This is a genomic window from Pullulanibacillus pueri, assembly GCF_014639255.1.
Taxonomy (GTDB): domain Bacteria; phylum Bacillota; class Bacilli; order Bacillales; family Sporolactobacillaceae; genus Pullulanibacillus; species Pullulanibacillus pueri.
In genome coordinates this window covers 1-57671 of record NZ_BMFV01000016.1, presented here as the reverse complement: position 1 = coordinate 57671, position 57671 = coordinate 1, and the positions used below count along the sequence as shown (strand labels likewise).

Below are 57671 nucleotides of genomic sequence, written 5' to 3'. Positions count from 1 at the left end.
ACCGCTTATAAAGATTGGTTTCCAAGAATGTGTGAGTACGGATTTGAGGAAGGGTCAGACTTTAGCTCATTTTTGAGCGAAAGTACTGGAGGCAGACCAAGCATAGACCATCAGTTAACAATTGACATGGCAAAAGAGCTATGCATGATACAGCGTACTCCAAAAGGGAAAGAGTGCCGCCAATACTTTCTTGAAATTGAAAGAAGATGGAATTCCCCAGAGGCAATCATGGCAAGGGCATTACAGTTTGCTAATCAACAATTAACTCAAGTAAGGAATCAAAATAAAGTGCTTGAAGGTACGGTTGCTGTTCAGAATCAGCAAATTGCAGAAATGAAACCGAAAGTGTCTTATTACGATGTGGTTTTAAATTGTAAAGACCTCATTTCCACATCAGCAATCGCCAAAGATTACGGTAAGTCAGCTATTTGGATGAACCGCTATCTTAATAAAAAGGGCATCCAATTTAAACAAGGCGGCATTTGGCTTTTATATCAGAAGTATGCGGAAAAAGGTTACACCAGCACTAAGACTCATAGCTACCTTGGCAGTAACGGGCAACAGCATACAAAAGTCCATACATATTGGACTCAAAAAGGCAGACTCTTCATTTACGAACTGTTGAAGGCAGATGGTATTTTGCCGCAGATAGAAATGGAGGGTGTGTAATGGGAATCAACAAATTTAACCATGAAGGGTACCATGACCCAACTCCCCATGAAGCACTAACCAACATAATGAGAAAGGAAAAGGCAGAGAAAAAATCTGCCTTTAAGCCGCTTGTATATATCTGTTCTCCCTATTCCGGTGATGTAGAAGGAAACATTAAAAAGGCTCGCAGTTTTTGCAGGTTTGCCTTAGACCAAAACTGTATTCCGATTGCTCCCCATCTTATGTTTCCGCAGTTTATGGATGATGAAAACCCAGAGGAACGAGAGCTTGCCATATTTATGGACATCGTGCTTATGGGTAAATGCTCAGAGGTGTGGGTGCTGGGCAATACCATCTCAAGCGGTATGGCGAGGGAAATTGAAGTAGCCAAGAAACGCAGACAAACGGTCAGGTATTTTAGTCCAGGGCATGAGGAGGTTGAAAGCTTATGAAAATTGCAGTGGGCAATAGCCGGATGGATAGGAAATGGAAAAACAAAGATATCTCCTGGGAGAATTTTTGCTCCCGTGTAAAGACAACCCAACGTACCACTGAAACGGTAGAAGAATATCGGAAACTTAAAAAAGGCCAGCAAGATGATATCAAAGACGTGGGCGGCTTTGTCGGAGGACATTTAAAAGAAGGAAGGCGAAAGAAGGGCAATGTTTTATGCCGTTCTTTGCTTACCCTTGATATGGATTACGGTAGACCAGATATTTGGGAGCAAATCAGTATGCTTTTCGACTACAAATGTTGTGTTTACTCCACTCATAAGCACACACCAGAAAATCCGAGACTTAGACTTATCGTTCCCCTTGCTCGTGAGATCAGCGAAGAAGAATATGCAGCTGTTGGACGTATGGTGGCAAAAGAATTTGGTATTGACCTTTTCGATGATACAACCTATGAGGCGCATCGCCTTATGTATTGGCCATCCACTTCCTCTAATGGTGAATTTGTCTATGAAGAACAGGATGGAGCATTACTTGACCCGAATATTTATCTTTCAAAATATGAAAACTGGCACGATACATCAACTTGGCCCGTATCAAGTAGGCAGTCTGAGGTTATTAATCGTAGTCTTAAAGAACAAGCCGATCCGCTTTTAAAAGAAGGTGTGGTAGGAACTTTCTGTCGTGCTTACTCCGTTCATGAAGCAATTGAGAAATTCTTAGGTTCCGTTTATGCACCATCTGCTATGGAAGGGCGCTATGACTATATTCCAGCTGACAGTAGTGCGGGTGTGATTATCTATGATGATAAATTTGCATACAGCCACCATGCCACCGACCCAGCAAGCGGCCTGCTCCTTAATGCTTTTGACCTTGTTCGTATTCATAAATTCGGCTCTTTAGATGATAGAGCTTCCACGACTACGGCTCCTGGTAGGATGCCGTCTTTTGTGGCAATGTGCGAGTTTTCTATAAAAGATGAAGCGGTAAAAGCTGAGTTCGCAAAGGAAAGGCAGGCTCAGGCTGAAGAGGAGTTTAGTGCTGAGGATTGGCAGACAGGTTTGGAACTAGATAAGCAAGGTCGGATAAAAGACACACTGGATAACATCGTTCTGATTATTCGGCATGATGAAGATTTACAGCATATCGCTTTCAACTGCCATCGTGATGGTATTGATGCCAAAGGTGGTCTGCCTTGGGACCAGATTAAGGCGGGTTGGAATGATTCGGATAACGCACTTCTTAAGGTGTACTTAAGCAGCAAATACGGGGTCTATTCTCCTACCAAGACCAAGGATGCTGTGGTAGCGGTAGCATCAGAACGAGCCTACCATCCTGTTAAGGAGTACCTAGACTCCCTGCCAAAATGGGATGGTATTAGCCGAGTAGAAAATCTACTCATTGATTATTTCGGTGCAACAGATAATTCCTACACAAAGGCAATTATTCGCAAAACGATGGTTGCGGCGGTAGCCCGTATTTATAGACCAGGCACAAAGTTTGATAGTGTTCTTATCTTAAATGGTCCTCAAGGCATCGGTAAGTCAACCTTCTTTGCTAAGCTTGCCGGAGATTGGTTTTCAGACAGTTTGACCATTACGGACATGAAAGATAAATCAGGTGCTGAAAAACTTCAAGGATATTGGTTGTTGGAACTCGGTGAGCTTGCTGGAATGCGTAAGACGGATGTGGAGATTGTGAAGTCCTTTATTTCAAGGGCGGATGATAAATACCGTGCCAGTTATGGGGTCAACGTCGAAAGCCATCCCCGTCAGTGTGTAATTGTAGGTTCAACGAATGCAGAAAGTGGATTTCTTCGAGATATCACGGGCAACCGCAGATTTTGGCCAGTCCGCATTAACGGTAACGGTAAAAAGAAAGCTTGGCAGATGACCAAAGAGGAAGTACAGCAGATTTGGGCAGAAGCACTAGTGCTTTATGAGAAGGGCGAAAAACTCTACCTTGAAGGTGATGATGTATCCATGGCGACGAGTGAACAGGCAGATGCGATGGAAACAGATGAACGAGAAGGACTGGTTCGTACCTATCTAGATACGCTCTTGCCGGATGATTGGGACACGATGTCTTTGTACGAGCGTAGAAATTTCCTTGGCGGTAGCGAATTTGGCGGCGGCACCCGTGTTGGAACAGTAAAAAGGACCCTTGTTTGTAATATGGAAATTTGGTGTGAGTGTTTCGGTAAAGAGGCATCATTGCTAAAGCCTTCAGATTCCTATGCCATCGGTGCCATTATGAGAAAGATCAGTGAGTGGAACAAGTACACTGGGAACAAGAATGGTGTTGTAACGTTTCCTGTCTACGGAAAGCAACGAGCTTATTCCCGAGTCGAGGAACAACGCTAAGTTGTATCTTACCTTGTTCCCATACTTGTTATTTCCCTAAAGTTAGTAATGAAAAGGAAAATCAACGGTTCGGAACAAGTGGAACAAGAAGTAACCTATTTATTTATAAATAATAAAAAGAAGTAATAGTAGCCTGTGCATACACGCATACACGCGCGTATAGGAAAATTGGGTCAAAGTTGTTTTCTTGTTCCGAGCCTTTTTACATGGGAGGTATTTATGCTTGAAAAATATATCGAAAAGAAACTGGTGACTGAGGTAAAAAAGATGGGAGGCATTGCTGCGAAGTTTGTTAGCCCAGGTTTAGATGGGATGCCAGATCGCCTGGTGCTTTTACCACATGGGAAGATGGCATTTGTGGAATTAAAGGCTCCCGGGAAGAAACCTCGACTGTTACAGATTAGAAGAATAAAGCAATTACAGAAGTTAGGCTTTGCCTGCTATGTCATTGATGATGTTAAGCAGATTGGAGGGATACTCGGTGAAATACAATCCTCATAAATATCAGACCTATGCAACGAACTTCATTCTAGAGCATCCCATTGCTGCGGTGTTTTTAGAAATGGGTCTTGGCAAAAGCGTCATTACTCTAACTGCTATATTCGACCTGTGTCTTGATCGTTTTGAAATTGGAAAGGTTCTGGTCATTGCCCCACTTCGAGTAGCTAGGGATACTTGGCCAGCTGAGATAAATAAGTGGGAGCATTTAAAAGGGCTAGAGTTTTCGGTAGCCATCGGCACAGAACAGGAGCGATTGGCGGCTCTTAGGAAACCTGCAAGTGTCTATCTTATAAACAGAGAAAATGTTGATTGGTTGGTAAACAAAAGTGGTATCCCTTTTAATTTCGATATGATGGTCATTGATGAACTATCATCCTTTAAGTCCTATGGTGCAAAAAGATTTAAAAGTTTACTAAAAGTAAGGCCGAGGGCAAAACGAATTGTGGGTCTTACGGGTACACCTTCCAGTAATGGGTTAATGGATTTGTGGGCAGAGTTTCGTATCCTTGACATGGGTAAAAGACTCGGCAGGTACATCACTCACTACCGCAATTCCTTCTTTACACCGGATAAACGTAATCAGCAGATTGTATTTTCATATAAACCATTGCCAGGTGCTGAAGATGCCATATATCGGCTCATTTCGGATATCACCATTTCCATGAAATCAGTGGATTTTCTGAAAATGCCAGAATGCATGATCAATGAAGTGCCTGTGTATCTAAATGACAAAGAACAATCAGTATATGATCACTTTCGTGAAGAGATGGTTCTTGAATTTGCTGATAAGGAGATTGATGCCATGAACGCAGCCGTCCTTTCAGGGAAACTCCTGCAAATGGCAAATGGTGCAATCTACGATGATGATAAAAATCCTCATATTATTCACGACCGCAAGCTAGATGCTATTGAGGATCTAATTGAAGGTGCAAACGGCAAACCTGTGCTTATTGCCTATTGGTATAATCACGATTTAAAGCGTATTAAAGCAAAATACAATGTCAAAGAAATTAAAACTTCCAAAGACATCATGGATTGGAATAATGGTGATATTTCTGTGGCAGTTATCCATCCAGCATCGGCTGGACACGGTTTGAATTTACAAAGTGGAGGTTCAACGCTTATCTGGTTTGGACTTACTTGGAGTCTGGAACTCTATCAGCAAATCAATGCGAGACTTTGGAGACAAGGACAAAATGAGACCGTGGTAATCCACCACATTATTACTAAAGGCACGATTGATGAAGATGTGATGAGAGCCTTGAAACGAAAGGAAAAGACACAATCCGATCTTATCAATGCAGTCAAAGCAAATCTTGGGAAAGCGAGGGAAGTTGTATGATGGACGCTTTTGAAAAACTGGCAAATGCCATTATTCTACAGGCAGTCAAGGATTATCGTTTTGCACTGAAAAGATTAGCAAAACACCCTCGCAATGATTCTGCTTTATATACAAAACGTGAGGTTGAGCGCTTCTTTCATTCTGGATTGTTCAATGTTCTCACCTCCCTAAACCCTGACATGTTAATTCAACAGCTACAAGAGGAGGTGGTGCGATGATGACAGCTAAGGAATTCTTAAAGCAGGCTTATCGCCTGAATGAATTGATTAATTCCGACCTTGAAGAGTTGCAAAACTTAAGAAATCTATCAAGAAGTATTTCATCCCCCATTCTTGAGGAAAAAGTCAGTCGAACCAAGAGTACTGACCCACCCTTTGAAAAATATGTGATTAGAATAATAGATTTGGAGCAACAAATACAGCAAGAAGTTGAACGATTAGTAAAGCTGAAATCAGATATCCGTGAAGCGATTAACCAGATGGAAAACGTGGATGAGAAGCTACTTCTTCGCTACCGATACATTAACTTTCTTAACTGGGAAGAAATCTGTGTCAACCTTAATGTTTCTATGAGAACCGTACACAGACTCCACTCATCCGCTTTGCAACATTTAAAGGTTCCAAAATAAAAAGGAGTAACCGGAAAATAGTGCAGGAAGAGGGTTAAAAGGCCCTCTTCACCATTACCTTAGTCATTGTATGAAAATTACAGTGATTTAAATAATTAGTTTCTCCTTTTTAATGATTATTAAATTAAAATGAGCTGTCAAAACAACAACTCATTGCTTACCCACTTTGAATACCGACCTAATGCATGATCTCAGTATAAACTTTTACAGTTTTCTGGTAGTTTGAAAGGATTTTCTTTATTGATACGCTCATAAAACATAATTCCATTTAGGTGATCTATTTCATGTTGAATAACAATAGAGGAATAGCCATTGAGTTTTAATATTATTTCTTCTCCTTCTAAATTAAACCCTTTCACTTTAATTCTCTCATATCTTGGTACGAACCCATTTATATCTCGATCAACAGATAGGCACCCTTCACTTGGTGGTAAGTAAATCATAGAAACGGAATGGCTAATAATTTTTGGATTAATAAGGGTATATTCATGTTCTTTCCCCATCTCGTCAGTGAAATACGCTACAAACATTCGCTTATTCAAGCCAATCTGATTCGCGGATAATCCAACTCCTCCACGTAATTTATATTTTTTGGATAGAATGGGGTCTTGACTATTTTTTAAGAAATTCATCATACTAGTTAATGTTTCCTTATCTTCCTCAGGGGGAGGTACCATCACTTCCAGTGTTGGTCGATGTAAGATATCATTACCTTCCCTTACAATATCTTTCATTGTTATTATATAATTTGAATGAAATTTATTCATAAATAAACAATTCATCTACCTTTACTTTTAACGTTTTTGATAATTTGAAAGCCAGTTCCAGTGTGGGATCATATTTATCATTCTCTATACAATTTATTGTTTGTCTAACAACTCCACACTTCTTAGCAAGTTGCTCTTGTGTTATCCCCAATTTGTTCCGTATTGCTTTAATTTTATTTTTCAACAGTATCACCTATGTCAAAGATATTGGACATTGTTATTATAACAATTACAATAAACATGTCAATAACTTTGGATATTTTTGAAAATATCTATTGGTGGTTTTTGTACGCAGTAATCTGAATGCTCGCAAAAGGTTGGCACACTTTGGCACAGTTTGGCATACGATGACACTGTTTGTCTGTAGTGAAAGTTATATAATGGTAGTATGGAATATTAATAAACAGAAGCCTTCACGGGAGAACCACTCCTGCGAGGGCTTTTTCTATGGGCAAAAGGAGGTGCAGTATGCCAAAGAAACCTAAGCGACCGTGCTCTTACCCTGGTTGCCCAGAACTAACCGACAAGCGCTTTTGTGAAGAGCATAGTAAGAAGGAAGCTGCACGGTATGAAAAGTATGATCGTGACCCATCAACCCGTAAGCGTTATGGTCGTGCTTGGAAAAGGATACGTGACCGTTACATTGCAGCTCATCCTCTTTGTGAGGAATGTAAACGACAAGGAAAGCTGACCCCAGCAACCGAAGTGCATCATATTCTCCCTCTTGCAAGAGGAGGGACTCACGATAGAAGTAATCTGATGGCTCTTTGTACTCCTTGCCACTCTGCAATCACGGCAAGAGATGGAGACCGTTGGGGAACCCGATAGGGGGAGTCAAATCTCCACAGCTTTTCATTTGTGTAACGGGCGGGCAACGCGTGAAAATTCGCGGTTTCAAACAGGGTAATAGGCCCATTGACGAAAAGAGGTGAGTGAATGGCCAAAGATGGAACAAATCGTGGCGGTGCCCGTATAGGCTCCGGTCAAAAGAAGAAACCACTTGCTGACAAAATTGCAGAGGGAAACCCTGGTAAGAGAAAGCTTGAAGTCGTGGAGTTCCAAAATACCGCTGACCTGAAGGGGCAAGAAATGCCAAAGCCAATGGCCATGCTCTCCGCAGTGCAAAAGGATGGAAAAACCCTAGTAGCGAGTGAAATCTATGAAATTACATGGAAATGGCTTGAGGAACGTGGCTGTGCCCATTTGGTACTTCCACAGCTTCTAGAGCGATATGCCATGAGTGCGGCAAGATGGATACAGTGTGAGGAAGCAGTAACCGAGTTTGGCTTTCTAGCCAAACACCCAACCACCGGCAATGCTATTCAAAGTCCTTATGTAGCGATGAGTCAGAACTTTATGAGCCAGACAAACAGGCTATGGATGGAGATATATCAAATCGTTCGAGAGAATTGTGCTACAGAGTATTCTGGTTTAAACCCACAGGACGACGTGATGGAACGACTGCTATCTGCCCGCAGAGGAAAATAAAGATAAGGAGATATGATGTAATGAGTAAAAGATACTTAACAGCAGAAAGTGTATGCGCCGGGCATCCTGACAAACTATGCGACATCATAGCAGATAGCATTTTGGAAGCTTGCCTACGTAAAGATAGGGCATCAAGGGTGGCTTGCGAGGTTATAGCGACTAAAGGAAAAATTATCGTGGCGGGCGAGATCTCCTGCAGCGGGAAAATCGACATCCGATACATTGTTAGAAATGTCCTAAAAGAGATTGGATACAACCCTCTAAAATTTTTGATTTATGTATATGTACATAATCAAAGTGTAGATATTGCGGCTGGTGTGAACATCGCACTAGAAGCACGAAATGGGATAAACGAACAGTACGGTTCCATCGGTGCTGGAGACCAGGGAACTATGTATGGTTATGCTACAAAGGAAACAAGAGAAATGCTTCCCCTACCTCTTGTGCTTTCCCACAGAATCGTAAAGAGACTGGATGATTGTCGCAAAGGAAAACTGATAAAAGGGATTCTTCCTGATGGTAAAGCACAGGTAACAGTGGAGTATGAAGATGACACTCCAGTAAGAATAAAGACGATTGTGATTTCGGTACAGCATGATAAGAATAAAACACAGGACGAACTTAAGGCGGATATCCTTAACAATGTCTTATGGCAGTGCTTTGAGGACTTCCCTTTTGATGATGAAACCGAACTTCTTATCAATCCGTCGGGGCAGTTTGTTCTTGGTGGTCCCGCTGCCGATACGGGTTTGACTGGAAGAAAAATCATGGTCGACACCTATGGAGGGCTTGCATCTCATGGAGGTGGTGCTTTTTGTGGTAAAAACCCAACCAAAGTTGACCGAAGCGGTGCTTACATGGCTCGGTATATTGCCAAACATATCGTTTGGTGCGGTTATGCTAAGAAATGTGAAGTGAGTATTTCCTATGCCATTGGTAAGGCAAATCCTGTAGCCTTTACTGTAAATACCCTTGGCACTGGCACTATTTCTGATGAAATATTAACTCTTGCTGCTCAGGAGACTTTCAACTTAAGACCTGCGGCCATCATTGAAAAGCTGCGTCTAAGAAATGTGATTTATTCTGATACAGCGGTTTATGGTCACTTTAATAGTTGTCTGTTCCCATGGGAGGATGTAAATAAATACAGTGAGTTTAGAAAGGCGGTGGAAAAGTATGTTGATTGAAAAGATTAAAACAAAACAACTCATCCCCGCTGACTATAACCCAAGGAAGGATTTAAAACCGGGTGATCCAGAGTACGAGAAACTTAAACGTTCCCTTGAGGAGTTTGGGTATGTAGAACCCGTTATATGGAATAAAACCACAGGCAGAGTTATCGGAGGTCACCAACGCTTGAAAGTCCTGCTGAGTATGGGCATGGATGAAATAGAATGTGTAGTAGTTGAAATGGATGAGCAAAAAGAAAAGGCTCTGAACATTGCACTAAATAAAATAAGTGGTGATTGGGATAAAGATAAATTGGCGCTACTTATCACAGACCTAAATGCTTCTGTCTTTGATGTATCTCTAACAGGTTTTGACCCAGGAGAATTGGATGATCTTTTTAAGGATTCCCTTAAGGATAATATAAAAGAAGATGATTTCGATGTAGATAGCGAGCTGAAAAAGCCCGCTGTTTCGCATTTAGGGGATGTTTGGATACTTGGACAGCATCGACTTGTCTGCGGAGATAGTACGAGGAAAGACACCTTTGATGTCTTGATGGATGGGAAAGCTGCCAATCTGGTAGTTACGGACCCTCCATATAACGTCAACTATGAAGGTTCTGCTGGAAAAATAAAAAATGACAATATGGGTAATGAAGCGTTCTATGATTTCCTGCTTGCAGCATTTCAAAATACTGAAGCAGCGATGGCAAAGGACGCTTCTATTTATGTATTTCATGCCGATACGGAAGGACTCAATTTTAGAAGAGCATTCTCCGATGCAGGATTTTATCTTTCCGGCACTTGTATTTGGAAGAAGCAATCCCTTGTTCTCGGTCGTTCCCCTTATCAGTGGCAACATGAACCGGTACTCTTTGGATGGAAAAAGAAAGGCAAGCATCTTTGGTATTCAGACCGCAAGCAGACCACCATCTGGGAGTTTGAGAAACCAAAGAAAAATGGCGACCATCCAACCATGAAACCAGTGGCACTTGTGGCATATCCCATTATGAATTCGAGTCTTAGTAACTGCATCGTGCTTGATCCCTTTGGTGGTTCAGGAAGTACACTGATTGCTTGTGAGCAGACAGATAGAATTTGCTACACCATTGAACTGGATGAAAAGTACTGTGATGTCATTGTGGAAAGGTATATTGAGCAAGTCGGAAACTCGGATGGTGTGTTTCTTTTAAGAGATGGTTCGAAATTTAGATATGGTGACCTGCCAAATGTTGATTTATCTACACAAAATACCGCCGATTAATAGAACAGTATTTTCTACAGAAAGATGCTCTAAATGACTTGATAATAACAGCTTTTAGAGTGATACATGTACGTACCGAAAATAGAAAGGCGGTATGAAAATGAAGATTAACTATAATGTTACAGGACCAAAAAGAAAAGCACTGGTTAACGCGATCAGCCAAGAACTGAATGTTCCTGTTAAATACCTCGGTGCACCTACATTTGCATATGAGGTGGCTGACTACAATATTGACAAAAACGGAGTACTCAGTGGGCCAGATAATTCTGAACTGGTTGGTGACCTACTGAGACTTCACGACTTCAAGTCAATTTCAGAAGAATTTGAGACACCATTTCAGAAAACAGAAGCTACTGAAACTGAAGAAGCTATCAATCTGGTAATTCAAATGCCACGGGCAGATTTTACTGACATGGCCCTTGAGAACTTAAAAGGATTGGTAGAGAGTAAAGAAGCTCTTATAAAGACAGCACTTGATACGGACTCCATTCCAATCAATGTAACTGAAGAATTTGTCGCCTTCCCTTGGTTTCAAGGTGAGTGCTCAGCAGAAGAAGTTAAGGCATACACCCATTTTATAACAGCACTTTGCGAAATGGCGAAAAAACAGACCCGCGTCAACTCCACCGAGAAATCAGTAGAGAATGAAAAGTACGCTTTCCGTTGCTTCCTTCTCAGGCTTGGCTTCATCGGCCCAGAATATAAAACGGAACGAAAGATTCTCCTCTCTAAGCTATCAGGTAGCTCTGCTTTCAAAAGCGGGGCAGCCAAGCAGGAGGTGAGTGAACAATGAATATCATTCACCCAGAAATGTTAAAGCAACTTAGAAGCTATTACACTCCAGGAACCCGTGTCATGCTACTTAGAATGAACGACCCATATACAAAACTTCAACCCGGAGCTAAAGGTACGGTTACTAGTGTTGATGACATCGGAACGATTCACGTCAGTTGGGATTCCGGTGGTTCCCTTGGAGTGGCCTTTGGTGAGGATTTATGCAAGAAAATCGAAGAGTAACCATACACATTTTGAGCCAAATATGGCAGCAAATATGTAGATTTATATTGCGAAATTGTCTTGCTATAAAAGCCTTTTAGAGTGATATATGTACATGCCGAAAGGACACACACACTTTAGAAGGAGCGAGAGAAATGTTAAACGCAAAATTTGGAATCGAAATCGAGTTCACAGGAATCACAAGGGAAAGAGCAGCAAAGGTTGTTACTGAATTTCTACAAGGCACTTATGCTGAAGGCGGGACCTATTACGATACGAAAAAGGTAACAGCACCAGACGGACGGGTTTGGAAGTTTATGAGTGACGGGAGCATCCACTGTCAAAGAAAAGAAGGTGGAAGGAAGGTCGCCGCTGGCAGAGATTACAGCGTCGAGTTAGTCAGCCCCATCCTTACCTATCAAGAGGACATTGAAACATTACAGGAGCTGGTGAGAAAGCTTCGCAAAGCCGGAGCCTTTACAAATACATCTTGTGGCATTCACATTCATCTAGACGGTGCTAAGCATACACCAAGAAGTATCCGAAACTTTGTAAATATCATTGCAAGCAAAAACGACTTATTTTACAAAGCACTTCAAATTGCACCGCAGAGAATGAACTACTGCAAAAAGATGGACAGCATTTTGGTTGAGAAAATGAACCGCAGGAAGCCTAAAACTTTGAGAGAAATAGAGGACATTTGGTACGAAGGCTACAGTGAGAGTAGAAGCGCCCACTATCACAATAGCCGCTACCATTTCCTCAACCTTCACAGCTTTTTTACTGGAAACCATACAGTTGAACTTCGAGGGTTTAACAGCGAGCTTCATGCTGGGAAGATAAGAAGCTACATCGTTCTAGCTCTCGCCATTAACCACCAAGCCTTAACACAAAAGTGTGCATCGGCAAAGAAACCTCAAGTGGAGAACGAGAAATTCGCCATGAGAACCTACCTAAACCGAATTGGTTTTATTGGCGACGAATTTGCAAACTGCAGAGAACATTTAACCGCAGCACTTTCGGGTTCAGCTGCATGGCGGTTTCGGGCGGCCTGAGCTGCCCTTAACCCCCAAAGCTAAGAAGGAGGATGACAATGAATAGTAAATTATATCTTGCCTATGGCTCCAACCTTAACCTGGAGCAAATGGCCAACAGATGCCCCACAGCGAAGGTGGTAGGAACAAGCCAAATCAATAACCACCGCTTGTTATTTAGAGGGGCACACGCGGGCGCTGTGGCGACCATTGAGCCTTTTAAGGAGGACAATGTACCAGTTTTGGTGTGGGAAATCACACCGGCTGATGAAGCGGCACTTGACCGCTACGAAGGATGGCCTTTCCTTTATCGCAAGGAAACCGTAAAAGTGAAATTGAACGGCAAAACCGTTAATGCGATGGTCTACATTATGAATGACGGAAGACCGCTTGGACAACCGAGCTGTCATTATTACAGTACCATATTAGAAGGCTATAAGAGTGCGGGCTTCGATGTGGATATCCTGCGCAAAGCGACAACCGATTCAGCTGAATCGGAGGAGGCAATCAATGAATGAGATAATTAAGGAACAAATCCTTTCCATCCGTGAAAGTGGAGTCACAAATATGTTTGATGTGAACCGAGTCCAGTATGAAGCAAATGAACGAGGGTTTTATGAATTGGTAGTCTATTTAATAGACCATAAAGCGGAATATGCTCATTTCATAATGACAGGGGAAGTGGATGGAAATAAGTAAATAAAATTAAACAGGATAAGGAGAAGGGCTTCTATCTATAGGATTGAGGCTCTTTTCTTTTGTCCTTTTTCATAAAAGGGGCGGTGTTTATGCGGAAACTGAAGAAATATAAGCCGACCGCCTTTATAGCTGATGGGTCATATTACGATAAGGATGCTGCTGATTACGCTGTGGCTTTTATCGAAGCACTCTCCCATACGAAAGGTTTATGGGCAGGTAAGCCTTTTGAACTTATCGATTGGCAGGAGCAAATCATCCGTGACCTATTCGGAATTTTAAAGCCAGATGGATATCGGCAGTTTAACACTGCTTATGTAGAAATACCTAAAAAGATGGGAAAAAGTGAGCTTGCCGCAGCAATTGCACTTCTCCTCACTTGCGGTGATGGGGAGGAACGGGCGGAGGTGTACGGTTGTGCTGCCGACCGCCAGCAGGCATCAATTGTATTTGAAGTAGCAGCCGATATGGTGCGGATGTGTCCGGCACTAAATAAACGTGTAAAGTTGCTGGCTTCAACTAAGCGATTGGTGTACCTGCCGACCAACAGCTTCTATCAGGTATTGTCGGCTGAAGCCTACTCCAAACACGGCTTCAATATACATGGTGTTGTTTTTGATGAACTTCATACTCAGCCAAATAGGAAACTATTTGACGTTATGACGAAAGGATCTGGGGATGCGAGGACCCAACCGCTATATTTTCTTATCACCACTGCGGGGACGGATACCCAGAGTATCTGCTACGAAACACACCAGAAAGCGGTTGATATTATTGAGGGCAGAAAATACGATCCTACGTTTTACCCTGTAATCTACGGTGCTAAAGAAGAGGATGATTGGACAGACCCAAAAGTGTGGAAAAAGGCAAATCCAAGCTTGGGAATTACAGTGGGAATTGACAAGGTAAGAGCTGCTTGTGAAAGTGCAAAGCAGAACCCAGCTGAGGAGAACAGCTTCCGGCAATTACGCTTAAATCAGTGGGTTAAACAATCTGTCCGATGGATGCCAATGGCAAAGTGGGATGCCTGTGCATTTCCAGTTATACCAGAAAGTCTCGAAGGACGGGTGTGTTATGGAGGTCTTGACTTATCTTCTACAACAGATATTACAGCCTTTGTACTAGTTTTCCCACCGGAGGATGAAACAGATAAATACATTGTTCTTCCGTATTTTTGGATGCCAGAGGACAACATTGACCTCCGAGTTCGAAGAGACCATGTACAATACGATCTTTGGGAGAAACAGGGATATATTCTAACCACAGAAGGCAATGTAGTGCATTACGGCTACATTGAGCGGTTTATTGAAGAACTTGGCGAAAAGTATAACATTCGAGAAATTGCATTTGACCGTTGGGGAGCAGTTCAAATGGTTCAGAACCTTGAAGGAGCAGGCTTTACTGTTGTTCCATTCGGTCAAGGCTTTAAAGATATGTCACCGCCAACCAAAGAACTAATGAAATTGACATTAGAAGAAAGAATAGCCCACGGTGGGCATCCAGTGCTTCGTTGGATGATGGACAACATCTTTATAAAAACTGATCCGGCAGGTAACGTGAAACCGGATAAGGAAAAAAGTACAGAAAAGATAGATGGTGCGGTAGCGACCATCATGGCACTTGATCGTGCTATCCGTTGTGGCTCAGGTAATAGCGGAGATTCAGTGTATAACGAGAGAGGTTTGATTGTCTTTTAAACCTTAATGGTTAACAACAATGTTTATATTCGGAGGTGACGCCTATGAATCTAATAAAAGGACTGTTTCGGTCAAGGGACAAACCGCAAAACCGTGTGGGTAGTGCATTTTCCTTCCTGTTTGGTGGTACGTCATCTGGCAAAACAGTGAACGAGCGTACTGCAATGCAAGCAACAGCAGTGTATGCCTGCGTAAGGATACTAGCTGAAGCGATTGCAGGACTGCCACTCCATGTATATAGATATCGTTCTGATGGAGGTAAAGAAAAGATTCCTTTTCACCCGTTGTATTACCTTCTTCATGATGAACCAAATCCAGAGATGACTTCATTTGTGTTTCGAGAAACACTGATGAGTCATCTTTTGCTTTGGGGAAATGCCTATGCACAGGTGGTCAGAAACGGTCGTGGGCAGGCAGTGGCGCTTTATCCCCTACTCCCCAACAAGATGGAGGTTAGTCGAGCAACAAATGGTGAGCTGGTCTATACCTATTACCGTGATACGGATGAAAGTGGCCTAAACCCAAAAGGCGGCTATGTCACACTCCGTAAAGATGAAGTTCTTCACATTCCTGGCTTAGGTTTTGATGGACTCATTGGTTATAGCCCTATTGCCATGGCTAAAAATGCAATCGGTATGTCACTTGCTACTGAAGAGTACGGTGCGGCATTCTTTGCCAATGGTGCAAATCCCGGAGGTGTGCTGGAGCACCCAGGTGTAATCAAAGATATACAGAGGGTCAAGGAAAGTTGGAATAGTGCCTATCAAGGCACAGGCAATGCTCACAAAATTGCTGTGTTGGAGGAAGGCATGAAGTTTCAAGCCATTGGTATCCCACCGGAACAGGCACAATTTCTTGAAACACGGAAATTCCAAATTAATGAGATTGCGAGGATTTTCCGAGTGCCACCCCATATGGTGGGTGATCTTGAGAAGTCTAGTTTCTCCAATATTGAGCAGCAGTCTTTAGAGTTTGTAAAATACACCCTCGATCCGTGGGTGGTGCGATGGGAACAAAGTCTTCAGCAATCGCTTATTTTGCCTTCTGAGAAAACTTCACTGTTTATCAAGTTCAATTTGGACGGTCTGCTTCGTGGTGATTACCAAAGTCGTATGAATGGCTACGCTACAGGTCGTCAAAATGGCTGGATGTCAGCCAACGATATCCGTGAACTGGAGGACATGAACAGAATACCGGCTGAGGAAGGCGGCGATTTATATCTGGTTAACGGAAATATGACAAAACTGGCTGACGCAGGTGCGTTTGCCAAAACCGAAGGAGGTCAGTAAATGAGGAAGTTTTGGAACTGGGTGCGAGATTCTGATGAAGAACGTACCCTCTATTTAAACGGAGTGATATCCGAAGAAACGTGGTGGGGCGATGAGGTCACACCTAAGATTTTTAAAGATGAATTGCTGGCAGGCACCGGCGATATTACGGTGTGGATTAATTCCCCTGGTGGTGATGTGTTCGCAGCAGCCCAGATTTATAACATGCTGATGGAGTATACCGGAAAAGTCAATGTAAAGATTGATGGGCTTGCGGCAAGTGCGGCATCCGTTATTGCAATGGCTGGTGGAGATGTATATATGTCCCCTGTTTCCATGCTGATGATCCATAACCCATCAACGATTGCTATCGGTGACAGTGAGGAAATGCTGCGAGCAAAGGCTCTATTAGATGAGGTCAAGGAAAGTATTATTAATGCCTATGAGTTAAAGACGGGCCTTTCTCGAACAAAACTCTCTCATCTGATGGATGCAGAATCATGGATGAATGCAAATAAAGCCATTGAACTTGGTTTTGCAGACAAGATCATGTTCATGGAAAGTGAAACACCGGATTTGACGGATAGTCTTATCTTTAGCAGGATGGCGGTTACTAACTCGCTTATCAGCAAACTGCCAAAACAACCAAAACAGAAAACAGGTACACCCATTGAGTCGCTGGATAAGCGGCTTTCTTTAATTTCGCACTAAATTTAAGGAGGAAATAACAATGAGTAAAATTCTTGAATTGCGCGAGAAACGCGCTAAAGCATGGGACGCAGCAAAGGCATTCCTTGATTCCAAACGTGGTGGTGATGGACTGTTATCCGCCGAGGACACGACAACCTATGAAAAAATGGAAGCCGATGTGGTGGCTCTTGGTAAGGAAATTGAACGTTTGGAACGCCAAGCATCTATCGATTTGGAACTGTCGAAAGCAACCAGTAACCCAATTACCAATGAACCTACTAGAACTGGAGAGGAAAAGACCGGTCGTGCAAGTGCTGAATACAAAAGAGCTTTCTGGAATGCAATGCGTGACAATGTTAGCTATGAAGTAAGAAACGCTCTAAAGATTGGCACTGATTCTGAAGGCGGATTCCTTGTGCCAGATGAGTTTGAACGTACTCTAGTAGAAGCTCTAGAGGAAGAAAATATTTTCCGTAGATTGGCTAATGTAATCACTACATCTTCTGGTGACCGTAAGATTCCTGTTGTTGCAAGCAAAGGCACTGCAAGTTGGATCGATGAAGAAGGAGCTATTCCAGAGAGTGATGACAGCTTCGGTCAAGTATCGATTGGTGCTTATAAACTAGCAACGATGATCAAAGTCTCTGAGGAACTGCTAAATGATTCCGTGTTTAATCTCGAAAGCTACATCACAAGAGAATTCGCCCGTCGCATTGGTAACAAGGAGGAGGAAGCCTTCTTCATAGGTGACGGTACAGGAAAGCCAACAGGAATTCTGAATGCTACTGGTGGTGGTCAAGTTGGGGTTACTGCGGCAAGTGCCACTGCCATCACTTTGGATGAGGTATTAGATTTATTCTACAGCTTAAAAGCACCGTATCGAAATAAGGCAGTATTCGTAATGAATGACGCCACTATAAAAGCTATCCGTAAATTAAAGGACGGAAACGGACAGTACTTATGGCAACCTTCTGTCCAAGCGGGGACACCTGATACGATTCTTAACCGCCCGCTGTACACCTCATCATATGTACCTACTATTGAAGCAGGTGCAAAGACTATGGTATTCGGTGATTTTAGTTATTACTGGGTGGCAGACCGTCAAGGACGCGTATTCAAACGATTAAATGAACTCTATGCTGTTACAGGTCAAGTAGGATTTATTGCGACTCAGCGAGTTGATGGAAAGCTTATCTTACCGGAGGCCGTTAAGGTACTCCAACAGAAAGCCTAACGGAGGTGCTTTATGAGTTATAACACGAAGAATTATACCGAACAAGGCGGAGAAAAAACTGTCATCGGAGGTGTTTTAGAAATTAAAGAAGGGGCCTCGGTTATGGGGCTTCCTGTTGCTGAAAACCAGGCAGACAGCACCGCCACCGATGTTGCTGGTCTAGTTACGGACTTCAATGCCCTGCTTGCCAAACTAAAAGCAGCGGGGCTTATGGAGGCTGACTAAGGTGGAATGTAAAGGAGGTTGGTGGTATGGCAGTGGCAGATAATCTCTTGCCTAAAGTTAAAGCGAACTTAATTTTAGCACATGATCAGGATGATGCCCTCCTTATTGGATTTATCACTGCTGCAGTCTCCTATGCACAAAGCTATCAGCACGTTCCTGAAAACTATTATGAAACACATGCTATGCCTCCAACAACAGAACAAGCAGTGATCATGTTGTCGAGTCATTTCTATGAAAGTAGAGATGGCTCGACGGCAGGTTTCTTTGCTGATAGCGTACAGGCGGGACAACAAGTATGGAATACAGTGAACTTGCTTTTACGACTTGATCGAGAGTGGGGTGTTTAGTGTGAGCTTTGGGAAGATGAACACCTTCATCGATATCATTTGCACGATACCCACAAAGGATAAGGAAGGCTTCGCCACAAAAGATGACAACATACTCGCAAGTGTACTTGCTTACAAGGAAGATCGGCATGGCAGTGAGCGATGGACGAATATGGCATCATTTTCATCTGCAACTTCCCTATTCAGGTTTAGAAAAATCTTCGGACTTAAGGTGACCAATGAAATGGTTATCGTCTGCGATGATGGCAGATATCAAATTTTAAGTGTTGAGGATGTAAGAAATCGAGGTATGTATGTCGAGGTTTTAGCCGAAAAGCTAGAACCAACTGTGAGGTGATGGATATGGCAAAAGCGAATATAAAGATGCCAGAAGAATTCCTTTTAAAGGTATCTCGATTAGCTGACCAGACCGATGTGATTCTTCCTAAGGTTTTGGAAGTTGGCGGTGAAGTGGTGCTTGATAAAGTCAAAGGAAATCTAAGTAAGGTGGTTGGCAAGGGCACGAAATATCCATCCAAAAGCACTGGTGAGTTGCTATCTTCACTGGGTCTTTCTGGAGCAAAGCAAGATAGAAACGGAAACTTCAATGTAAAAGTCGGCTTTGCCGAGCCACGATCTGACGGCGAGAGCAATGCTAAACTTGCCAGCATTATCGAATATGGCAAACATGGTCAGCCTGCAAAACCCTTCCTAAAGCCTGCGAGGAATGCATCTAGGAAACCTTGCATCAACGCAATGGTCGCCAAGCTGGAGGAGGAGATCAAGAAGATATGAATATTTTAGAGGAATTGAATACCCTTGTTTCCACTATACCGCTCCCCGTGGAAACCGGGGTTTTTTCAGGTTTGGCACCAGATGAGTATGTCGTGATTCTCCCTCTTTCGGATATTTTTGAAGTTCATGCGGATAACCGTCCAGGCTTTGATGTGCAGGAAGCGAGGATATCATTGTTCTCAAAAAGTAACTACTTAAAGAGGAAAAGACAGCTCACCACTTCTTTAATAAATGCGGATTTTACTGTGACCGAACGGAGATACATCGGACACGAGGATGATACTGGATATCATCATTATGCCATCGATGTGGCAAAAAACTATAGATTGGAGGAATAACACATGGCAACGATCGGTCTTGATAGACTGTACTATTCAAAAATAACCGAGGACACTAACGGTGAGGAAACTTATGCCCAACCTTCCGTACTTGCAAAAGCCATCACTGCTGAACTCTCGGTAGAACTGGTGGAAGCAATTCTGTATGCTGACGATGGTGCGGCTGAGGTTGTGAAAGACTTTAACAGTGGTACTCTCACTCTCGGTGTTGACGACATTGGTCCGACAGTTGCAGCGGATTTAACTGGTGCTTCTACAGATGACAACGGAGTATTAATCTCAGCCAGTGAAAATGTGGGTACACCAGTTGCAGTGGGGTTTCGTGCGCAAAGGGCTAACGGAACATACCGCTATTTTTGGCTGTATCGCGTTAAGTTTGGACTACCAGCTACCAACTTACAGACAAAGGCTGATTCCATTACCTTTTCTACACCCACCATCGAAGGAACCGTTATGCGTAGGAATAAGCTGGATGGATTGGGCAAGCACCCATGGAAAGCGGAAGTTACAGAAGGTGATCCTGGTGTTTCATCGACCACCATAACAGGCTGGTTCACTGAAGTCTATGAACCTGTATATACACCTGAACCATAGGAGGGGAAATCATGGATAATGATAGAAGTGCCTCAATCAACATAGGTGACAAAGAGTATGAACTGGTTTTAACTACACGTGCAACAAAGGCCATTGCCGGTCGTTACGGTGGTCTTGAAAACCTTGGAGAAAAACTGATGAAATCAGAAAACTTCGAGATGGCACTGGACGAGATTGTTTGGCTAATCACGCTGCTTGCAAACCAGTCCATTTTGATTCGTAATCTTAAGAATAAGAACGCACCAGAAGAATTGCTTACAGAGGAAGAAGTGGAGCTTCTTACTTCACCGCTTGACTTAGCGGCATATAAAACTGCAATTACCGAGGCAATGTTCAAAGGTACAAAGAGAAATGTGGAAAGTGAGGAGGAAACTCCAAAAAACGTGGAAGTCGGGTAACGGACGCTGAGGTCTTTACCCGGCTTCTTTATTATGGAACAGTCCAGATGGGCATGGAGGCAGAGGAATTCTGGCTTCTGCCAATTGGACTGTTTTTTGATTTATGGGCTTGCCATAAGCAGTGGCATGGCATTGAAAAGCCAAAGAAAACTCAGACCATTGACGATATTATCCCACTAGGCATATAGGAGGAGGTGAAGGTATGGCGGATAATTTTGGATTAAAAATAGGTGTCGAGGGTGAGCGAGAATTTAAGAAGGCACTCTCCGAAATCAATCAATCATTTAAGGTACTAGGTAGTGAAATGGCCCTTGTAACCAGTCAATTTGATAAAAACGATAAATCCATTCAATCGATCACGGCTCGAAATGCCGTTTTAAATAAAGAAATTGACGCACAGAAAGAAAAGATTTCTACCCTTAAGGCTGCCCTTGATAATGCCTCCTCCTCTTTCGGTGAAAATGACCGCCGCACCCAAAACTGGCAGATACAATTAAATAGGGCTCAGGCAGAACTGAACCTTATGGAACGTGAACTTGAGGAGTCTACAATTGAAGCGGATAATCTCGGTGAAGAGTTAGAGGATTCAGGTAAAAGTGCAGAGGATGCTGGTGGCAGGTTTGAAAAGCTTGGCGGTGTACTCAAGGGCATTGGTGTGGCGATGGGTGCGGTTGCCGTTGCCGCTGGAGCCGCGGCTATTAAGTTAGGTAAAGAGGTAGTTACTCAGTTCGGAGAATTAGAACAAAACCTAGGTGGATCGGAGGCGGTTTTTGGAGCATATGCTGCATCGATTCAGAAAACTGGTGAGGAAGCCTATAAAAATCTAGGTGTTTCCCAAAGTGAGTACCTTGCAACTGCCAACAAAATGGGCGCGTTATTCCAAGGTTCTGGTATACAGCAACAGAGAAGTCTTGAGCTAACTGAAAAGGCCATGCAACGTGCGGCAGACATGGCATCTGTTATGGGTATTGATATGTCCTCGGCATTGGAGGCAGTCACTGGGGCGGCAAAGGGTAACTTTGATATGATGGATAACTTAGGTGTTGCGATGAACGCTACAAACATCGAAGCCTATGCTCTCGCAAAGGGTCTGGATTTCACTTGGAATACTGCAACACAAGCGGAAAAAGCCGAAGTAGCAATGCAAATGTTCTTTGAGAACACAGAGCAGTATGCAGGTAACTTTGCAAAAGAATCAACCGAGACAATCTCCGGTTCTATTGGGTTACTACAGGCCGCACTTGGTTCATTTACAGCTGGACTCGGTAATGCCAATGCTGATATGACGAATCTGACTGAGAATCTTGTTGATGCTTTCGAGGCGGTTGTCACTAATATTGTACCGGTTTTAGAAAATATCGTAGCCGCCTTGCCAACAGCGACAGGCGCAATATTAGCGGCGGTTGCAGAATTGCTACCAATGCTTCTTGAATTAGTTACAAATATATTCACGCAAGTACTGGAAACAATGTTAAATCTTTTACCGGAACTTATCCCAGCTGCAGTAAGTGCTCTAATGACGATTGTCGGTGCATTAATTGATAACCTTCCACTGCTAATAAATGCAGCAATTGAATTAGTAACAGCACTTGTGGAGGGAATCGGCATAGCGTTACCACAACTCATCCCTGCGGCAGTTTCTGCAGTTATGCAGATTGTCCAAGGATTGATGGATAACCTACCACTCATTTTGGATGCCGCTTTGCAGTTGATTTTAGGATTAGCACAGGGATTGGTAGATGCCATACCCCAGCTTACTTCTGCATTGCCTGTCATCATCAAAGCAATAGTGGATTTTATCATTAAATCTATTCCGCAGATTATTGAAGCGGGTATTCAATTATTGTCCTCACTGGTTACAGCTTTGCCTACCATTATTACAGCAGTTGTGGAAGCAATTCCGCAAATTATCGACAGTATCATCAATGCTGTTATTGGCTCGATTCCTTTGATTATTGATGCAGGTATCCGGCTTCTAGTTTCACTCATTCAGGCATTGCCGCAGATTATTACTACTGTTGTAGGTGCTATTCCCAAGATTGTTAGCTCGCTGGTCAATGCCGTTATTGGTAACATCGATAAGATTATCTTAGCGGGTGTACAACTGTTTGTGGCATTGATTGCAAACCTACCAAGGATAATCGTGGAGATTGTTAAAGCAGTACCGCAGATTATCTCTGGACTGATCAAAGCCTTTACTGGCTATATCGGTCAAATGGCTCAAGTGGGTGGCAATCTGATTAAAGGTCTATGGCAAGGTATTTCAGACGCAGGGGCATGGCTATGGAGTAAAATATCTGGATTTTTCGGAAATGTTGTTTCAAGGATTAAAGACTTCTTCGGTATCCGCTCTCCTTCAACCCTATTTGCTGGAATTGGCCGCAACATGGGTGAAGGTATCGGTGTAGGTTTTGAGGATGCAATGACAGCAGTTTCAAGGGATATGCAAAATGCAGTGCCAACCAGCTTTGACTTTAATTACAGAGGTGTATCTGGGCAAGGCAATGCCACTGGTGCAAGTATCACTCAAAACATTTCTGTAGTGACACCTAAGGCTCTATCAGAAAAAGAACTAGCACGGGAGTTTAAGAACCTATCCCGTAAACTGGCACTTGAATTGTAAAGGAGGTACGGCAATGGAACTAACATATACCAATAGAGATGGAGAGAGTATTACGCTAAAGCAAAGCCGACCGTACTTTCTTACGAAGATAGATGGTACTGGCAACATCCGTCAAACTGTTAACACTTTCAAGGCGCCAGACCAAGATGGCGCTTTTTATATTTCCTCCACACTAGATATGCGAAACATAACGATTGAAGGTACGGTTGTTGCTGATACTCCCGATGAAGCTTATAAAAGGAGACAACACTTCCTTCAAATATTCAGCCCAAAGCTACTAGGAACCCTTCAATACCGTGAGAGACAGATTTCCTGTGTGGTAGAGGAAGCAGGTTTTAGTGTTTCTAATCGGCAACGAATACCAAACTTCTTTGTCAGTCTGCTCTGCCCATCCCCTTTCTTTGAGACATTAAATGAGGTGCGAGAGGAACTGGCATCATGGATACCGCTATTTGAGTTTGAATTGGAAATTCCAATGACTGGGATGGAGTTCGGAATGCGTCAACCTAGCCAAATCATTACGGTGGAAAATATAGGGGATGTATCTTGTGGATGCGAGATAGTGTTTAGGGCCTTAGGTACTGTGTCGAACCCTGAACTATTAAACATAGACACGGGAGAATATATCCGACTTCTCACTACAATGAGCGCTGGGGATGAACTTCGTGTATATACCCATTTCGCTGGTAAGCGTGTGATCCAAGTTGATGGTTCAACGGTTACAAATGCTTTTTCACTGTTGGATACCAATTCGGTGTTCTTTCAACTGGCGGCAGGCCTTAATACACTGAGATACGATGCTTCTGTCAATATGGAATTGTTAGAGGTTAGTATTTACTTTCGTCCGCAGTTTCTGGGGGTGTGAAAATGGAACTGTATATCTACAATTCAAACCGGGAGCTTGCAGGCATTGTTGAATCCTTTGAGTACTTACGCTGGACGAGACGCTATTCCCAGTGTGGCTCATTTGAGTTAAAGGCGATAGCAACTCCAGAGAATACAGAACTCTTAAAGGAAGGGAATATCATCTGGAAAAATGATGATGAGGAAGCCGGGATCATTGAGCATCTGGAACTTTCTCAAACCGAGCATGAAATTATTACTGCAAGTGGTCGTTTTGCAACTTCCTTCCTCTCCCGCCGCATTGTTTGGCAAACGGAGAAACTGTCTGGTGACATATCTGTCTGTGTGGAGCAGTTGATAAATAATAATCTTATCAATCCTTCTGATGTAGCAAGGAAGATTGCGAACATATCCTTTTCTGCTCCAAACTTTAATGTTCCTATCAGCACACAGGTATCGTATCGAAATTTGATGGATGCTGTGACGGAACTATGTGTTGCATCGGATGTTGGCATTAAGACTGTGTTCACTCCTACTACAGGGGTTTTTACCGTAGCGTTATATATGGGAACGGAATCACAAGCTGTATTTTCTAAGGAATATGAAAACCTTACAGAACAGATTTATACAATAAGTGCTGGAGATTATGCCAACACCGCCCTTGTTGGTGGTGAAGGAGAAGGTCCAGACAGAACTTTTGTTGCAATTACAAGTGGCTCTGGTGAGACAAGGCACGAAATTTTTGTGGATGCTAAGGACTTACGGGCAGAAGACTTTGGTTTAGATTACATTGATACACTAATCTTTCGAGGTCAAAGTAAGCTGAGTGAGCAAGCCATACGCTATTCATTTGATACATCTGTCAATCCACACGGTAATTTGTCATATAAGATAGACTTCGATCTTGGGCAGACCGTCAAAGTTATTTCCAAAGCATGGGGTGTATCCATGACGACACGCATCACCGAAGTTGAAGAAACTTATGACGCAGATGGCCAGAGTATCAGTGTAGTATTCGGAAAAGCTGAATTGACAATAGCCCAAAAATTACACTCCGACTTGAGCGAGGTGAAAACAGCAATATCGGCTCCAACTGGCATATCTGAAATTGCACAGGCTTTAGGAGCAGTGGAGGATACGCTAGTAACAGTTGAGGAAACCTTAGGCGACTTGACGGAGGTAGATTCAGAGATTCAAGGAGACAATCTAGCATCTACTATCAACAATCTATATGGGAAACTACCTGCACTCGAAATTAATGTTGGCGAAGGTACTATATCGATTGGTCAATATGCGTTGCACCATATGAACCCTGGAGATGCTTTTTATTTCACCCCATGGAGCGGTAATAAGTTTAGTGACCAGCCAAGTGATGACGGACATGTCTTTTTGGTAAAGCATAACGGGGACAACACGGGAAATGGGTATCAGCGGGCAATGGGTTTCTTTATTTCCCGTAATACCATGACATTCTATGTGATTTCCGTTTTCGTATTTAACAACCCTTCTGGTCAAGCTAACTGGCTTAATATCAATAACGAACCTTTAACTACTGCAAGGATTGCAGATGGGGCAGTCACTAGTTTAAAAATGGCAGACCGTACAATTACAGCTGCCAAAATGGTGTCCTCCTTTAGTGACTACTCAACTACAGAACAAAACACTGGGAGACTATGGATTGACGGCAAGACAATTTATCGTAAAGAGATAAATCTCGGTTCGCTTACGGATACAACACCAAAGCATGTACCTCACGGTATAGCAAACCTCAGCACTGTTATTAGCTTAACCGGCTTTGTGACAAATGGGACAGTTTTCTTGCCGTTGCCACTTGCACGGTACAACAACTTCGAATCGCAAATCGGTCTCTACGTGAATACAACCGAAATTGTAGTCGAACCAGGCAATGATAGAACAGCATATACAGGCTATGTAGTTATAGAGTATACAAAAACCGTTTAAAAGGAGGAAATGATTTATGGAGAAAAGCGGATTTTTTAACTCATCCGATGGAGATAGAGTCTATGATGCAAAGGACTTCGCTGCATATTTTGGAAACCTTGTCTCAAATGGTGTATTTTATGCGACACCAACAAACCTCCTGGTGTCTCCTGGGATTGGATTGGCAGTGAGCATTGCAGCGGGCAGTGCATGGATTAATGGCTATAGATATGAAAATACGGACAATTTAAACATGCCCCTTCCTACAGCAGACGGGAGCAATCCTCGCATAGACCGGGTTGTGGTTCGTTTAAGTCAAATTACGAGAAGTATTCAGCTTGCCATTGTTACTGGTACTCCCACAGCAACACCCATCGCTCCAGAGTTGACAAGAACAAGCGATGTTTATGAACTCGGCATTGCTGATGTTCTAGTACCTTCGGCTGCTACATCGATTTCAGCAAATAACATTATAGATACCCGCTTGAATACTAGTCTTTGTGGGTTGGTAAACTCGTTAGTTTCGGCGGTTTATGAATAGGAGGTGAATGTAAGTGGCGGATATTAACGGAATAACTCTGCAGGCGGGTTCTAGCCCGGCCGTTTATTACACGATTACTTATACTAAAAGCCGACCTAATAATACCCAGATGAGATACAACTTCACCATATCCGCTGCATTGGGTTCATCAGGTTCTTTCATCCATAGTGGTTATGCACTGCTTTGCACCATAACTGTAAATGGATCATCCTCACAGGTACGCATTAAAGCAGCGGACGGTGATAACTGGGACGGGACTACACCAAGACTCAGGTATGTTTCGGTGACCTGTACTTCTACTACAAGTAATGCAACCCAGCCAGTCACATTCAAAGTGGTTTCTGACGGACGTTTGCCACTATCCTCTGGGGTAATTACCAATTCGAGCTACACGGTATTAAGCGCTCCGTTGCTTACTACAGCTTGTGGAGCGCCAACATCTTGTACGGTTTCTCCACTACTTGCGGAAGGCAATGTGACCCTTTCTTGGAGTGGGGCTTCTGGAGGCATCAATAATACGATTTCCAGTTACGAAATTCAATATAGTGACTCTGCCGATAATGTCACATGGGGAGCATGGATCGCTCTGACCACGGTAACTACTACAGCATCAAGTGGTAGTGTATCAGTAGAACCGCCCTCTACGCGAGGTAATTACCGAAGATTTCGGGTACGGACACGTGGAACAGCAGGAGCTAGTTATTATTCCAGCTGGAAAGTATCCACAAGCAGTGTCCGCAGAAATACTGTACCAAAGCCAGCGACGACTGCTGTTGCCTCCCCCGCAGCATATCGCGATGAGACTATTACACTTAATTGGAGCGGAGCGTCAAGCGGTACCAGTCCAATTAAGGGATATCAAATTGCCAGTCGGACATCCACGGATAATAGCACTTGGGGTGCGTGGAATGTGTTGACCATGTTGACATTGGCGGCCAGCGGTGGTAGTTATCATCCGACTGTATCGAGGACCCCTGGAACATATACACAATTTGGTATTTGGACAATTGACACGTTGGATGTTTACTCAATAGAGAAAATCAGCAACAGCATCTACTGCAACGTCACAGCTTGTGCAGCACCGACCGCCTGTACGGTAAGCGCAACATTATCTGAAGGAAATGTTACTCTCTCGTGGAGCGGAGCATCCGGCGGTGCGGGCAATGCCATCACTTCCTACGAAATACAGTACAGTGATTCGACCGATAACAGCAATTGGGGTGCCTGGTTGGCATTGGCTATAGTCAATACTTCTGCAACAAGCAGTATTTTAAATGTCAGCCCACCTTCTACACGTGGTTATTATCGTCGGTTCCGAATAAGAACCCGTGGAACAGCTGGAGAGGGTTTTTACTCAGACTGGGTTATATCCAGCAATACCGTTCGTAAAAATATACTGCCGATACCGCCGACTTCTTTTACCGCAAACCCTCCTATCTATGAAGCTAACACAATAAACCTTTCATGGAGTGGAACGGTACCTGGAACCAGTGCCATTAAGCAATATGTCATACAACAGGTTACATCGATAGATGGATTAAATTGGTCCGCATATGAAGCACTGACGACTATTGTTTCAAATGCTACATCAGGCACCCTCCAGGTAAATGCCTCACAGGTAGCCGGAAGGTATACTCGTTATCGAATCAGCGTCACAGATGCACTTGATGCAGTGTCTGCCTATGTTGTTAGTAACGCGGTAAAGAAAAACAGCCCGCCTGTAGCACCGATAGTGGACTGTCCAATGTCTGGCAATTTTACTTATAATGCTACACCACGTTTTATGATCACAACAGGAATTGAACCGGATGGACAAACACAAATAGTGGAGGTAAGGATTGACTCTGGTTCATGGCAAAACAGCGTAGACAATCCTGAGCGGTTTTCTGTAAGCGGCTATCTTGGTAATGGGGTCAAGACAATTTACCAAGCTGAACCGCTTTCTGCAGGTAATCATACGGTTACCTTCCGTTGTCTTGACAGTGATATCGAATCAGCAAGCACAGAAGTTGTTCGTACCTTCACGATTTTAGCATTACCTTTTGAAATCATCACCGCTAATGTGACACATGTAAAGGCAGTGCATATTCAGACGCTTCGAACTGCTGTAAACAGGGTGCGTAGCTATTACAATCTATCCGTTGCAACTTGGAAAGAGGATATCATCGCAGGAAAGACCACTGTTAAGAATTGGCCATTTCATATCGTTGAAATACGCAAGGCTATTGATTCGATTATTATAATGGTTAATGGTTTTGATTCTTCGCAGGCCTTCGATATACCACCAGTCACATGGCTACCTATTGGTACAGGACGACCAAAGGCGGATGTGATGCAACAAATTCATGACCTAATTCAAATAATATAAAGATAAAATTCAGCGCTCTTGTCATTTGCAGGGGCGCTTTTCTATATACAAATACTCGAAACGGAGGTGTTTTTAATGAAAGAGATTTGGAATTGGATACAGCTGACTTTTGCCGCTGCCGGTGGGTTTTTCGGATGGTTTCTCGGCGGTTATGATGGATTTCTCTATGCACTGGTAGCCTTCGTGGTCATCGATTATCTGACAGGTGTCCTTTGTGCAATTGCGAATAAAAAACTGTGTAGCGAAATTGGTGCCAAGGGAATTTTCAAAAAGGTGCTCATCTTTATAATGGTAGGCATCGCTCATATTATCGATACACAAATTTTGGTTAGTATTGGAGAAAATAGTGGCATTTTACGAACAGCAGTAATCTTTTTCTACCTAAGTAATGAAGGAGTATCCATTTTGGAGAATGCTGGACATATTGGACTGCCTATCCCAGAAAACCTAAAATCGGTTCTACAGCAACTACATGGACGTGATAAGGAACCGCCTAAGCCTAGTGATGGAATATGATTGACTTAACATATTTGATTAGAGGTGATTTTAATGAAGTTACGCAAGCTATTACTTACGAACAATGCCTGCTTCGAAGCAGGTAAAACAATAACACCGAAGGGTATCATGGTTCACTCGACTGGTGCAAACAACCCGTGGTTGAAGCGCTACGTTGGCCCAGACGATGGCTTACTGGGAAAGAACCAGTATAACAACCATTGGAATCAAGACAAACCTGGAGGCCGTCAAGTATGTGTTCATGCCTTTATTGGTAAATTAGCAGATGGTTCGATTGCCACGTATCAAACATTGCCTTGGAATCACCGAGGTTGGCATGCCGGTGGAACTGCCAATGATACTCATATTGGATTTGAAACTTGCGAGGACGGTTTGACCGATGCCTCGTATTTTTCTGCTGTTTATAAGGAAGCTGTGGAGCTTTGTGTATATCTTTGCAAACTTTATGGTTTTAGCGAGAAGGACATTATCTGTCACAGTGAAGGTTATAAACTAGGCATTGCTAGTAATCATGCAGATGTGATGCACTGGTTTCCTAAGCATGGGAAAAGTATGGACACCTTTCGAGCGGATGTGAAAAAATTACTAATCATAGAAAATAAACCAGCAGAACCAGTGAAGAAGAAATATTACCGTGTGCAGATTGGTGCTTATTCTGACAAAGCAAATGCTGAGGCACAGCTTACCAAAGCTAAAAAGGCAGGCTTTACGGATGCATTTATTAAGTATGATTAATCAAAAGGGCGAGTTTAAAACGGTGTTTCTTGATTTTCACAAAGTCTCTCAAATAAATTATTAAACAATTAATTTATCTAGCCTGTGGGGGTTCTTCCCTTGCAGGCTCTTTTTTTATGCTCTGATTCAAATTAATTCTTACAAATCCTCAACTTCGACCTGTTCCCACGGCTATTAGGTAGGAGGTGATTCCTAGTGAATCAGCACGAGGATAAAAAAATTACAAAGATTTCAGATGAGATTATAGACAAAAGCGTTGAATTAAAGAAAGTATCACAGGAACAGCTACAGCGTGAGTTTGATTATATCCAGGCAGAAAAGATGCTGAGAAAGATGCTCGGAAAAGGCTTAATAACTGAAATAGAATTCCACAAGATAGACGCACTAAATCGCCAAACTTTCTCCCCTTTTTTAGCAGAGATAATGCCCTGAAATCGTTGATATATAAGGGTTTCAGAGGTAATATGAGACCTACCAAGAAGGAGGTGAGAGGATGAAAAAGATAACGAAAATAGAAGGAAATCTAGCCAACTCTTTTATTAAGCCAAAAACACGAGTAGTTGCCTACTGCCGAGTTTCAACAGATAGTAATGAACAGCTAGTCAGCTTGCAAGCACAAAAGGCCCATTATGAGACCTACATAAAGGCGAATCCAGAATGGGTATATGCAGGCCTATATTATGATGAGGGAATCAGCGGTACGAAAAAGGAAAACCGCTCTGACCTGCTTAGGATGTTATCAGACTGTGAAACTGGGAGAATTGACTTAATCATTACAAAGTCCATCAGCCGATTTGCGAGAAATACTACAGACTGCTTGGAGATGGTTCGAAAACTGATCGACCTTGGGGTTCATATCTATTTTGAGAAGGAAAACATCAATACAGGTTCAATGGAAAGTGAATTGATGCTCTCCATTTTAAGTGGGCTTGCAGAAAGTGAGTCAATTTCCATTTCTGAAAATACTAAATGGGCAATTCAAAGACGATTTCAAAACGGGACCTTTAAAATTTCCTACCCACCATATGGGTATCAAAACATTGACGGTCAGATGATAGTAAACCTCAAGCAGGCTGAAGTTGTGAAGTATATTTTTGCAGAGGTATTATTGGGCAAAGGCACACAGAAAGTTGCAAATGATCTTAATCAAAAGGGTATCCCATCAAAAAGAGGTGGTCGTTGGACAGCTACTACGATTAGAGGGATTCTGACTAATGAAAAATATACTGGTGATGTTATTTTGCAAAAGACTTATACGGACAGCCATTATAATAGGCACACCAATTATGGTGAGAAAGATATGTATCTAGTAGAAAACCATCATGAGGCAATTATCAACCATGAAGATTTTGAAGCTGTAGATGCCGTTCTCAAACAGAGAGCAAAGGAAAAAAGCATCGAAAAGCGCAACAGCAAATATCTAAACCGATATGCTTTCTCTAGCAAAATTATCTGCTCGGAATGTGGCAGTACTTTTAAAAGACGGGTTCATTCATCTGGTCCAAGAAAATACATTGCTTGGTGCTGCAGTAAGCATATAAGCAATATAACGGAATGTTCTATGCAGTTCATTCGAGATGAAGATATAAAGACTGCATTTGTTACGATGATGAATAAACTCATTTACGGTCAGAAGTTCATATTAAGACCACTTTTGAATGGGTTACGTAACCAGAATAATGTAGCGGGTTTTCGTAGAATTGAAGAGTTGGAAACTAAAATTGAAAACAACATGGAGCAGAGTCAGATGCTGACGGGTTTAATGGCCAAAGGATATCTGGAACCTGCTCTGTTTAATAAAGAAAAGAATTCACTGGAAGCAGAAAGAGAAAGGCTTCTTGTCGAAAAGGATCAACTTACTCGTTCCGTCAATGGGAATTTTACAAAAGTTGAAGAGGTTGACCGTCTGCTTAAGTTTGCAACTAAGTCCCAAATGCTTACAGCCTATGAGGATGAGCTGTTTGAAAATTACGTAGAAAAGATTATGGTCTTTTCACGAGAGGAAGTGGGATTTGAATTAAAATGTGGAATCGCATTGAAGGAAAGGTTGGTGAATTAGATGGGTCACACACCCTATGGATATAGAATTGAAGATGGAAAGGCTGTTGTAGATGAAATAGCAGCAGAACAAGTAAAAGAATTATTTTCAGGATACTTGGCAGGACTTTCTTTGAAGGGTGCTACTAAAAAAGCTGGGATAGACTGCTACCATGCCACAGCAAGTAAGATGTTGCAGAACAAGCATTACTTGGGCGATGAATTCTACCCTCCAATTATTGATGAAGAGACCTTTGAAAAAGCCAGAGTAGAAAAACGAAAACGAGCAGAAAAGCTCGGAAGGATATGGGAGCCTAAAGATGAACCGGTAAGGGATTACCCTGTAAAGTTCAAAGTAAAACCTCTGGTGCAAAAATATGAAGATCCATACAAGCAGGCGGAATATGCTTACAGTCTGATAGAAAGTGAGGTGTAACAAGTGGCGGTAAGTAGGAATGTAACAGTGATTCCGGCAATTAAACGGGTTGGAAATAATAAAAATAGTGAAAGCAAACCCAAAATACGAGTGGCTGCTTACTGTCGTGTTTCAACGGATAGTGAAGAGCAGGCTTCAAGTTATGAAATTCAGGTCGAGCATTATACAAAATATATTAAGAAGAACAAGGAATGGGAACTGGCAGGTATTTTTGCAGATGACGGCATCACAGGTACAAATACCAAGAAGCGTGAAGAGTTCAACCGCATGATTGAAGAATGTATGGCAGGAAAAATTGACATGATTATCACAAAATCCATCAGCCGATTTGCCAGAAACACGTTGGATTGCCTTAAATACATCCGTCAGTTAAAGGATAAAAACATAGCGGTATTCTTCGAGAAAGAGAATATCAACACCATGGATTCTAAGGGTGAAGTATTGCTGACCATCATGGCATCCCTTGCCCAACAGGAAAGTCAATCCTTAAGTCAGAACGTTAAGCTGGGAATTCAGTATCGATATCAGCAAGGTGAAGTCCAGGTCAATCACAAGCGTTTCCTTGGATACACCAAGGATGAAAACAAGCAATTAGTGATTGACCCAGAGGGTGCTGAGGTTGTTAAACGGATTTACAGGGAGTACCTAGAGGGAGCCAGCCTTTTACAGATAGCAAGAGGACTAGAAGCAGACGGTATTCTAACAGCGGCAGGCAAAGCCAAATGGAGACCAGAAACACTGAAAAAGATACTGCAGAATGAAAAATACATCGGTGATGCCCTTCTACAAAAAACATATACGGTTGATTTCCTTTCTAAAAAGCGGGTCAAGAATAACGGCATCGTTCCTCAGTATTATGTAGAAAACAGCCACGAGCCTATCATCCCACGTGAGCTTTTTATGCAAGTTCAAGAAGAGATGGTTCGAAGAGCAAATCTTCGTGGGGGCAAAGGCGGTAAAAAGCGAGTCTATAGCAGCAAGTATGCTTTATCAAGTATTGTTTACTGCGGAAACTGTGGAGATATTTACCGACGGGTACATTGGAATAACCGAGGATACAAGTCTATTGTTTGGAGATGCGTCAGCCGTCTGGAGGAGAAGGATTCTGAATGCACTGCCCCTACCATAAATGAGGAAACATTGCAGACAGCAGTAGTTAAGGCTATTAACGAACTTTTGGCTAACAAAGACCCATTCCTCAAGGTGCTACAGAAAAATATAGCTACTGTATTTAATGAAGAAAATGATAATGCCACTGATGACATTGATAGCAAATTGGAAGAATTACAGTTGAAACTACTTAAACAGGCGAAGTCCAAGAATGACTATGAAGATGTGGCTGATGAGATATACCGCCTTCGGGAGCAGAAGCAAAATGTGCTTGTTGAAAACGCAGAACGTGAAGGAAAAAGGCAGAGAATCGCTGAGCTTACTGCTTTCTTGAATGAACAGTCTCACGAGTTAGAGGAGTATGATGAGCAGTTGGTAAGGCGGCTTATTGAAAAAGTTACGATCCGCGATGACAGGATTGAGGTGGAGTTTAAGTCAGGTGTGAAGTTTGAAGAAGAAATGATATAGATTATTGAGTCGACCGCAATTAAGGAAACTATCGCCTTTGGCGGTATTTCCTTCCTTTATATTTTTTGTGTTGAATATAGAACCTTATTGTGATAAAATATACGCTGATACAAATAAGAATTCAGGAGGAACCGAAACTATGACAGCCTCAATACGTTTAAGATAAGTTGGCAATAAAAAAAGCAGAATCTATCCTCGATGATAGGCTTTTTTGTTGTGCTTATTTATACGATATTGAGCATTCATTAGTTACGGTGAGATATAAGTTATTTAACTATACCTTTATTTAACTATGTCTTTAATATGAATGTTTCCAAATTGTATGTATGCAGACCAAAAGCCACATTGTGGATTTAGGCCTGCATTTTTTATTGCCTAGAATGCTATTCAAAATAGAAATTCGAGCAAAATAATATGCAGGAGATAATATAAATGGAAAAATACAACAATTGGAAACTTAAGTTTTATACAATATGGGCAGGGCAGGCAGTATCATTAATCACTAGTGCTATCCTGCAAATGGCGATCATTTTTTACCTTACAGAGAAAACAGGATCTGCGATGGTCTTGTCTATGGCTTCACTAGTTGGTTTTTTACCCTATGCGGTCTTTGGACCAGCCATTGGTGTATTAGTGGATCGTCATGATAGGAAGAAGATAATGATTGGTGCTGATTTAATTATCGCAGCAGCTGGGGCCGTGCTAGCTATTGTTGCATTGTATATGGAGTTACCTATCTGGATGGTTATGGTAGTATTGTTTATCCGTAGCATTGGAACAGCTTTTCATACCCCGGCTCTCAATGCGGTTACGCCACTTTTAGTACCAGAAGAGCAGCTTACGAAATGTGCAGGCTATAGTCAGTCTTTGCAGTCTATAAGCTATATTGTTAGTCCGGCGGTTGCAGCATTGTTATATTCTGTTTGGGAATTAAATGCTATTATTGCCATCGATGTATTGGGTGCTATGATTGCGTCTATTACGGTAGCAATTGTACGTATTCCTAAGCTAGGCGATCAAGTGCAAAGCTTGAAACCAAATTTCATAAGAGAAATGAAAGAAGGAATGGCTGTACTACGGCAAAATAAAGGATTATTTGCTTTATTACTCGTTGGAACATTATATATGTTTGTTTATATGCCCATAAATGCATTATATCCTTTAATCACTATGGAATATTTTAATGGTACACCGATGCATATTTCTATTACGGAGATTGCTTATGCCTCTGGTATGTTGATAGGGGGTCTATTATTAGGGTTATTTGGGAATTACCAAAAGCGAATCTTATTAATAACGGCATCAATTTTTATGATGGGGATAAGCTTAACCATTTCAGGATTACTTCCTCAAAGTGGATTTTTCATATTTGTAGTCTGCTGTGCAATAATGGGGCTTTCGGTGCCATTCTATAGCGGTGTGCAAACAGCTCTTTTTCAGGAGAAAATTAAGCCTGAATATTTAGGACGTGTATTTTCTTTGACCGGAAGTATCATGTCACTTGCTATGCCAATTGGGTTAATTCTTTCTGGATTCATTGCTGATAGAATCGGTGTAAATCATTGGTTTTTACTATCAGGTATTTTAATTATTTGCATTGCAATAGTTTGCCCAATGATAACTGAGATTAGAAAATTAGATTTAAAACAAAATTCATAGGAGGGCCATTTTTATGTATTTAATTTTCATGTAATTTTTCCTGCTAAAATCGCAGGGTTTTCCCTGCGTACAAGCAAATGAAAACATGCGATTATAGACAGGAGGAAAATGTTATGGAATTGATATTAAAAGCAAAAGACATTCGTGTGGAATTTAAAGGACGCACTTGTTTAGATATAGATGAATTAGAAGTGTATGATTATGACCGTATTGGTTTAGTAGGAGCAAATGGTGCAGGAAAAAGCACGTTACTCAAGGTACTTTTAGGAGAATTAACTCCCCCAGGATGTAAAATGAATCGTCTGGGTGAACTTGCCTATATCCCTCAGTTGGACGAAGTAACTTTGCAGGAGGAGAAAGATTTTGCACTTGTGGGCAAGCTCGGTGTTGAGCAATTAGATATACAGACCATGAGCGGTGGTGAAGAAACAAGACTTAAAATAGCACAGGCCTTATCGGCACAGGTTCATGGTATTTTAGCGGATGAACCTACGAGCCATTTAGACCGTGAAGGAATTGATTTTCTAATTGGACAGCTAAAATATTTTACAGGTGCACTGTTAGTTATTAGCCATGACCGCTATTTTCTTGATGAGGTAGTAGATAAAATATGGGAACTGAAAGATGGCAAAATCACTGAGTATTGGGGAAACTATTCTGATTATCTTCGCCAAAAAGAGGAAGAACGCAAGAGCCAGTCTGCAGAATACGAACAATTTATTGCGGAACGTGCCCGATTGGAAAGGGCTGCGGAGGAAAAGCGAAAGCAGGCCCGTAAAATAGAAAAAAAGGCAAAAGGTGCTTCAAAGAAAAAAAGTACTGAAGGCGGAGGGCGTTTAGCTCATCAAAAATCAATGGGAAGTAAGGAAAAAAAGATGCATAATGCCGCTAAGTCCCTAGAACATAGGATTGCGGCCTTAGGAAAAGTAGAAGCCCCAGAAGACATTCGTAGGATTCGTTTCAGGCAAAGTAAAGCATTGGAGCTCCACAATCCATATCCTATTGCTGGTACGGAAATTAATAAAATATTTGGAGATAAGGTATTGTTTGAAAATGTATCTTTTCAAATTCCGCTTGGAGCAAAAGTGGCATTAACTGGTAGTAATGGAACCGGAAAAACAACTTTAATCCAAATGATCTTAAACCATGAAGATGGAATTTCTATTTCACCTAAGGCAAAAATAGGTTACTTTGCACAAAATGGTTACAAGTACAACAGTAATCAGAATGTCCTAGAGTTTATGCAGGAGGATTGTGATTACAATGTATCGGAAATTCGTTCAGTGCTAGCATCCATGGGGGTGAAACAGAATGATATTGGAAAAAGCTTATCTGTTTTAAGCGGCGGAGAAATTATTAAATTATTGCTAGCTAAAATGCTTATGGGTAGATATAACATCTTACTAATGGATGAACCGAGCAACTTCCTTGACATACCAAGCTTAGAGGCTTTGGAAATACTAATGAAGGAGTATGCCGGAACTATAGTATTTATCACCCATGACAATCGGCTACTTGATAATGTGGCTAATGTGATTTATGAAATCAAAGATAAGAAATTAAACTTAGTCCGATAATTATTTTACTTTTCTTATTTGACAGATCGTAAGTAGGGCAGTGAAAAAGATTATGGATTTTATCTAAGCGCTAAGTAGTTTAGATCACTAATCAGGGAAAATAAGGCCTTCAAGATGAATTCTGAAGGCCCCCTTTCCATATAAATATACGTAAAGCATAAGGAACATATGGCAAAAAAGGTGTTTCTCAACATGAGATATAGCTTTTGATATTGAAAGGAGTGATTCAGTATGATAGATAATATTATTCAATCAGTGACAGAAAAATTATCCTCTTTGCCTTATATAGAAGGCATCGTATTAGGGGGTTCTCGTGCAAGAGGCACCCATACAGAGGATTCTGATATAGATTTCGGAATCTATTACAATTCAGAGTTATTTGACATTACAGTAATTAATCAACTTGCTACAGAGTTGGATGATGAGAATAGAAGCAACCTTATTGTACCTCCCGGAGCATGGGGTGATTGGATTAATGGCGGCGGATGGTTAGTCATAAACGGATATCATGTGGACTTAATTTTACGTGATATTAAACGGGTGGTACAAATAATCAAAGATACGGAGCAAGGAATTGCTACTGCTAATTATCAGACGGGGCATCCCTATGGATATATAAGTGCTATGTATCGAGGAGAATTAGCGATTAGCAAAATACTATATGCTAATGATGAAAACTTTTATGAGTTTAAAAAGCAAGCAGAACGTTATCCAACCGCTTTGCAGAAAGGATTAACTGAATTTTTTATGTTTGAGGCAGGTTTCTCTTTAATGTTTGTAAAAGCAAATGCGGGAGCAGAGGATAAATATTATATTGCAGGCCATGTTTTTCGTATTATTTCATGCTTAAATCAAGTACTATTTGCATGCAATAATGCTTATTGCATTAACGAAAAGAAAGCTATAAAACTGCTTGAAACTTTTGAATATAAACCTAAAAAATATGCCGAAAGGGTAAATCATATTTTTGAAGTACTCGGTCTTTCACTTTTTGAATGCTACGATATGACCGAGAAGCTTTATAAAGAAGTGAAAAAAATTGCAACGGAGATAAATAACTTTTTAAACGAGGGGGAATTCAGATGAAAGAAAACAAATATGATGATAATATATTTTTTCAAAAATACAGTCAAATGAGTCGCTCACAGCAGGGACTAGCCGGTGCAGGAGAATGGGAAACATTGAGAAAGCTGCTGCCGGATTTTAAAGATAAGCGTGTGCTTGATTTAGGATGCGGCTATGGATGGCACTGTATTTATGCGATGGAACACGGAGCGTCTTCTGTTGTAGGTGTTGATATTTCTCATAAAATGCTCGAGGTAGCCAAAGAAAAAACACATTTTCCACAGGTTGAATATAAATGCTGTGCTATAGAAGATGTGGAATTCCCAGAGGAGAGTTTTGATGTAATATTAAGTTCACTTGCGTTTCACTATGTAGCAGATTATGAGATTTTAGTAAAAAAGATATATAGAATACTGAAGTCTGGTGGTAAGCTAGTTTTTACGGTTGAACATCCTGTTTTTACTGCCTATGGAACACAAGACTGGCATTATAACGAAAAAGGAGAAATACTGCATTTTCCGGTGGATAATTATTATTATGAGGGCAAACGGACAGCTGTGTTTTTGGGAGAAAAGGTTACAAAATATCATAGAACACTGACCACATATCTAAATACACTGCTTTCAAATGGTTTTATAATAAATCATATTGTGGAGCCGCAGCCGCCGGAAAACATGATGGATATTCCGGGGATGCAGGATGAAATGCGCCGTCCCATGATGCTGATTGTATCGGCCAACAAAAAAGAGAAAAGATAAAATTGAAACACCCGCAACATAAACAGCAAAGGAGTGCGATATGATGCTATCTGAAAATAACTCCACACCAAGGAGTGATGAAGAGCTGCAAAAAAACATGGTTGCTGAACTTAAGCCGCACAATGCACCGATTACTCTTGTCGAATACGATCCGAGTTGGTCTGATTTGTTTGAACAGGAAGCGAACCGGATTCGTTCAGTACTCGGCAACAAAGCCTTGCAGATTGAACATGTAGGCTCGACCTCGGTACCGGGGCTTTGTGCCAAACCAATAATTGATATGCTGCTGGTTGTGAAGGACTCTGCCGACGAGCTATCCTATGTTCCGGCATTGGAATCAGCTGGCTATATATTGCGGATTCGGGAACCCGAGTGGTTCGAACACCGCCTGTTCAAAGGACCCGATACCGACATCAATCTGCATGTGTTCAGTTCGGGCACATCAGAGATTGATAGAATGTTACGTTTTCGAGATTGGTTGCGGACTAATGATGCTGATCGAGACAAATATGCACAAGTTAAGCGAAACTTGGCAAAGAATAAATGGAGGCATGTTCAACACTATGCGGACGCCAAAACGTCCATAATACAGAAAATCATGGAACGAGCTAGTTTGAATTTAGAAAATGGGATTCCTGAAAAAAATCTTTTTATGATGTGCAAAGCATTAAATTCCAATGCCATTTCTGAGTTGTCAGATGAGTATCATGTTAGAACATGTAGAAGAGATGAACTGGATATATGGAAAGAGATGCCGTTTGACGATGTGAAATCTGCCAAAGAATATAATGGGTTTATGACGGAATACTTTAATGATGTATACGGAAGTAAAGAAGATTTATTTTTTCAGAAGTGTTTATTTGTTTGTGATAAAAATGATACTCCTATAGGGACGTGCTTTGCGTGGAAGGCATATGAAAAAATTTCTACAATACATTGGTTTAAAGTCCGGAAAAACTATGAAGGATCAGGCATTGGTAGAGCTTTACTTTCCATTGTTATGAGAAGTATTAAAGAGAATGACTATCCGGTATTTCTTCATACACAACCATCCAGCTTTCGTGCAATAAAATTGTATTCTGATTTTGGATTTGCTTTTTTAACAGACCCAATAATCGGATATAGAAAAAATGATTTGGAGGAATGTTTAACCATTCTAAAAGAACATATGCCGCAAAAAGATTTTGAAAAGCTGCAATTTGCAGAAGCACCTGAGGATTTTTTGAAAGCAGTAAAATCTTCTAAAATAAACCAGTTTTAATTTAAATGTACGGGATAAGTCCAAGGAATCATCCCCAATTACATCCATAAAGGTCTCGAGATATGTGTCGGGATGCCCAGAAAGTTTGCGCGAAAGGAGCTCGCAGTCGAGAATATGAATAACAAAGAAATACCGAAAGAAGCAATTCAAGCATCGAAAATTATAGAGGAGCTACTCGATAGTATATTAGTGGGTATATATTTGTACGGTTCTGCTGTTATGGGAGGATTACGCATTAATAGCGATGTAGATATTTTGGTTGTAATAAATCGTAGTTTATCTGAAAGAACTCGAAGAGATCTTACAGACAGACTAATGCTTATATCTGGGAAAATAGGAAACACAAAAGATATGAGACCTCTTGAAGTTACAGTCATTAATCAAAAAGATATTATTCCTTGGCATTTTCCTCCCAGATATGAATTTATGTACGGCGAGTGGCTAAGAGAGCAGTTTGAAAAGGGAGATATTCCTGAGCCGACTTATGATCCGGATTTAGCAATACTTTTAGCACAACTAAGAAAAAATAGTATTAACCTTTTGGGACCAAAGGCAACAGAAGTAATTGAGCCTGTGCCGATGACAGATATTCGAAAAGCAATTAAAGAATCGTTGCCCGGGTTGATAACTAGCATTAAAGGTGACGAACGCAATGTGATTTTAACTTTAGCCAGAATGTGGGTGACAGCATCTACTGGTGAAATCAGATCAAAAGATCTGGCAGCTGAATGGGCAATACCTCAATTACCTTATGAGCATGCCATTTTACTTGACAAAGCAAGAAAGGCTTATCTAGGAGGGTATATTGATAAGTGGAAAGGAATGGATTCTGAGGTGACTGAACTCGTTAATAATATGAAGAAGTCTATAGAGTCTTCCCTTAATCTCTAAAAGGTTGGTGTTGAGAATTCCATTGATAGGTTCTCTCATACCGAAATTTCTTAAAATGGTCAAAAACCGCTGGATATGTTCCCGTCTACCGATAGCCCCAAAAACGCAGTAGATATGTTTCCGAGAACGGACTACTCAAATGACATTCATTCTGTCCTCTCAAGCCATGTCGAAGCAGTCGCCAGGCTCGTGCGGGACATGGGGACAGGTTCATTGTCCCGCTGAATAAAAATGTCGAAAAAATAAACATTTCCGATTCAGACTCCGATTTTGTGAAAATCCTTTTCCAATTTTGGGGTCTTTTCTCTATGATCCCTTGCCCTGCCTGGCTTTCTTCAATTTTGCCTTTAACCAACTTTCGGAGGTCTTTATTTTAAAACCGATAAAAACGTGAAAAAAACGGTGGGAAAAGCGGTGAAAAACGGCCATTTTTGAATCAAACAAGGTCGAAAATGGGGGTTCGTTCGGAAATCTTTTTTTAACTCGAAACGGTGGAATGCGGGTTGGTGAGGGGTGATTTTGGAAGTGTTAATTGTTTTGGCACATAGAGGTGGATAGAACCCTATATGTTTCTTCCAAGCAGCAAAATATACTAAAATTCCATTTATGAAAGAGTAGGCATTTGGTGGCTCATTGTTTCTCCAGTATCTGGTGCTGCCTCTTTAACAATTTTATTCATCAAACTTTCCCTTTGACTTTCTTTAAAAGACAGTCTACAATTAATACTGAGTTTTAAACCTTAAGGAGGATTATTAAAAAATGACACATTTTATGAGACTACGATTCCCAACTTTGAACCAGTAATTGAATACGTTCAAAGGCTCTGCTTGTGTATGCAGAGTAAATGGGATTAGTCTGTCCTTTTTTAATAATCTTCATTTCATATTTTTGAAATAGTCATTCCCAATATTTCAGCAATTTGTTCCCTACTTAACTTTTAGAGTGGTATCTTATTGCTTGTTTATGTATGGGGAAATATGTGATGTAAAGAAAGGCGAACTGTTCTGCCTTTCTTTATTTTTGTCTATTTAATCTTTCTTTGAATTTTCCAAAGGCGGGTTTATTTGTTGACGGCTCTTAGTAGCCTCTAAATAAAAAATAAGGATTGATTTCTTTCCCTTTACTCGTAATCACAGGCAGATGCTTGTGATTTTTTTATTTGAAAGGAAGAGGAAACCATGACTAATAAAGAAAAAAGTGCAGAATTAGTTAGTAAATATGTTCATGTATTAAGTTGTCCACTTTGTAATAGTCCATTAATGGTCTCTAATTTAAAAAGCCTTGTCTGCTTGAATAAGCATACATTTGATTTTGCGAAACAGGGATATGTAAACATGATGACTCGTTCCACGAATAGTCATTATGACAAAAATTTATTTGAAGCAAGAAATCAAATTATTATTGAAAGTAACCTTTACGTACTACTGCATGAGAAGATTTCAGAAGTTATTAATGAAAACATGAATCCTTCTAATGACGAAATCATAATTCTTGATGCTGGATGTGGTGAGGGTTCCCATTTACAAAGAATTTTAGATGACTGTAAGAATAAAACATTCTCAGGAGTTGGCTTAGATATTTCAAAGGAAGGTATAAGAAAGGCAGCAAGTCATTACAAAAAGTCTATTTGGCTTGTTGGTGATTTAGCAAATTCACCATTAGCGGATCAATCGTGCCAAGTTATTTTGAATATCCTTTCTCCTGCCAATTATAAGGATTTCAAAAGGATTCTAGTTCCGGATGGTCTTATTGTTAAGGTTGTTCCTCGTTCAAATTATCTAAAAGAACTACGAGAAGCACTATTCGATGATACTGATAAGAAGGATTATAAAAATGATGAAACAGTTTCGCTTTTTAAACAGAATTTCCATCTGGCGAACATTTTCAATCTTAGCTACGCCAGGGAATTAAATCAGACAGAGTTAACGAATTTAGTGCAAATGTCTCCACTTGCTTGGAATTCAAAAAAGGATGATATTGATCAATTTATTAATCAAGGTTTTTCTGAGATTACCGTAGATTTAGATATTTTGGTCGGAGTAAATAAGCAGACGAAAGGAGACGAATAGTAATGGAAAATGTATGTATTGAATTGGAAAATGTTGAAGTTTCATTTTTAGATCGATTGGTGTTAGATATTCCAAGACTAGCGGTATATCAGTTTGATCGCATCGGTATTGTTGGGAAAAATGGAACGGGTAAGAGTACACTGTTAAAACTTATGGGTGGCAAAATTAAACCAGAAAAAGGCTCCATCAAACACTTCATGAATTTTGCCTATTTTGATCAACTGATAACACCTGAAAAAACAGAGGTGGATTACGATTTAAAAGGGAAACTGTCTCTTCCAGATACAGAAATCGAAAACTTTAGCGGCGGAGAGCAAACAAGATTGAAATTAGCACAAATTTTTTCCAACTATCATGAAGGGTTATTAATTGATGAGCCAACCACCCATCTTGATGCAGAGGGGATACAATTTTTTATCGAGGAATTGACTTACTATTATGGGGCTTTAATAATAGTGAGTCACGACCGGTATTTATTGGATAATCTGGTGACGAAGATTTGGGAAGTAGAAGGTGGAATTGTAACCGAATATACAGGGAATTATTCGGAATATGTTGCACAAAAGGAGCTTCAGAAAAGGCAGCATCAGGAACAGCATGATAAGTATGTCAAAGAGAAATCGCGTCTCATGAAAGCTGCAGAAGCAAAAATGAAGAAGGCTGAGAAAATCACACAAGCGAATGGACATATTTCTAAAAAGGAAGCAAAAGCAAAGGCGAATAAAATGTTTATGACGAAATCAAAGGATACAAGTCAGAAGGCGGTTCAGAGGGCAGCGAAGGCAATTGAGCAGAGAGTGGAACAACTTGAAGCAGTAGAAGCACCTAAAGAAGAGGAAGTCATTCGATTTCATCAGTCTGGTGCTCTTCAATTACACAATAAATTTCCTATAATGGCGGATCAGTTAATGCTAAAGGCGGGGGAGAAAACACTTCTCGATAAGTCGAGCTTTCAATTCCCGTTAGGTAAGACCATTGCTATTACAGGTAAAAACGGTTCAGGCAAAACAACGTTGCTTCGCCATATTTTACAGCGTGGTGATGGGATTACGATTTCGCCAAAAGCGGTTATCGGCATTTATGAACAAATGGACTATCAGTTTACAAAGGATGAAACTGTACTGGAATTTATGAAAGATAGAAGTGATTACGACGAAAGTAAAATTCGTTCTGTCCTACACTCAATGAGTTTTACAGGAAATGATTTAAAAAAGAATGTTTGTAATTTAAGTGGCGGAGAGGCAATTCGCATAGTGTTGTGTCAACTTTTTTTAGGAAGGTACAATATTCTTGTTTTGGATGAACCTACAAACTTTTTGGATGTTTTCTGTATTGAAGCGTTGGAACGATTTTTAAAAGGATATGAAGGAACTGTACTCTTTGTATCGCATGATCAAACCTTTGTGGAAAGAGTAGCTGATTGTGTTTATGTTATAGAGGAACAAAAATTAGTATTAAGAAGTTAATAAAAAACGAGAAAGGGATGTTAGAGATCCATTATGTTCTTAGGGACGTAGTATTGCACTATACTTATCTTCCTATTTTTCTATTATATATAGCTACCACTGAACTGGCAGATAATTATTTAATTCAATCGTAAAATCATACAAATCCATACTGGACCAATATGGGTCCAGTATGGATTTGGTTTAATACTTCTTTAATCCTTGTTCAAATAAGGTTTCAATATAAATATCTTTTCTCAGTCTTTGTCCTCTTCACTGTATAAATAGTATTTCATCTTTATTTTGCATAATTTTCAATTCCTTTTCATCTATTCTTCTGATTCCCTGGTAGGGTTACAACTTCTGATGTTCTTATTAATTTTTTTCTTGCCCTAACGTTAACGTTAGGGTTTAATATCTAAATATAACTCTTACTTAGTAACAAAATTATACGGGGTGGCAATATGTATTTAGTCGGTCAACTTTCGAAAATAACAAATATTAGTATACGAACACTTCACTATTATGATGAGATTGGGCTATTAAAACCTTCCACAATATCTGATATAGGCTATCGTTACTATACAAAAGACGAACTAATCATGCTCCAACAAATTATAGCTTTAAAAAAATTGGGTTTTAGACTAACTCAGATTAAAGAAATGGTTCAAGGAAATAGAGGTAATTCCAAAAAAGAGCGTTGGAAACATGTATTTGAAATGGAATTAGACAAAATTGAGGAAGAGAAAAGACGATTAGGGCAGTTGGAGCAAAGTTTGAATGCAATAATGAATTCTCTTAACTTAACAGGAGATGTTAGTGCTGATGATATATTATTAATTATTCAGTCTATACAAAATGGAAACGAAGGAAAATTTCTTGAACGGCATTTTACTAAAGATGAACAATCAATAATTAAGGAGCAATTACCTAATTTAACGAGCGAAGATGAAAAAATAAAAAAGTGGATTGAATTACTAAAGGACGTACATGAAATGGTCAATGAACCTATCGAATCAATTCAGTCACAAGAACTTGCAAATAGGATTATGCAATATATATCCGAACACCTTGAAATTGAAGATTCGTTAATAGATAAGTATTGGGAGACAATAAAACCAGACAATGAACACTCTGAAAAAGTAATCGGTTTGGATAAAAAAACAATGGATTATATAGAAAAAATACTGTATTGGTATGAGAATTTTGGCGAAGGGAGCAGAACCAATGGCAAAAAAGAATAAACAAAGTGGTGCAAAATGGGACATTTTCTTTTACCATGTAATCGTATTTGTTTGTGTTCACCTGCTTTTTGTACAAATTTTTGGGCCCATGCCACTTTCTGAATTAGGAAGTGCGGATTATAAGGATTATATAAAGGATAACTTTTTAAACGGTGGAGTTAATATTTACCAAAACGGCATGGTTAATACATTTAGTTCTATATGGAAAACGATTCTAATTATCCATCTTATAGTCGAGATAGTAGAGACACTATTCCCAAGGAGGAAAAAAGATGGCGCAAAAGACAAAAAGGAGTTAGTAGTCGAAGAGCAATCAGATGAAAAGAGAGAAAGAGGTTCAGTTAGTGCATGGGTTTATTTGATTATAGCAGGATTATTAGAAATCATTTGGGCATCTGCTTTAAAAATGGATATGCTGGCAGGTCCATTTATTCTTGTGCTCATCATTAGTTTTGACCTACTCATTAAATCCGTAAAGAGATTGGGAGTTGGAACTTCCTATGCAGTATTTACTGGAATTGGTGTAATTGGGATGGTAGTTGTTGATTCTATAATATTCCAAGAAAGAATTAATCTCTTGAAAGTTCTATTAGTATTAGTCCTTGGTGTATTTATTATCGGTTTGAAAATATCCTCGAAAGAACAGGAGGACACGAAATAAATGAGTTGGGTATATCTATTTCTAGCAGGTTTAATTGAGGTTGTTGGAGTTGTTGGATTAAAGAAGGTATCTGAAAAGAGTAGCTGGTTATCTTACGTGATTCTCATTGGAGGTTTTATCATCAGTTTATCCCTTTTACGTATGTCCCTAGAACAAATCTCATTATCCGTTGCTTACGCCGTTTGGACAGGAATAGGGACAGTAGGTGCAACAGTCATCGGTATATTATTCTATAGGGAGTCAAAAAGTCCCTTTCGTATAGCCTGCATTTTTGGCATCATAGTGACAATTATTGGACTAAGATTAGTGGGATAGAAATGCTTAACTTATATGTTACCTCTCTGTTACTTTCTCGGTACCCACGCTAAAAAGTTGGTACCTACTGCCACATAGTAGGTACCCAACCGGTAAGGAATCGAGGAAGAGTAGCGGATGAACCAATATAAATTTAATACTTTTCAATGGTAAAATCGATATAAACCTAGGGCTGGATCCAATAGTTTTCCAGTCTTTTTATTTTGCCGAATTTCTCCTCAATCCTTTGTCCAATAAGGATTTCAGCTGTCCTCTATTATATAAATTAGTAGGTCCTTTCAATCTCACCTAAGATTATTTTGCAAATCTTGAGGCTGTATTATTATCCGGCATTTTTTTTAATATCGAATTGGAAAATTGGTAACCATTGACAACTTGTTTATGGAAACTTATCATGAAATAGGAAAGGAGTTTTGCAATGAAGTCCCTTACATTATTTTTGGTGGCTGTTCTGTTTTTAGGTGTTAGCGGTTGTTCGTCTGATTCTACAAACTCTAGTTCTGACAAGAGTGAAAAGGTAAGCTCCAATCATGAAAAGTCAGAGTCAGTAATAGATGAACAAGAGAATTCGAGTGTTGCTGAGAGTCAAGGAAACGACCAATCTAGCAAACAAGTAAGCGATCATCAAGAAAATGAAGACCAATCATCAGGCAACCAAACGGAACAAGAGAAATCATCATCTAACAATACATCAACTTCAAGTCAAACAAACAGCAACCAAAGCCAAGAAAGTAGTAACCCACAAACATCGAAGTCAAAATCAAGCTCTTCTAACGATGGAGAGGCTAATACGATAAACGCCAAAAAAATTAGTTCTGGAGATAAAGCTGTCGAATACTTAAAGAGTAAAATAAAGGAAGGTCATGACGACGATATTGTTTTTGATGATATGGGTGGCACCTTATCTAAAGACGATAAAGGTTCATATTACACAGTGACACTTGTTTCAAAAGAATTAAGAAAAGATGGCGGTTCCGGAACTGTAGGGAGCTATAAAGTTTATCAAGATGGAACGTACACTGAAAGTTGATAATACACCCTAAAAGAAGCGAATGTCTCCCTATAAAATTTCTAGTGATCCTGGTATGAGCTGTAAAGCTAAATCAATATAACTATAAAATCATCCATGCTTATTTCAAGGTAGTTGTAGCCACAGGCCATGCTACCATTGATATGATGAACTGCTTGTGCAGTGACAGTAACAATTCTAAACTGTATGTGCCGACTTTTAAGAATAATGACTCGAAAATGAAGTTAGGTGGACCAAAGAGCCATGGTGAATCTTTTATATATAATGGTAAAATAGTAACAATGTGGGGAGTGGTTGAAGATACACTCATGAAATACAAATCAAGTTTTTGTGATGGAGAGGTACAAGGATGGGCAGATTCATTGATAACAGTGAAACAATATACAAGCCCAACGCCAATATGGAAGTAATATATCTTGCCGGTGGATGCTTATGGGGAGTACAAGCTTTTATTAAAACTTTACCCGGAGTGAGATTTACAGAAGCGGGAAGAGCTAATGGGACAAGTCATACACTAGAGGGTGATTATGATGGCTATGCAGAATGTGTAAAAACAGGGTTTGATCCGACGGTTGTTACGATTAGGGAATTAATGGGTTATTTATTTGAAATTATTGATCCCTATAGCTTGAATAAACAAGGAGAGGATGTTGGTGAGAAATACAGAACGGGAGTATATAGTGAAAATCCTGAGCACTTAAAAGAGGCGAAGGCGTTTCTCAGTGAAAGAAGGGATTATGACCGGATCGTTGTCGAAGTACTACCTCTTATCAACTATGTGAGGAGTGCAGAAGAACATCAAGACAGATTAGCGAGATGTCCAAACGATTATTGTCATATTCCAGAAGAGCTATTAAGTAGATATAGGTAAGGAAGAATATTAGCAAGAATTTATATTATAGTAGAGAAAAAAATCCAGTCCAGCTTGTAATGCTTATCTGTATGGTTGAAATTTGAGTGGGAAGAATAGTGGCCTATATAGATAGGCAAAGACATGTGTAAGAAGCTTCATTTTTAAAAAAAACAACACAGCTTCAAACACCCATAAATTCATATTAGGGCGTTTTTTAATGGTGATGTATATTACCATTAAAATTAATTTTAAATTCATTGTGAAGGTCCCTGAACACCTTTAAATTGACGATGAATCTAATGTAAACCCCTCTTATATTATTGTATAATAGGAGGTATAAAACACTTAAATTTGAAGGGTTCATAAAATACGTTAATCAAATAAGTGTGTTTAGGGGGAAATATGACTGTAACTGTGATCATACTCATCATTGCTTCGGTCTTTATTGGAGCGTTAATACGTGCAACTTTTGGCTTTGGGGAAGCCGTGGTGAGTATGCCATTACTTGCATTATTACCAATAGGTTTGCACACTTCGATTTCTTTAATTGGTTTAGCTGGACTTACTGTAGCTTTATTTACTGCTATTTCGGGATGGCGTGATATTGAGCGACCAGCTTTGATTCGTTTAGTCATCGGAGCTTTAATCGGAATTCCGATAGGTCTCTTATTCATTGTCAAGGTGCCTGCAATGATCATTACCGTCGGACTTGGAATCTTTTTAATGGCATATGGTTCCTATTCTTTTATTAAACTTTTGTATGCAAAAAGTAGTGTGAAATCCAGACTTAGAGCGAGTTTTTGGTCACTGCCAGTAGGTATTATATCTGGCATCATGGGGAGTGCTTATAATACACATGGCGTGCCCGTTGTTGTATATGGAACTTTACGGCGGTGGGAACCTCGCCGTTTTCGGGGGACTTTGCAGGCTCATTTCCTAATTTCAGGAGCTTTGATTGTCATGGGCCAAGCGCTTGGAGGATTGTGGACAGAAGATTTATTTTTATTATTTGGTTTATCTTTACCTGCTATTATTATTGCAACTTTATTAGGTGTCTTTTTACATCGTCGTATTCCCAACGAAAAATTCGAACGGTATGTCTTTCTCCTTATTGTACTCCTCGGCTTTCTGTTGTTAATGAATCATGTGTGAATGATAAGGTGAAAGGAGCAATCGGATAATAACGAAGAACACAGTCCCAAAAAATCTAACTTCTATAGGGGAGTTTTATGTAAAATGGCCGATGTGAAAGAATCATATCGGCCAATAGTGATTCAATGACTTAAGCTACTTTTCTTTTTAAGAATAAAGAGAACACGAATCCAATCATAATCAGTGCAGTTAATAACAAGAATGTGACATGATAACCATGAAGAACTGATGGTAATGAAGGGCTATTATGGTTTTCTTTCATTTCATAATGATGAACAGATGTTGTCATAAATGCTGTTAATGTTGCAATTGATAATGAATTTACGACTTGTAACATAACATTTGATAGAGGTGTTAGACGACTAATCAGCTTAACGGGAGCAGATTGTAGTGCATGATTATTGACTTGCATGCCAACCAAGCCTTGTCCCATGCCTAAAAGCACAACAGAAATGGCAATGAATAAATAGTGTGTATGTGCATTTACAGTTGAAAAGAGATATAGACTTATTCCAGAAAAAATGAAACCGGGAATGACTGCAAACTTGGTCCCTAATTGATCATAGACACGTCCTCCAATTGTGATTCCAATAAAACTAGCAATAGCTTGAGGGACCATCATTAAGCCTGAATCAAACGCCGACATTCCTCTTACATTTTGTAAATAAAGTGGGACAAAAAGCATAGCCCCAAAAATAGCTATTTGATTGATCCACATCAATAACAGTCCTTTTGTGAACTCGCCAATTTTAAATGCTTTTATCTCCAACAATGGATGAGAGCCCTTTACCTCTACACGAATAAAGGCAATGAGCGCCACTACTCCTATTACTAAAAATAACAAGGTTTTAGTTTCTAGCCATCCATGGGCAGCCCCTTGATTAATGCCATAAATCAGGAATGGGAAGACAAATGGTGTAAGAAGAGCGCCTAGTTTATCTAATTTACTCTCCTTATTTGGACTATAATTTGGAATGAATTTGAGAATTAAAATAATAGAAATAATGCCTATCGGTATATTAATTAAGAATACATAGTGCCAACTCGCTATATTAATCAACCACCCTGATAATACCGGACCAATTGTTGGCGCAACTAACATTGGTAATCCAAGAATCGCCATCATGGAACCCCGTTTTTCCATAGGGATTAATCGAAATGACATCGCTATACCAATGGGACCAACGACACCACCAGCTAATCCTTGAATCACTCGGAATACAATCAGCTCTGAAATAGAAGTGGATAGGGCACAAAGAATTGATGAAATTGTAAATAAAATAATGGCCCCCGCAAATGCTTTTTTGGCAGAAAATCGGTCCGCTAACCATCCTGACATCGGAATAATGAGAGATAGAGCCAATGTATAAGCTGTTATTGACCATTGAGCGGTATTGATATCTGTATTGAAGGCACTTTGTAAATGAGGGAGTGCGACATTCATTATTGTTGTATCCATCATAACCAATAGCATTCCGATTGCTATTGTTAAAACAGCAGGAAGTATTTTCCCTATAGAAAAGTTTGTTGCTTGGTCTTTTTCCATTATAATCACACCTTTTTTTATCTATTGAACACTGTTCGATAAATATACTAACACTGTTCGGGGAAGGTGTAAATAAAAAAGCCAATCTTAATTAGCTTTTTTAGGTCAAATTTGACTCAAATCCATTAATAAGTACATGTAAACCATAATCGAACATATTACGATGACCTAGTTTATTAAAAATTCCCTCCTGTTTCATTTGATGAAGAAGAGGTGCACTTGTTTTTAAACGCTCTGCAGCGGATAGTAAATCTTCTTTATCAGAATTTAGTTTTAAATACATGAGATCCATTTCAAAATTAATAATATAGTTAAGGTAAACGCTTATGGTATAGAATTTATATTCATGGCTTGCATCAAGATGTTCAATGACTTTTAATAAATTATCAATAAGCTTTAAATAATTTGGCGCTTTAGGAGGATAGGCCATAAGAAGTTGTGCAGAATAGGGTCTGCTCCGAAGAACTTCAGAAATGGCATAGCCATATTCTAATAGTTGTTCTTGCCATGTATTTTGAGTTAATGAGATGTTCATTTCACCAATAACTTGATGAATTAATTCCTGAAATATAGCTTCCTTACTCGCAAAGTGCCAATAAATAGAGGAAACGGTTAAATTGAGTTTTTTTGATAGTTTTCTCATCGAAAATGACTCTAGTCCCTCTTGTTGAAGTAATTCCCATGAAGCCTCTATTATCTTATTTTTAGTCATATCTTTTTGTACCAAGTCGATTGCCCCTTCTTTCTTTAGAAAGTGATCACGTCATTCTTCTTTTTCTATTATAAGCAACAAGGATTTGTTTAGCTATACATGACCTTTTTAAACAATGGGGAGAAACCTAGGGGTTAAGGAACCAGATTTGGAAAACACCAACTAAAAACAGGGAAGATAAAATTATCCTTGTGATAGACCTCAAATGGATTGACTAGGGGAAAAGTATGGCTTAAAATGAGCAATAATGTTTTCTAGGGTTCCGTGATGATAAATCAGACTGGTCCGAGAGAAAACGCACGACGTTTATCGTGGTGAACACGGAGGGATAAAAGCCCGGGAGAGATATCAATCGATGTCTTTCTCGGGCTTTTTTATAACGTCAGTATAGCTCTATGGAAGTCCCTATAAGTGCAACTTAGGCTTTCGTCATTTGAGCTTGAATATTAAGCCGGGTTTTAAAAGGAGGGCGCTGAGGAACACACTTGGTATAGGTGTTCTGAATCTCGCGTCTTCCGCTCTGATCAACTGGGTTGCTGACGGTGCCTTTTGGGATTAAATACTTATTCCATGTTTTAATAAGGACCGGGTGTTTTTCCGTTTTTTTTCCTCATCATCAGGAGTCCGCAACAGGATAAAAACCAGAAATATGTCCTGTTAGGAGGCAGCATGCGCTAAATAATAGGCTGTAAATTTCATAAAAGGAAAAATACAAAATCTAGAAATTGCAGCATAAGGGGTGGGTGCGGTATCCACAATAAATAAGCAAAACTAATAATCCGCGCAAAAGCTTATGGTATATCCTTTTGTGAGAAACTATGCTACTGATGTAAATAATTACCAATTTGTCACTCAAGACTTGGGACGGGGTGAAGTCGTGTTGCTGATTGTGTTCTGGCCCAATTTTGAACGTATAGCATAGAAAACTGATGAGGTAATGATTATCATGGCGACAACCCATAGCCATCCAAGGATCTCGACCGGATTACCTAATGTCGTAGAAACGAGAGCAATAATCAAACAACCATATAGGGCTCCTAATAAAGTAAATGCCCAAAATCCTCTCCACCAGGTGCTGAATGTCTTCAGTTTAAGCAAAATTTCCCCAAACAAAGCTCCGATGAGAATGAAGAAAAAAGAGGCGGGTACAAAATAGGCAAGTGCTACACCAAGGCCAGGACTTTCCGATGACAAGAATGTTATCAAAAGGATAACGAGAAGACTTACTAAAAACGCTCCAATAAGTGATGTGAGAAAATATATAAACCGCAATAGTATCCCTCCTTAGTTTCTTTGTTGAGCAGAGATAAAGGATTTCATTTTAAGATGACGAAATCATAGGTAAACAAGCCTCGATTTTTACGAATGATTTCATCTGTTCCTTTGACCTTAATTGATTTAATTTTTTTGCCTGATTTTATATCATAGCTATCTATTGCTGATTGTTTTGAACCTGTCGTATATTGATAGAAAACATATAATTGATCCTTGTTCCACTCAGTAAGGACAAAGTCTCCATTTCGAGCGCTCTTTTCAATTTGAAACGCCTTTATTGTATGTCCTGTTAAGATGTTTGTCTTATACACTTGCCCGTTCCCGTCTATAAAATAAAAGTCATTTTTATTGAGAAAAGTGCACTTTTGTGGATCAAAGGGCATAGCTTCATCGTGTTTATTATCACTTATGTATGAAGTGACCAAAGAATCACTTGTTTTTTTATTTTTTAAATTTAAATTGACTAATTTAATAAATTCACCGCCACTTTGTCGATCACCTTCTTCAAGGTAGTAGGCATGATCATTTTTAAACAAAATATTGCCTAATGGAGAGCTTTCTTTTTGAGTGGAAGTCCAACTCATTATTTCAATGGTTCTAGCAGTATCTGATAATTGTGATTGGTAAAGAGTATATTCATTTTCCTTTTTACTTGCTATGGTATATAGCGCGTTTTTTTCTTGTCCCCTAGTTTCGACAAAATAAGGTAAATTATCTTTTTTTGTATTACTCCTTTTTGACCAATACACCTCTGATTGATAAGAGCCGTCAGCTTTAAAACCAGAATTAAAAAGAAAATAATGTGTAGGGTTATTCCCACCAAAATGCCCAGCATAATCACCGGTATATTGTGAATCATGTCTTGCAATTTTTTTTACCTCTCGTGATACTAAATAACTATGAGTTTCATCCTGATAAAAGACTGAATGGCCGTCGTAATCGATTCTACCTAATTCCAATCCTCTTGTTTTTAAGGGAGTTGTATGTCCTTTTTTATCAATAAAAACAATGTAACCTTTACCTGGCTGCGTATCAATGGTTGTTGAATAATATACAGCAGCAACTTTGTTTTTTAATACATTTCCCTTCGAATAGTTTCTTGAGGCTACAGAAGGAGATGTAGGTTTAGATATTGAGAAATAGAGAATAATGCAAACCATAATGGCAAAGAAAATACTTAAACAAAGGATAACATTCCTTTTCTTCATGAGAGAGCCTCTCTTTCATGTAGATGAATTGTGAAATAAAAAAACAAACAATTGTGGTAAGGCTTAGGTTATTCAACTAAAGTAGCCTCAACCCAAAGATTGAGGCTGTTAGTTAACAAATGTCTTAAAAGATTTTATAATCGGAAAATTCGATTAATATTATTTTATTGTTTTATAAGTTTTTGTATAACCTGAGTTTTTAATATCTTTAGGATAAACACCAGCACCTTTATTGTGATCTATATCAATACTTGCTTTGAGTTTGTAGGCGCTCCATAGAAGTTTAGCACAATTTTTAGCTCCGTAATGTCCTGTTAGACGATTGGTTGCAAAATTATAAGAATAAGAATCTCCTTTACGTGATTTTGCCCAACTCGCTGCACTACTACGTTTTGATTGAGAGACACTTACTTCTTGCATTACAGCATTTTTTTCAACATTTCTTCCATTATATTTAATGACTCTTACACCCTTTTTAGGTATAGATTCTACAATTTCATTTGTAGTAGAATAGATACCATTATGTCCATGCTGAATTCCAAGTGTTGAAGAGGGAGTATAGAAAACATCACCCTTATGTCTTGATTTCACCAATTTTTTGGTTCCAGAACTTCCACCAAAAGGGATGATTTGATTTTGCTCCTCCTTATCAGCCGCATATTGCTCTTTTAATTCTGTTAGGATTTCTTTGGAAGCATTAAACTCTGAAGTGTTTTGATCATAGGCATAATCAGAAATGGTTTGTTTAACTTCGTCTTTTGATAAACCGGGTTGGAGCTGGATTAACTTATCCACATTTTTTTGAAGAGTCATATCATCAGCACTAGCGCTTGCCCCTCCAAAGAGCAAGGTAATTATAAAAATACTAGAAATCGGAATTAAATAAAGCTTTTTCACGCGTTTTCCTCCTTTTTTATTAGGTTAATTAAAAAAATCAACCTCCCTTCTTTTGTTATTTCATACTATTAAGACCATGTATAGAATGTATATCCAAGAAGTTACTTATATAATAATTTATATTTGAAAGCGCTGTCAATGAGAAATTTCATAAATTCCTTGATTATACTATGTACATTTATGTCAATATAGATTTGATAAAGGTAAATGAGAAAAAGACAGTGGTGTCTCACTGGACAAAAAATCAAAATATGTCCTGTTAAGAGCCGTTACACGCTATATAATCGGATGAAAAATCTATAAAACGGAAAATCGAATATCAGTACCCATCAAAACACTGGTGTTTACCCGCAAACGTGCTGCAATCAAATCTGACTGGCCCTGGGGAGGCAAGCGGCCTTATCCGGCGTTCTGATGTCGCTGCCGACATCATACAAGTGGCAAAAGCAGGGGGATTACCTGTTAGTGTGAAGATAAGGCTAGGTTACACAAAAGTAGACGAATGGAAAGAGTGGCTAACCCATATATTGAAGTAGGACATCGTTAATCATTCTATTCATCTTCAGATAAGAAAGGAAATGAGCAAATTCGAGGCCCGTTGGGTGCTGATTCCGGAAATCAAGAAACTTCGTGATGAAGTAGCATCTGATACACTATTGACTACAACAGACCGAACCCCATCAAGAGGAGCTAGGCTTATATGGTAAAAATAATCCCTCGAGGCTGTCAAGCACATGAGGGGTTATTTTTTTGTGGTTCTTATCAGACATAATATAGGCCACTAAAAGCCCGAAGGAAATCATCAGGCTTAGAGTTGTTTTTATTCAACTTGAATCTACAGCAAAGAGGGACAAACAGGAAAGTGGTAGTCAATAAAAAAGGTGAGCATTAGAAGGGGAAAGATGGTAGGGTTATGATCATAAATGCTTCAAGCTTTATGGACAATTTTCCTATGACACTAGGACAATGAATATCATTTAACGACATTCTTGAAACTTTATCAGTCCTGGAAAGGAAAATGTTAGGATTTTTATAGAGCGGGTGACAAGGTCTGTTCGCATGGACAAGGGGATAGGTTCATTAAGATTAATTTGGTTGAGCAGAGTAGAGGAGGATACGTTCTTGTTATAATGTCTCGCACAGAAAAAGAGGATGATTGAAGTTAATCCAATTATTTTCAGACATTTATTGAAAATAAATGACGAGGTATTGGCTCCAGATGAATTGACTAAGGAAAAAGTATTGCTTAAAATAAATAATAATGTTTTCTAGGGTTCCGTGATGATGAATCAGACTGGTCCGAGAGAAAACGCACGACGTTTATCGTGGTGAACACGGAGGGATAAAAGCCCGGGAGAGATATCCATTGATGTCTTTCTCGGGCTTTTCTTCGCACTCTAAAAGGGGTTTTGTTTTATGGCATTTTTAGTGGAAAATAAGTGGATCATTTTAATGGCTCTATTATATATGTTGGGGTTTGTAGACAATTTACAATGCTGTTTTGGTTAAGTGAAAAATA

61 protein-coding genes, 2 pseudogenes and 2 riboswitches (1 of these 65 running past the window's edge) are annotated in these 57671 nt (G+C 40.0%); of the genes and pseudogenes, 56 read left to right on the top strand and 7 right to left on the bottom strand.

Annotated elements, in window-relative coordinates:
* The 7 genes from IEV91_RS11345 to IEV91_RS11315 all read left to right on the top strand — a co-directional run.
* Positions 1-669, top strand: partial view of a phage antirepressor KilAC domain-containing protein gene (locus IEV91_RS11345; RefSeq protein ID WP_188497526.1) — the 3' portion only. Its footprint begins 84 nt before the window's first position; only the last 669 of its 753 coding nucleotides appear in the window; its start codon lies off the left edge, out of view; it ends in the stop codon at positions 667-669.
* Positions 669-1103: a DUF7768 domain-containing protein gene (locus tag IEV91_RS11340; protein ID WP_042357516.1), complete on the top strand. Its 435-nt coding sequence runs from the start codon at positions 669-671 to the stop codon at positions 1101-1103. The genes IEV91_RS11345 and IEV91_RS11340 overlap by 1 nt, the downstream gene beginning before the upstream one ends.
* 8 nt (positions 1104-1111) lie before the next feature.
* A complete protein-coding gene (locus IEV91_RS11335; protein ID WP_229745551.1) occupies positions 1112-3466 on the top strand; it encodes a virulence-associated E family protein in 2355 nt (784 codons plus the stop codon).
* A gap of 219 nt (positions 3467-3685) precedes the next feature.
* Complete coding sequence (locus tag IEV91_RS11330; RefSeq protein WP_053995412.1) at positions 3686-3967, top strand: VRR-NUC domain-containing protein; 282 nt, start codon at positions 3686-3688, stop codon at positions 3965-3967.
* On the top strand, positions 3948-5309 hold the full coding sequence (locus tag IEV91_RS11325) for an SNF2-related protein (protein ID WP_229745549.1): 1362 nt from the start codon (positions 3948-3950) through the stop codon (positions 5307-5309). The genes IEV91_RS11330 and IEV91_RS11325 overlap by 20 nt, the downstream gene beginning before the upstream one ends.
* On the top strand, positions 5306-5527 hold the full coding sequence (locus IEV91_RS11320; protein ID WP_239541324.1) for a hypothetical protein: 222 nt from the start codon (positions 5306-5308) through the stop codon (positions 5525-5527). Before IEV91_RS11325 ends, IEV91_RS11320 begins: the two co-directional genes overlap by 4 nt.
* Positions 5524-5937 carry a DUF1492 domain-containing protein gene (locus tag IEV91_RS11315; protein WP_033826692.1) on the top strand — a complete coding sequence of 138 codons (414 nt, stop codon included), beginning with the start codon at positions 5524-5526 and terminating at the stop codon, positions 5935-5937. The genes IEV91_RS11320 and IEV91_RS11315 overlap by 4 nt, the downstream gene beginning before the upstream one ends.
* 191 nt (positions 5938-6128) lie before the next feature.
* On the opposite strand, the gene def is transcribed toward IEV91_RS11315, so the two are convergent.
* The gene (gene def, locus IEV91_RS11310; protein WP_027625331.1) at positions 6129-6704 is read right to left on the bottom strand and encodes a peptide deformylase; all 576 of its coding nucleotides are present in this window, start codon (positions 6702-6704) and stop codon (positions 6129-6131) included.
* Positions 6697-6888, bottom strand: a complete 192-nt coding sequence (locus IEV91_RS11305) for a helix-turn-helix transcriptional regulator (RefSeq protein WP_027625332.1) — start codon at positions 6886-6888, stop codon at positions 6697-6699. The genes def and IEV91_RS11305 overlap by 8 nt, the downstream gene beginning before the upstream one ends.
* 284 nt (positions 6889-7172) lie before the next feature.
* On the opposite strand from IEV91_RS11305, the gene IEV91_RS11300 reads away from it, so the two are divergent.
* From IEV91_RS11300 to IEV91_RS11070, 48 genes and pseudogenes are all read left to right on the top strand, one after another.
* Positions 7173-7532 (top strand): HNH endonuclease, encoded by a 360-nt coding sequence (locus IEV91_RS11300; protein WP_027625333.1) that lies wholly within the window; start codon positions 7173-7175, stop codon positions 7530-7532.
* A 108-nt stretch (positions 7533-7640) separates the two neighbouring features.
* Positions 7641-8192 (top strand): P27 family phage terminase small subunit, encoded by a 552-nt coding sequence (locus IEV91_RS11295; RefSeq protein ID WP_001029957.1) that lies wholly within the window; start codon positions 7641-7643, stop codon positions 8190-8192.
* Positions 8193-8212: 20 nt separating this feature from the next.
* Positions 8213-9379 (top strand): methionine adenosyltransferase, encoded by a 1167-nt coding sequence (metK, locus tag IEV91_RS11290; protein ID WP_188497524.1) that lies wholly within the window; start codon positions 8213-8215, stop codon positions 9377-9379.
* A complete protein-coding gene (locus tag IEV91_RS11285; RefSeq protein WP_188497523.1) occupies positions 9369-10625 on the top strand; it encodes a site-specific DNA-methyltransferase in 1257 nt (418 codons plus the stop codon). The genes metK and IEV91_RS11285 overlap by 11 nt, the downstream gene beginning before the upstream one ends.
* A 100-nt stretch (positions 10626-10725) precedes the next feature.
* Positions 10726-11418, top strand: coding sequence for a virulence protein (locus IEV91_RS11280; protein ID WP_188497522.1), 693 nt, complete (start codon positions 10726-10728; stop codon positions 11416-11418).
* Positions 11415-11642, top strand: a complete 228-nt coding sequence (locus IEV91_RS11275; RefSeq protein ID WP_100330401.1) for a DUF4314 domain-containing protein — start codon at positions 11415-11417, stop codon at positions 11640-11642. Before IEV91_RS11280 ends, IEV91_RS11275 begins: the two co-directional genes overlap by 4 nt.
* Before the next feature lie 134 nt (positions 11643-11776).
* On the top strand, positions 11777-12676 hold the full coding sequence (locus tag IEV91_RS11270) for an amidoligase family protein (RefSeq protein ID WP_188497521.1): 900 nt from the start codon (positions 11777-11779) through the stop codon (positions 12674-12676).
* Between the two features lie 38 nt (positions 12677-12714).
* A complete protein-coding gene (locus IEV91_RS11265; RefSeq protein ID WP_100330403.1) occupies positions 12715-13173 on the top strand; it encodes a gamma-glutamylcyclotransferase family protein in 459 nt (152 codons plus the stop codon).
* Positions 13166-13354 (top strand): DUF5049 domain-containing protein, encoded by a 189-nt coding sequence (locus IEV91_RS11260; RefSeq protein ID WP_100330404.1) that lies wholly within the window; start codon positions 13166-13168, stop codon positions 13352-13354. The genes IEV91_RS11265 and IEV91_RS11260 overlap by 8 nt, the downstream gene beginning before the upstream one ends.
* Before the next feature lie 89 nt (positions 13355-13443).
* Positions 13444-15048, top strand: a complete 1605-nt coding sequence (locus IEV91_RS11255) for a terminase large subunit (RefSeq protein WP_188497520.1) — start codon at positions 13444-13446, stop codon at positions 15046-15048.
* Positions 15049-15092: 44 nt separating this feature from the next.
* Positions 15093-16337, top strand: coding sequence for a phage portal protein (locus IEV91_RS11250; protein WP_188497519.1), 1245 nt, complete (start codon positions 15093-15095; stop codon positions 16335-16337).
* On the top strand, positions 16338-17027 hold the full coding sequence (locus tag IEV91_RS11245) for a head maturation protease, ClpP-related (protein ID WP_124763834.1): 690 nt from the start codon (positions 16338-16340) through the stop codon (positions 17025-17027).
* A gap of 19 nt (positions 17028-17046) precedes the next feature.
* Positions 17047-18240: a phage major capsid protein gene (locus IEV91_RS11240; protein WP_188497518.1), complete on the top strand. Its 1194-nt coding sequence runs from the start codon at positions 17047-17049 to the stop codon at positions 18238-18240.
* A 12-nt stretch (positions 18241-18252) separates the two neighbouring features.
* A complete protein-coding gene (locus tag IEV91_RS11235; RefSeq protein ID WP_000121277.1) occupies positions 18253-18465 on the top strand; it encodes a head fiber protein in 213 nt (70 codons plus the stop codon).
* A 26-nt stretch (positions 18466-18491) separates the two neighbouring features.
* On the top strand, positions 18492-18812 hold the full coding sequence (locus tag IEV91_RS11230) for a head-tail connector protein (RefSeq protein ID WP_000257312.1): 321 nt from the start codon (positions 18492-18494) through the stop codon (positions 18810-18812).
* A gap of 1 nt (position 18813) precedes the next feature.
* Positions 18814-19149, top strand: coding sequence for a head-tail adaptor protein (locus IEV91_RS11225; protein WP_019155112.1), 336 nt, complete (start codon positions 18814-18816; stop codon positions 19147-19149).
* A 5-nt stretch (positions 19150-19154) separates the two neighbouring features.
* Complete coding sequence (locus tag IEV91_RS11220) at positions 19155-19586, top strand: HK97-gp10 family putative phage morphogenesis protein (protein ID WP_188497517.1); 432 nt, start codon at positions 19155-19157, stop codon at positions 19584-19586.
* Positions 19583-19924, top strand: coding sequence for a hypothetical protein (locus IEV91_RS11215; RefSeq protein ID WP_188497516.1), 342 nt, complete (start codon positions 19583-19585; stop codon positions 19922-19924). The genes IEV91_RS11220 and IEV91_RS11215 overlap by 4 nt, the downstream gene beginning before the upstream one ends.
* A gap of 3 nt (positions 19925-19927) precedes the next feature.
* A complete protein-coding gene (locus IEV91_RS11210; RefSeq protein ID WP_035197483.1) occupies positions 19928-20518 on the top strand; it encodes a major tail protein in 591 nt (196 codons plus the stop codon).
* Between the two features lie 11 nt (positions 20519-20529).
* Positions 20530-20916 carry a hypothetical protein gene (locus IEV91_RS11205; protein ID WP_019155108.1) on the top strand — a complete coding sequence of 129 codons (387 nt, stop codon included), beginning with the start codon at positions 20530-20532 and terminating at the stop codon, positions 20914-20916.
* 47 nt (positions 20917-20963) lie between these two features.
* A complete protein-coding gene (locus tag IEV91_RS11200) occupies positions 20964-21104 on the top strand; it encodes a hypothetical protein (RefSeq protein WP_000525096.1) in 141 nt (46 codons plus the stop codon).
* Positions 21105-21118: 14 nt separating this feature from the next.
* Complete coding sequence (locus IEV91_RS11195; RefSeq protein ID WP_188497515.1) at positions 21119-23539, top strand: phage tail protein; 2421 nt, start codon at positions 21119-21121, stop codon at positions 23537-23539.
* 13 nt (positions 23540-23552) lie between these two features.
* On the top strand, positions 23553-24404 hold the full coding sequence (locus tag IEV91_RS11190) for a phage tail family protein (RefSeq protein ID WP_040036569.1): 852 nt from the start codon (positions 23553-23555) through the stop codon (positions 24402-24404).
* Positions 24405-24406: 2 nt separating this feature from the next.
* Entirely contained in the window at positions 24407-26344 is a 1938-nt protein-coding gene (locus IEV91_RS11185) for a siphovirus ReqiPepy6 Gp37-like family protein (protein WP_188497514.1), read from the top strand.
* Positions 26345-26360: 16 nt separating this feature from the next.
* A complete protein-coding gene (locus IEV91_RS11180; RefSeq protein ID WP_188497513.1) occupies positions 26361-26864 on the top strand; it encodes a hypothetical protein in 504 nt (167 codons plus the stop codon).
* A gap of 13 nt (positions 26865-26877) precedes the next feature.
* Positions 26878-29232: a phage tail protein gene (locus IEV91_RS11175; RefSeq protein ID WP_188497512.1), complete on the top strand. Its 2355-nt coding sequence runs from the start codon at positions 26878-26880 to the stop codon at positions 29230-29232.
* Between the two features lie 75 nt (positions 29233-29307).
* The gene (locus IEV91_RS11170; protein WP_188497511.1) at positions 29308-29748 is read left to right on the top strand and encodes a phage holin family protein; all 441 of its coding nucleotides are present in this window, start codon (positions 29308-29310) and stop codon (positions 29746-29748) included.
* Positions 29749-29781: 33 nt separating this feature from the next.
* The gene (locus IEV91_RS11165) at positions 29782-30483 is read left to right on the top strand and encodes an N-acetylmuramoyl-L-alanine amidase (RefSeq protein WP_188497510.1); all 702 of its coding nucleotides are present in this window, start codon (positions 29782-29784) and stop codon (positions 30481-30483) included.
* A 195-nt stretch (positions 30484-30678) separates the two neighbouring features.
* Entirely contained in the window at positions 30679-30915 is a 237-nt protein-coding gene (locus IEV91_RS11160; RefSeq protein WP_124763839.1) for an SHOCT domain-containing protein, read from the top strand.
* 61 nt (positions 30916-30976) lie between these two features.
* On the top strand, positions 30977-32542 hold the full coding sequence (locus tag IEV91_RS11155; RefSeq protein ID WP_188497509.1) for a recombinase family protein: 1566 nt from the start codon (positions 30977-30979) through the stop codon (positions 32540-32542).
* Positions 32543-32956: a recombinase family protein gene (locus IEV91_RS11150; RefSeq protein ID WP_027625356.1), complete on the top strand. Its 414-nt coding sequence runs from the start codon at positions 32543-32545 to the stop codon at positions 32954-32956. It abuts the gene before it with no gap.
* A gap of 3 nt (positions 32957-32959) precedes the next feature.
* Positions 32960-34534 carry a recombinase family protein gene (locus IEV91_RS11145; protein ID WP_188497508.1) on the top strand — a complete coding sequence of 525 codons (1575 nt, stop codon included), beginning with the start codon at positions 32960-32962 and terminating at the stop codon, positions 34532-34534.
* Between the two features lie 432 nt (positions 34535-34966).
* Positions 34967-36193 (top strand): macrolide efflux MFS transporter Mef(A), encoded by a 1227-nt coding sequence (gene mef(A) / locus IEV91_RS11140; protein ID WP_012102963.1) that lies wholly within the window; start codon positions 34967-34969, stop codon positions 36191-36193.
* A 113-nt stretch (positions 36194-36306) separates the two neighbouring features.
* Positions 36307-37770 (top strand): ABC-F type ribosomal protection protein Msr(D), encoded by a 1464-nt coding sequence (gene msr(D) / locus IEV91_RS11135; RefSeq protein ID WP_188497507.1) that lies wholly within the window; start codon positions 36307-36309, stop codon positions 37768-37770.
* A 231-nt stretch (positions 37771-38001) separates the two neighbouring features.
* A complete protein-coding gene (locus IEV91_RS11130; RefSeq protein WP_188497506.1) occupies positions 38002-38856 on the top strand; it encodes a nucleotidyltransferase domain-containing protein in 855 nt (284 codons plus the stop codon).
* Positions 38853-39593, top strand: coding sequence for a class I SAM-dependent methyltransferase (locus IEV91_RS11125; RefSeq protein WP_151147792.1), 741 nt, complete (start codon positions 38853-38855; stop codon positions 39591-39593). Before IEV91_RS11130 ends, IEV91_RS11125 begins: the two co-directional genes overlap by 4 nt.
* A 40-nt stretch (positions 39594-39633) precedes the next feature.
* Positions 39634-40206: pseudogene (locus IEV91_RS21705) on the top strand (GrpB family protein); the annotation flags it as partial.
* Positions 40192-40854 carry a GNAT family N-acetyltransferase gene (locus IEV91_RS21700; protein WP_308420036.1) on the top strand — a complete coding sequence of 221 codons (663 nt, stop codon included), beginning with the start codon at positions 40192-40194 and terminating at the stop codon, positions 40852-40854. The pseudogene IEV91_RS21705 and the gene IEV91_RS21700, both read left to right, overlap by 15 nt.
* A 114-nt stretch (positions 40855-40968) precedes the next feature.
* A complete protein-coding gene (ant(9), locus tag IEV91_RS11115; protein WP_070104654.1) occupies positions 40969-41745 on the top strand; it encodes an aminoglycoside nucleotidyltransferase ANT(9) in 777 nt (258 codons plus the stop codon).
* A gap of 759 nt (positions 41746-42504) precedes the next feature.
* Positions 42505-42549: an erythromycin resistance leader peptide gene (locus tag IEV91_RS22085; protein WP_115648277.1), complete on the top strand. Its 45-nt coding sequence runs from the start codon at positions 42505-42507 to the stop codon at positions 42547-42549.
* 374 nt (positions 42550-42923) lie between these two features.
* Positions 42924-43814 (top strand): putative RNA methyltransferase, encoded by an 891-nt coding sequence (locus IEV91_RS11105; protein WP_188497505.1) that lies wholly within the window; start codon positions 42924-42926, stop codon positions 43812-43814.
* 2 nt (positions 43815-43816) lie between these two features.
* Positions 43817-45280, top strand: a complete 1464-nt coding sequence (locus IEV91_RS11100) for an Msr family ABC-F type ribosomal protection protein (RefSeq protein WP_188497504.1) — start codon at positions 43817-43819, stop codon at positions 45278-45280.
* Positions 45281-45723: 443 nt separating this feature from the next.
* Positions 45724-46503, top strand: coding sequence for a MerR family transcriptional regulator (locus IEV91_RS11095; protein ID WP_188497503.1), 780 nt, complete (start codon positions 45724-45726; stop codon positions 46501-46503).
* The gene (locus IEV91_RS11090) at positions 46487-47164 is read left to right on the top strand and encodes a DMT family transporter (protein WP_229745547.1); all 678 of its coding nucleotides are present in this window, start codon (positions 46487-46489) and stop codon (positions 47162-47164) included. Before IEV91_RS11095 ends, IEV91_RS11090 begins: the two co-directional genes overlap by 17 nt.
* Complete coding sequence (locus tag IEV91_RS11085) at positions 47165-47479, top strand: DMT family transporter (RefSeq protein WP_188497502.1); 315 nt, start codon at positions 47165-47167, stop codon at positions 47477-47479.
* 418 nt (positions 47480-47897) lie between these two features.
* The gene (locus IEV91_RS11080; RefSeq protein ID WP_188497501.1) at positions 47898-48509 is read left to right on the top strand and encodes a hypothetical protein; all 612 of its coding nucleotides are present in this window, start codon (positions 47898-47900) and stop codon (positions 48507-48509) included.
* A 400-nt stretch (positions 48510-48909) separates the two neighbouring features.
* Positions 48910-49380, top strand: a complete 471-nt coding sequence (locus IEV91_RS11075) for a peptide-methionine (S)-S-oxide reductase (protein ID WP_188497547.1) — start codon at positions 48910-48912, stop codon at positions 49378-49380.
* 384 nt (positions 49381-49764) lie between these two features.
* A complete protein-coding gene (locus IEV91_RS11070) occupies positions 49765-50514 on the top strand; it encodes a sulfite exporter TauE/SafE family protein (RefSeq protein WP_188497500.1) in 750 nt (249 codons plus the stop codon).
* Positions 50515-50644: 130 nt separating this feature from the next.
* Here IEV91_RS11070 and IEV91_RS11065 read toward each other — a convergent pair whose 3' ends face one another.
* From IEV91_RS11065 to IEV91_RS11045, 5 genes are all read right to left on the bottom strand, one after another.
* Positions 50645-52060, bottom strand: a complete 1416-nt coding sequence (locus IEV91_RS11065; RefSeq protein ID WP_188497499.1) for an MDR family MFS transporter — start codon at positions 52058-52060, stop codon at positions 50645-50647.
* A gap of 100 nt (positions 52061-52160) precedes the next feature.
* Positions 52161-52787 (bottom strand): TetR/AcrR family transcriptional regulator, encoded by a 627-nt coding sequence (locus tag IEV91_RS11060; RefSeq protein ID WP_188497498.1) that lies wholly within the window; start codon positions 52785-52787, stop codon positions 52161-52163.
* A gap of 228 nt (positions 52788-53015) precedes the next feature.
* Positions 53016-53117, top strand: a riboswitch (guanidine-I (ykkC/yxkD leader).
* A gap of 507 nt (positions 53118-53624) precedes the next feature.
* Entirely contained in the window at positions 53625-54044 is a 420-nt protein-coding gene (locus IEV91_RS11055) for a hypothetical protein (protein WP_188497497.1), read from the bottom strand.
* Positions 54045-54088: 44 nt separating this feature from the next.
* Positions 54089-55255, bottom strand: coding sequence for a YycP family beta-propeller protein (locus IEV91_RS11050; RefSeq protein ID WP_188497496.1), 1167 nt, complete (start codon positions 55253-55255; stop codon positions 54089-54091).
* A 159-nt stretch (positions 55256-55414) separates the two neighbouring features.
* On the bottom strand, positions 55415-56152 hold the full coding sequence (locus tag IEV91_RS11045) for a hypothetical protein (RefSeq protein ID WP_229745546.1): 738 nt from the start codon (positions 56150-56152) through the stop codon (positions 55415-55417).
* 383 nt (positions 56153-56535) lie between these two features.
* On the opposite strand from IEV91_RS11045, the pseudogene IEV91_RS11040 reads away from it, so the two are divergent.
* A pseudogene (locus IEV91_RS11040) lies at positions 56536-56838 on the top strand (beta/alpha barrel domain-containing protein); the annotation flags it as partial.
* A 571-nt stretch (positions 56839-57409) separates the two neighbouring features.
* Positions 57410-57511: riboswitch (guanidine-I (ykkC/yxkD leader) on the top strand.
* The last annotated feature ends 160 nt before the right edge of the window (positions 57512-57671 follow it).

Bases quoted from the DNA above. Each gene is read 5' to 3' on its own strand.
- IEV91_RS11340 (WP_042357516.1), top strand. From the start codon at position 669: ATGGGAATCAACAAATTTAACCATGAAGGGTACCATGACCCAACTCCC.
- IEV91_RS11330 (WP_053995412.1), top strand. From the start codon at position 3,686: ATGCTTGAAAAATATATCGAAAAGAAACTGGTGACTGAGGTAAAAAAG.
- IEV91_RS11320 (WP_239541324.1), top strand. From the start codon at position 5,306: ATGATGGACGCTTTTGAAAAACTGGCAAATGCCATTATTCTACAGGCA.
- IEV91_RS11315 (WP_033826692.1), top strand. From the start codon at position 5,524: ATGATGACAGCTAAGGAATTCTTAAAGCAGGCTTATCGCCTGAATGAA.
- def (WP_027625331.1), bottom strand. From the start codon at position 6,704: ATGAATAAATTTCATTCAAATTATATAATAACAATGAAAGATATTGTA.
- IEV91_RS11300 (WP_027625333.1), top strand. From the start codon at position 7,173: ATGCCAAAGAAACCTAAGCGACCGTGCTCTTACCCTGGTTGCCCAGAA.
- IEV91_RS11295 (WP_001029957.1), top strand. From the start codon at position 7,641: ATGGCCAAAGATGGAACAAATCGTGGCGGTGCCCGTATAGGCTCCGGT.
- metK (WP_188497524.1), top strand. From the start codon at position 8,213: ATGAGTAAAAGATACTTAACAGCAGAAAGTGTATGCGCCGGGCATCCT.
- IEV91_RS11285 (WP_188497523.1), top strand. From the start codon at position 9,369: ATGTTGATTGAAAAGATTAAAACAAAACAACTCATCCCCGCTGACTAT.
- IEV91_RS11280 (WP_188497522.1), top strand. From the start codon at position 10,726: ATGAAGATTAACTATAATGTTACAGGACCAAAAAGAAAAGCACTGGTT.
- IEV91_RS11275 (WP_100330401.1), top strand. From the start codon at position 11,415: ATGAATATCATTCACCCAGAAATGTTAAAGCAACTTAGAAGCTATTAC.
- IEV91_RS11270 (WP_188497521.1), top strand. From the start codon at position 11,777: ATGTTAAACGCAAAATTTGGAATCGAAATCGAGTTCACAGGAATCACA.
- IEV91_RS11265 (WP_100330403.1), top strand. From the start codon at position 12,715: ATGAATAGTAAATTATATCTTGCCTATGGCTCCAACCTTAACCTGGAG.
- IEV91_RS11260 (WP_100330404.1), top strand. From the start codon at position 13,166: ATGAATGAGATAATTAAGGAACAAATCCTTTCCATCCGTGAAAGTGGA.
- IEV91_RS11255 (WP_188497520.1), top strand. From the start codon at position 13,444: ATGCGGAAACTGAAGAAATATAAGCCGACCGCCTTTATAGCTGATGGG.
- IEV91_RS11250 (WP_188497519.1), top strand. From the start codon at position 15,093: ATGAATCTAATAAAAGGACTGTTTCGGTCAAGGGACAAACCGCAAAAC.
- IEV91_RS11245 (WP_124763834.1), top strand. From the start codon at position 16,338: ATGAGGAAGTTTTGGAACTGGGTGCGAGATTCTGATGAAGAACGTACC.
- IEV91_RS11240 (WP_188497518.1), top strand. From the start codon at position 17,047: ATGAGTAAAATTCTTGAATTGCGCGAGAAACGCGCTAAAGCATGGGAC.
- IEV91_RS11235 (WP_000121277.1), top strand. From the start codon at position 18,253: ATGAGTTATAACACGAAGAATTATACCGAACAAGGCGGAGAAAAAACT.
- IEV91_RS11230 (WP_000257312.1), top strand. From the start codon at position 18,492: ATGGCAGTGGCAGATAATCTCTTGCCTAAAGTTAAAGCGAACTTAATT.
- IEV91_RS11220 (WP_188497517.1), top strand. From the start codon at position 19,155: ATGGCAAAAGCGAATATAAAGATGCCAGAAGAATTCCTTTTAAAGGTA.
- IEV91_RS11215 (WP_188497516.1), top strand. From the start codon at position 19,583: ATGAATATTTTAGAGGAATTGAATACCCTTGTTTCCACTATACCGCTC.
- IEV91_RS11210 (WP_035197483.1), top strand. From the start codon at position 19,928: ATGGCAACGATCGGTCTTGATAGACTGTACTATTCAAAAATAACCGAG.
- IEV91_RS11205 (WP_019155108.1), top strand. From the start codon at position 20,530: ATGGATAATGATAGAAGTGCCTCAATCAACATAGGTGACAAAGAGTAT.
- IEV91_RS11200 (WP_000525096.1), top strand. From the start codon at position 20,964: ATGGGCATGGAGGCAGAGGAATTCTGGCTTCTGCCAATTGGACTGTTT.
- IEV91_RS11195 (WP_188497515.1), top strand. From the start codon at position 21,119: ATGGCGGATAATTTTGGATTAAAAATAGGTGTCGAGGGTGAGCGAGAA.
- IEV91_RS11190 (WP_040036569.1), top strand. From the start codon at position 23,553: ATGGAACTAACATATACCAATAGAGATGGAGAGAGTATTACGCTAAAG.
- IEV91_RS11185 (WP_188497514.1), top strand. From the start codon at position 24,407: ATGGAACTGTATATCTACAATTCAAACCGGGAGCTTGCAGGCATTGTT.
- IEV91_RS11180 (WP_188497513.1), top strand. From the start codon at position 26,361: ATGGAGAAAAGCGGATTTTTTAACTCATCCGATGGAGATAGAGTCTAT.
- IEV91_RS11170 (WP_188497511.1), top strand. From the start codon at position 29,308: ATGAAAGAGATTTGGAATTGGATACAGCTGACTTTTGCCGCTGCCGGT.
- IEV91_RS11165 (WP_188497510.1), top strand. From the start codon at position 29,782: ATGAAGTTACGCAAGCTATTACTTACGAACAATGCCTGCTTCGAAGCA.
- IEV91_RS11155 (WP_188497509.1), top strand. From the start codon at position 30,977: ATGAAAAAGATAACGAAAATAGAAGGAAATCTAGCCAACTCTTTTATT.
- IEV91_RS11150 (WP_027625356.1), top strand. From the start codon at position 32,543: ATGGGTCACACACCCTATGGATATAGAATTGAAGATGGAAAGGCTGTT.
- IEV91_RS11130 (WP_188497506.1), top strand. From the start codon at position 38,002: ATGATAGATAATATTATTCAATCAGTGACAGAAAAATTATCCTCTTTG.
- IEV91_RS11125 (WP_151147792.1), top strand. From the start codon at position 38,853: ATGAAAGAAAACAAATATGATGATAATATATTTTTTCAAAAATACAGT.
- IEV91_RS21700 (WP_308420036.1), top strand. From the start codon at position 40,192: ATGGAACGAGCTAGTTTGAATTTAGAAAATGGGATTCCTGAAAAAAAT.
- IEV91_RS11105 (WP_188497505.1), top strand. From the start codon at position 42,924: ATGACTAATAAAGAAAAAAGTGCAGAATTAGTTAGTAAATATGTTCAT.
- IEV91_RS11100 (WP_188497504.1), top strand. From the start codon at position 43,817: ATGGAAAATGTATGTATTGAATTGGAAAATGTTGAAGTTTCATTTTTA.
- IEV91_RS11095 (WP_188497503.1), top strand. From the start codon at position 45,724: ATGTATTTAGTCGGTCAACTTTCGAAAATAACAAATATTAGTATACGA.
- IEV91_RS11090 (WP_229745547.1), top strand. From the start codon at position 46,487: ATGGCAAAAAAGAATAAACAAAGTGGTGCAAAATGGGACATTTTCTTT.
- IEV91_RS11085 (WP_188497502.1), top strand. From the start codon at position 47,165: ATGAGTTGGGTATATCTATTTCTAGCAGGTTTAATTGAGGTTGTTGGA.
- IEV91_RS11080 (WP_188497501.1), top strand. From the start codon at position 47,898: ATGAAGTCCCTTACATTATTTTTGGTGGCTGTTCTGTTTTTAGGTGTT.
- IEV91_RS11075 (WP_188497547.1), top strand. From the start codon at position 48,910: ATGGAAGTAATATATCTTGCCGGTGGATGCTTATGGGGAGTACAAGCT.
- IEV91_RS11070 (WP_188497500.1), top strand. From the start codon at position 49,765: ATGACTGTAACTGTGATCATACTCATCATTGCTTCGGTCTTTATTGGA.
- IEV91_RS11065 (WP_188497499.1), bottom strand. From the start codon at position 52,060: ATGGAAAAAGACCAAGCAACAAACTTTTCTATAGGGAAAATACTTCCT.
- IEV91_RS11050 (WP_188497496.1), bottom strand. From the start codon at position 55,255: ATGAAGAAAAGGAATGTTATCCTTTGTTTAAGTATTTTCTTTGCCATT.